Source organism: Pseudarthrobacter sp. YAF2 (genome assembly GCF_052113345.1).
GTDB lineage: Bacteria > Actinomycetota > Actinomycetes > Actinomycetales > Micrococcaceae > Arthrobacter.
The window spans coordinates 56,387-113,200 of record NZ_JBFRDA010000005.1; the positions used below are offsets into that span (position 1 = coordinate 56,387).

Here is a 56,814-nt window from a genome sequence, read left to right on the forward strand (position 1 = left end):
CTGGCGGCTTCCTCATAGACGGAGCCTCCTGTCTAGGAGTTAAGTACACCTCATGAAAAGCAACCATAGGAGTGGGTTGCGCTGTCAAAGAGCAGCTCTTCTACAGTCGAGGGGGCCCGTACCAAGCCGTTGGTTCAGGTAGTCTCGATGGGTCTGAAACGGGGATCGCCACCAATTCTACGCGCTCGTCTTCGCGTACTCGGCGCAAACCAGCGCCATCAAAGGTAGGGCGTGCCGTGGATTTCGCCACATGCGGGCTTCCCGAGGAATCAGGCATCCAGTGGGGCACTTAGAGTACGCGGGGCGTCGGACAACAAAGCGGTAACCCACCGCAAGCTCTCCAAATAGGGGACTGCCCCCGGTTTTGTTGACTCCTTGACCTAACGAGCTTGTGCTCGTGGAAGGATGTTGACCATGCCCACGCCTTATGGGGCGGAGTTCCGCCAGGATGTTATCGATGTGGCCCGCAAGGGCGAAGCGCCGCTGACGCAGATCGCGAAGGACTTCGGACTTTCGGTAACCACGCTCAAGCGCTGGATTGCCATCGCCGAACGTAAAGATTCCGGGGCCGGCCCGGCAGCCTCGGAGTCGGCGGAGATGCGGGAGCTGAAGAAGCGCAACCGCCTGTTGGAGCAGGAGAACGAGATTCTCCGCCGGGCTGCTGCCTATCTGGCCAGGGACATCAACCCAAAATGATCTACCCGCTGGTCACGGATCTTGCCGCCGACGGTATTCCCGTGGCGGTGACCTGCAGGGTATTGGGATTCAGCAAGCAAGGCTATTACCGGTGGCGGGCCAGTCCGGTAACGGAACGGGACTGGGTCGATGCGCATCTGGTCAACGCCGCCCTGGACATCCATGCAGATGATCCGGCATTCGGGTACCGCTTCATCGCCGACGAACTCCAGGAGAAAGGCGTCCTGACCGGTGAAAACAGGGTTCAACGCCTGTGCAGGGTCCACGGCATCTGGTCGGTGTTCTCCAAGAAGCGTGGCCTGAACCGCAGACCCGGCCCACCGGTCCACGACGACCTAGTGGAGCGCGACTTCACGGCCGCGGCGCCGAACGAGCTGTGGCTGACGGACATCACCGAACACCCCACTGCAGAGGGGAAGCTCTACCTCTGCGCGGTGAAGGATGTCTATTCCGGCAGGATCGTCGGTTATTCCATGGACTCAAGGATGAAGTCCTCGCTTGCCGTCACCGCGCTGGAGAACGCCGTACGGGCACGCCGCCCGGCGGGGACAGTGGTGCACTCGGATCGAGGGTCCCAGGGTTCCGGTCTCGTCGCTTCGTCGAAGCGCTCCGGCACCACGGGCTCACCGGCTCGATGGGCCGGGTCGGTGCGTGCGCGGACAACGCGGCGATGGAATCGTTCTTCTCGCTACTGCAGAAGAACGTCCTGGACCGTCAACGGTGGCTCACTAGGCAGGACCTGCGGCTGGCCATCACGACTTGGATCGAAAGGACTTACCACCGCCGGCGACGGCAGAGACGGCTGGGCAAACTCACGCCCATCGAGTATGAAACAATCAACCGGACCGCGCTCACAGCGGCCTAAGACCCCGAGTCAACAAAAGCCGGGGCAGTCCCTAGCCCACCTAGTTATGGCAGAGACGTCCTAGTTGCAAAGGGTGACAGGTGTGGCGGAGCTGGACCAAATATTGGTCTGCCGTGTGGGGACCGTATATTGAGCGTCGATCGTATAGCCCCACCCTTTGGCCGCCGTAGCTGTGGAATACACATACCCGGGATTGAGGGGTTTTGAATCCTGGAGGAGACCGTTGCCATCCCAGATCCTCAGGACGTAACCCGTTGCTTTGGGAACAGTCCCGTGGCTGGTCACCGTGATGTCCAACGTGTATTTGCCGCTATGGCCCTTCTGTGTGCACATGGCGACGGGTACCGTGTTTCCGGTGGGGGCGGGAAGTGCATACGTTCCGACTGACACGGTCCCGGCGTCGACGGTCCTGGTAAACACAGCGTTCGCCGCGGGGGCTCCGGCAAGAAGGCACGCAGCCATGACACCGGCAAGCAGGACCTGCCCCCCGCGGCCAACGCCCCTCAAATGCCGCACTTCTGTCCCTTTCACAGCCACTGGGGCACGCCGCGTGTTGCGCCACGGCCCAGGGTCCTCACCAATTTTTCAGCATGAATCTCAAGAAATAATCAAGGCAGAATCAGGGTCTGGGCAAATCTCCGAAGTGGCCGGGACCCGCCTTACAAAAGTCCGGCCACTCGACCAGTTATGGGCCTGAACTGCGAAAACACCGAAAATCTCTTGATTCTTTCTTGATCGTCGGCAAGAGGGTTCCTTGATTCTTCAAGTGCAGAGTTGCTCTCAGACAGGTCGATCGGGCCTGTAGACATCCACGGCCGGCCCACTGGGGGTAGGCCCGTCACGCAGAGGACACTGTCATGGGCATCAACTTGAAAACCACCACCGGCAAGATCATCGCATCCGCCGCACTGGTCGGCACCGCTGCCGCCGTCGCCGGCATGGGCACCTACGGTGCCTTCACCTCCACGACCTCCGCCAGCCAGGCCGTCGCCAGCGGCAACGTCACCATCGCCCTCGCCGGCCCGGGCGCCACCAACACATTGAACAATCCCGTCACTGACATGCTGCCAGGCGACAAGGTCGAAAGGCTCGCAACTCTGGCCAATACCGGCACCTCGGACCTGAACAACGTGACCCTCAGCACGGCCGCAACCGGCACCCCCACGGCCCTGACAATCGATGGCGCCAAAGGCCTGCAGTTGAGCATTGAGAACTGCACCACCCCATGGGCCGGTTCGGCCGGAGCGTACACCTGCGGAGGCACCAAGACCGTCGTCCTGGCCAGCGCCCCGATCATCACCGGGACCGCGAAGACCCTGACGCTTCCGACCGCGCTGACCGCCGGCAATACCGACAACCTGAAGGTCATCACCTCCCTGCCGGACACCGCAGATAACAGCTTCAAGAACCTGAACAGCACCGTCGACTTCACGTTCACCGCTACCCAGCGCACCGGCGTCACCAAGTAATCCACCGATTCACAGCCGCAACCCCGGAACGAGGACCCACCCATGAGCGCCGCCATTGATTTCGTCTCCATCCCCCACACGGGAGATGCCAGGACGCACAATGTCGAGGGTCCTCGTTCCAGCGGCCGGGCCACCCGGTTCCTGCGCCGTTCCGTGTCCGCACTGACCACCACCCTGCTGGTCCTGGCCGTAGCCGCATTCCTGGCAATGGCCATCGGGCCCCGCATCCTTGGCTATCAGACCTCCACCATGCTCACTGGTTCGATGGCACCGCTGATCAACCCCGGTGACGTCGTCGTCACCCAGCCGGTCCCGGTCAGTGACATCAAGGTCGGCGACGTCATCACCTACGCCATCCCCGTTGAAGACCACCGCATCGAAACGCACCGGGTCACGGAGATCACCACCAACCCTGACGGAACCACTGCCGTCCAAACCAAGGGTGACGCCAACAACGGTCTCGACCCTTGGGTAGCCACAATCCAGGGGTCAATGGTTGACCGGCACGTCGTCACCATCCCCTTTATCGGGAAGGCGATCCGGGCACTGCGCCAGCCCATCGTCATGAACATCCTCATGTACGGCGCCCCGGGCGTGCTGGTCATCGGCCTGCTCGCCAACATCTGGCGGAAATCACCCGAAGACACCCCTGCCGCCGGCTCCGACGCCACTGGGAAAGCCGCGCGTGTTGTGTAACCGAGTCCAAACCCTCCTCCAATTTGCCCGGTTCCATGAACTCGCCGCTCAGCTTGAGAACCCGGCCGCTGCCCTGGACTTCCTGGAAACATATTTGGAAATGCTCCCCGGCCGGCTCGAACGTATCCTTAAAGCCATTCGCGAGCACGACCGGGAAGCAGCCCTCGACGCCGTCCTGAGCCTGAAATTCGCTTCTTCAATGTGCGGCGCCCTCACCACCGAAGCCTGCTGCCTGGAACTCGAGCCCCTCGTGCGCGGACAACAATTCGACCTGGCCCTGCTGAGCATCCACCGCCTTACCTCGGAAGTCACTGCACTGCACGAGACCGCACACGAGATCCTGCGCGCAGCCCACCCGGACCTACACGGCAATCCGTCTCTGTTCGTTGCAGCCTGACATCTGTGCGGTGATCGGCAAGGGCATCGCCCGATGGGCGGTTCTCTTCAAAAATGGTTTTCGCAGCCCCTGGATGGCCGGGTCGCCGGGGGCGCAGGGTTGCCGCGGTGGTGCGCGCCAGCCTTGCCGTTCCGCCGGTTCTAGTAGCCCTCTTCACAGGCACAGGTGTGACGACTAGGTAGTGGTCCTCTCCCTCGACCATGCGGAGCAACTGGAGGCTTTCGAATGTAGGTTACCCATCCATGGAGCGTGCACGGCTGGCAAGGCGGAGCCTGCGTAGAGATTCTCATTGTGCGCGCTGTTACTGAGCCGGTGTGCGGCCAGACACGAAGGACCAAGCGGGACACAACTGCACCACCTCTCCCTCCACTTACATGGGAATGTGGTCAAGGCGCTGGTAGATCCGCCAGATGTGACCTGTATCGGGGCCCTTTTATGGTGTCCGTCTGCGCGAACCCGTACGCTCCGGGCTGCAGCTGCTGGCCAATCGCAGTGCTGCCGTCCAGGATGAGGTGCAAACCGTCATGCGGCCTGAGGTAAAGATCCTGCCACCACCCAGTTAACGGCATCCCCTGGGGGTACCTGGAACCGCCCTTGCCGGCGTCTCCTTTCAGCTGACGCCGGCTCACCCTACAGGATCAGCCTGCTCCTCGGCGGCTGCACCTGCACGGCCGCCAACTTTTGGTGGGACCGGCCAGGACATCATTTTCGAGTACCTGCTACTCGTGTGCGCTTCCTGCTCGTCCCGTAGCCTCGAGGCTGGGCCGTGGTTTCAGACAACAGGTCACGGCTTGCACAGTTCGTGTTCGGGGGCGCGGTATGAATCGAGCAGTATCAGGGTCCGTAGCGGCCATTGCTTCAAAGCGGCTTTTGTGAGCGGGCAGCAGACCGAGGTGCTCCCGCCGCTGCTGGATGCCGGGGTGCTGGAAAAGCTGCGGTCAGAGCTCGAATACGACGAGGGAATCTGGCTGACGTTCCTCCGGAGCTATATCGGCGAGCTTGCACGCAGGAACGGAAGATTGCGGCTGGCGCTGACCAGCGGTGACTCCGCTGGTGCGATGGACGCCACGCTGAGCCTTCGCACTTCCAGCGAAATGGTCGGCGCCGAACGTCTCGCGGCCATCGCCGTAGACCTTCAGCGGTCCCTGCGCGAGACTGCCCCTGATGACGCGGCCATCGTCCTTCCCCGACTCGCCGCCACCTACCTGACCAGACTCAAACGGTGCTCCCAGCAAACCAGGGAACACCTGCAAAAGCACCTCACAATCTGAGTACCCGACGCCGCGGCGTAGGCTGGCAGGGACCCGTTTGTTCAGATAAGGCGGGGGTTCGGTTACCGGTATTGGCGCAGCCGCCGCAGCGTGCCGCCGGGTCTGAACCTGCGCATAATAAGTACAGGGGAAGTACTGTCTGGGTGCCCGGGACCGGATCCGAGGGCGCCGCCAGGCAGATTGGGGTACACGCCACTGGTGCCCGGCGCCGAGACTCCCAGTAACCTCACCAGGTGGGACCATTTCAATCGGCGGCACCGGCATGACGGGGCAAGGGAGTTGAGAACATGATCTTCCATGTCGCAATGAGCCCGGATGGGCAACCGTCCTGGTGGCTCTACGGGGCCAACGATGAACTCGAGGCCTGGGCCGGCCGGTACTACGCTTCCCTGGAATTCGCCCACAAGGAAGCCTCGGCTTTCCGGGCGTCGGCGTCCAGCGTGGGGTATGAAATTTTCCCGCACCCGGACGGCGGCTGGGGTTGGAGGGCAGTTCAACCAGTGAATTACTGCATGGTTTACTCGGCCCGTGGCTTCCCGAGCGCACGGGAAGCCCGCCGCGTCGCCAGGACTGTCCGCAAGGCCGCGCCCCGCGCCGGCGGGTTATGAACGCAGTGGAACCAGGATCCGCTGCCGGACGTTCGCCGGTTTCAGCCGGGTCCGGGCAAGATACGGATTGTGAACCCGGAAGCCGGGATAACTTCCGCGCCCAGTTCTTACGGTTGACGGTGCGGGTACCACTTGGCCGCCTCATACCCCGGCGTGAGTAAAAGACAGGTACCGGGTGCGGTTGTTGGCGCCTGATGCGCACTCTAGGTTGGGCCGCAGGGGTGAATGGCCCCCACGTGGGCGTGCCGTGAGGGTACGACGAGTGAACGGTTGGGGATATGGGTTGGTGGGCCAGAATGCGCGGGCGTGGGGACGGGAACGAGCGCGGGGTGGTCGCGGTCATGATGGCGTTGCTGCTGGTGGTGCTGCTCGGCTGCGCAGCTCTCGCGGTGGATGTCGGAATGCTGTACGCCACCCGGGCGCAGCTGCAGAATGGTGCCGATGCCGGCGCCCTGGCGATAGCACAGGACTGCGCCCTGAACGGCACCTCATGCCAGAGCAGGGCTACCACCACCGGGAAAAACCTTGCTGGAAGCAACGCGAACTCCGGGCTGGCGGACGCGGGCGTCTCCTTTACCGTTCCCGGATCGGTCAGCGTGACCACCTCGGCGCGCAACAGCAACGGCCCGGGCGTCTTGACCATGTTTGCCAATGTCTTCGGCATCTCCACTGTCCAGGTCGGTGCAACGGCCACCGCCGCTTGGGGCGGCCCGTATTCGGGGACCGCCGCCCTGCCCTTGGCCTTTTCGGAGTGCCAGTTCAACCTGACCGGCACCACCCAGGTCCTCGCCTACCATGACGGGCCATCCTGTGCCAGCTCCAACGGGTCCGGTCATGTCGTTCCCGGCGGGTTTGGCTGGCTGGACTCAGACCCGGGCAAGTGCGGAGCGACCATCACCCTTGCCAACCCCACGGTGTCCTCAAAGCAAGGCGTCAGCGAACCGGGGGGTTGCAGCACGACCTTCGATAACCTGAAAAACCAGATCATCCTGCTGCCGGTCTACGACGATGCGGGCGGGCAGGGCACGAACGCGTGGTTCCACATCAAGGCCTTTGCAGCGTTTCAGCTGCAGGGATTCAACTTCCCCGGCCATAGCTGGAACAACACCGGAAACCCCTCCTGCACCGGCAGCTGCAAAGGTCTGATCGGCAAGTTCGTCCGGTACGTATCGATGGACCAGAGCTTCACTCTCGGCGGCCCGGACCTGGGCGGGAACATTACCAAACTGACGCGATAAGACGAGCGGCGGTCAGGTCGGGGCCCTCCTGTCACCCTTCACCCCTCAGGCCGGCACTTCCGCCCACCAAGCACTACAGCCTGCTGGCCGCGTCCAAGACTTCTTCTCACTGCCGCGCCTGACTGGTTTCGCCGCACCGAGCGTCACCGGGTTCGGCCCGGACCTGTATAAGGCCCATGCCCGACCGGCGCCGCCCCAGGTGGACCCGGCACCGTTGCGGGCCGTGCCGTGGAACGGGCACGACACCGTCGGCCCTGGTCGCGCTGATGATCGGGGCGTTGGATTCGCTGGCCAATTCATCGCTTTCGGCTTCGTGCTGCCGTTCTGGAAACTGGTCCTCATACATTTGGAACCTACAGGCTGAGTTTCACCACGTCGGCGCCCAGATCCGCCCCGCCCAGCGGCAGGTCGGCCAGCGTGACGTACTTGACGAACTTCCCGATAATCCCAAAACATTGGCCGGTGCAGGAGGGGTTTCCGGTGTTGTTCCAGCTCATGGAGGGAAAACGGTAGCCGAGCATCTGGAAGGCAGCGAAACCCTTGATGTTGTAATCACCGCTTGAAGTAACAGTGTCGAACACCGGCAGCAGGACCGTCTGCCCCTGCAGGTTCGAAAACGCCGTCTTGCACACCGCATTTGGCACGGCGTTGCCATTGCTGCCCTGCAGAGCAGGCTTTGCGATGGTCACCGTCGCTCCGCAGACGTTGCCGTTGTCCGGGGTGAGCCAGCCAAAACCCCCGGGAATGAGCTGCCCCGACGGATTGTGGCTGGCGCACTTGGGTCCGTGCACGACCAGCACCTGTGTGGCGCCGGAGAGATCGAACTGGCAATCGGAGAACGCGACCGGCAGCGCCGTCGTCATAGCTGAGGGCCCGCCCCACTTCGCTGTGGAGGTCGCGCCGACATCTGCGCGGGAAATGCCGAAGATGTTGGCCAGCCACAGGGTCAGTCCGGGACCGTTTGCATCCCGGGCCGCCGTGTTCACGATGACAGTTCCAGCGGCAGGGAAGGTGGGGGCCGGAGCGTCTGCCATGCCGCTGTTGGTGTTGGCCTTGGCGTACTGCAGGGCTGTGGCTGCGGCGTCGGGCTGGCAGTACTTCAGCCCCCGCTTGGCGCAGTCCTGGGCGATGGCGAGGGCTGCAGCATCTGCGCCGTTCTGCAGCTGGGCCTTCTGGGCGTACAGCATCCCGACGTCCAGAGCCAGCGCTCCGAAGCCGAGCAGCACCACCAGCAACAACGCCACCATGACCGCGACCGCGCCGCGTTCCGATTCCTTCTTCACTACTCCCCCGATACCGGCACCGGATCAGGCGGAGCCTGAATCAGTCTGCCCTAGCATTCACGGCAGGAAAGGCCTCTTACGGGTTTGGTGGGGAAACCCTTGGCGAATCCTTCGGAGCCTGTGACGCGGGGTATGGCCCGCCCGAATTACGGTTTCCGGGTCAATCCTGCGGTCCAAGTACCCTGCCGAGTCAGTGCGCGGCGAAGGCCAGCGTCCGTCCGGCCCGCGAGTCACGCCGCGTCAGGTCCTGACCGCCGACGAAACGGTCCTGTTGCTTCATCGCCCGCGGAGCCCCCGGACACCGTTGAAAGGGGTGACTTGGGAAGGGGCGGTAGAGGATCCCTGAACGGACGCCGTCGATCGACGATCAATCGCCGTGCCTCATGCCAGGTTTTGGCACGGTAAACACCAGGCGTCCGTGGCAGAGGTCCCCTGTGCCCGTAAGCCGGTGGATCATCGTGCTGACAAAGGCATCCGCCATGTTCGCGCGGCGTTCGGGCTACGTACGCAAGGGCCGCACGGTGATTTGCACGTTGACGGGGGGCGCCTACTGCAACCAATGCGTTAGCCGCGTCCAGTCTGGCTGGTGTCCATGGAAAAGTCGGTTCCCCGTGATCACTTCGATTTAAGTAGCTTTTCGCCGTCGGGGCGCAGCTCTCCGGTGGGTGAGACGTGCCGGTAAAGGGTCTGGCGGGTGATGCCGAGCTCGGTACAGAGTTCGCTGACTTTGGTTCCTGGCTTGCCCATGGATGCCATGGCAAGGCGGACTTTGGCTGCGGTCATTTTGTAGGGGCGGCCTCCGTTCCGGCCACGGGCCCGGGCAGAAGCCAGGCCGGCAAGGGTTCGTTCGGAGATAAGTTCGCGTTCGAATTCGGCGAGGGCGGCGAAGATTCCGAAGACGAGTTTTCCGGAGGCTGTGGTGGTGTCGATGGCGGCGCCCTGCCCCGTGAGGACTTTGAGTCCGATGCCGCGTTCGGTCAGGTCGTGGACGATGTTGACCAGGTGCCTCAGGTCCCGTCCGAGCCGGTCGAGCTTCCAGACAACCAAGGTGTCCCCGTGCCGCAGTGCTTTGAGGCATCCCACAAGCTGGGGCCGGTTGTCTTTCTTTCCGGAGGCCAGGTCTTCGTAGAGCGAGCCGGTATCAACACCGGCGGCCAGGATCGCGTCGCGCTGCAGGTTAGTGGTCTGGGATCCGTCCGCCTTTGAGACCCGCATGTACCCAACCAGCATGGCCCACTCCCGCAGTCACTTATATGTTCGTTTAAGTGACAGAAGAACTTCAGCTCGCTTCGAAATCAGAACACGTCACTTAACCCGTTACTTATTCTACGTCAGGCAAAGGGTTCGTCTCCTTCTGTTTGTGACAGAAAGTCGAGAGGTATCTGAAGCTCGGCGAAGGTGTCCCGAAGACAGAGGACGGATTCTTCACTGCGGCACCCGTAGCGTGCAAAGTCGAAGAGGTGCTTCGCGACCACGGGATCCGTTTTGGCTGCTGCGATGCACGCGTCCAAGGTAGTCGTCGCCTGGTTCCAGAGCTCGTCCAGTGTCGGCTGCTTCTGCCCACCAGGGGTGCCTGTCAGTGATCCCGGCGGGGTTCCGTCGCTGATCGGGCGGCTCGGTTCGGGACGCAGAAGGTGCGCGGAGGTACCCAGGGCGGTCAGAGTGCCGTCCTCGATCATTGCCATGAGGGCGGCAGCGGCTTCGAGCAATTGCTGCTGCCTGGTCCAGCGGAGGGACTCGAAAGGTTGCCATGAGTGCAAGCCCGCCCGGAACGGGTGGCCGCAGTGGTCCCAGACCCGGCGTACGTCCTCCAGCTGCCGGCCGTATCGTCCCTGAGGCGTGCTGAGTTCATCCAGCAGGGTCCTCAGCAGCCGGAACCATACCCCGGCGTGCACCGAGCGCCGGGGAAGGTCAACGGATCCTGTAGTTATCGCTTGCCACGTCCGCCGGTCCAGGGCGATCAACGACTCCGGAGGCTCCCGCTGGTCATGGGCGGGAGTTGCCCACGAGATGTAATCCGCAGGGTGTCCTTCATAGGTCTCCAACCTGCGCCGATGTGCCGGGCAGCTGGCCATGAGCGGCAATTGCCAGAAGAGCAGTATCGTCGGGCCGGACTCCAGGCATTCGCGGCATGCCCGCAGCACCCCGCTTTCCGGGAGCCATGGCAACCACTTCCGCGGTGTGTAGATTTGGCGCCGCGCCGGTGGCAGGAGGACCGAGAGCTGGTGTACATAGGTGTCGTAACTGTCGGGGGCGGGAGCGAGGCTGTCGAAGAGCCATGGCACCCAGCCGGACATGGTCATCGCATGTACGCGGTGGTGGTCGAGGCCCGTGCGTTTGGCGAGCTCGTCGAGCAGGTGCAGTGGTGGGTTCAGATCCAGCTCCGCGTCGCTGAGTTCCCGGTGACCGAGTCCGTGTTCGAGCAGCTGGTAGGAGTACATGCCGTAGCTCGCGGCCGTCCGCCGCAGCCAGGAGGACAAGGACTCCGTTGCTGCAGGTGCCGGATGCAGGGGCCAGCGCTCCGGTGGTCTCACATCAGTTCGCGTTCGAACAAGCGGCGCCGCTCTGTGGGTCCTGCATAGTCGGCCATGACAAGGGTGCGGCGATTGATGCGCTCTTCACCGCTTTCCACGGCGGCGATCGCCGCTGTCGTCAAGAGCCGGGCGAGTTCGCCAATGGTTCCCTCGCTTCGGGTGAGCAAGTACTGCGCCATATCAGGGGTAGCGATGTCCGAGGGGCGCTGCAGCGGCAGGGCGGCGGCGAAGCTGGCCAACAACGACAGGGTGTTCGCACCCGTGTTCCACAAGGGAAGAACGATCGGTTCAAACCGGTTTTCCAGTTGATCATCGGAGCGGACCGCTAGATATGCCTCCCGCGTTCCGACGCCGACGATCGGGATGCGCAGCTCGTTGCCCAGGAACCGCAGGAGATTGAGGAACTCCCGGCGGCTGTTGCCTTGCCCGGCGAGGACATTGTGCAGCTCGTCGATGACGAGCATGCGCACTCCCGTTAAGCGCAGCAGTTGCAGCGAGATCTGCTCCACGTCAGCCAAACGCCGGCGTGGTTGAAGCGGTGCCCCAAGCGCCACCAGGAGCGCGATGTAGAAGCGCAGCACGGAAGGCTCAGACGGCATCTGTACGCACAACACCGGAATGCTTTCCCGCTCCGGCTCGGCCACGGCCGGGTGTCCCCGGCGAAACTTTTCCACGATCATCGACTTGCCGTTGTTCGTCGGCCCGATCAGCAACAGGTTCGGCATGCGCTGTTTGTCCGGCCAAGACAGCAGGGACTCCAGGCGGGCCAACGCTTCCACCGCGCGCGGGTAGCCGATCCACCGGTCGGCCCGGATCAATTCAACCCGCTCGTTCGCAGGCAACCGTGCCGCGTCCCGCACACTCGGGTGCAGGTGGGACAACTCCGGTGCCTCGTACTCGGGCATGGTCACCACTGCTCGATCTGATCGAATAGCGGCACCGGGGCCGCATCCGCGACCGTGTCCGGTTTCTGCTCAGCAGCGGCTTCCGGCGGGAGTAATGGGGATGGTGTCTTCGAATGCCGCGTCGTCGCTAAATTGCGGCGCTCGGCGTCGCGGCGCATGCGCTTGGTAGTCTTCGAGGCAGTGTTTGCGATTTCCCGCATTTGCTCGATCGTGCGGAACAACGCCACCTCATCCACTTGCGCGACGCCGCGCTCGTGTAGCCGCGCTAGGGCGTGCCGGTGCTCCCACAGGCTCACGGACGGGTTGGCCATCGTCCGGTAAGGGACCTCGACATAGTGAGCCCCCTCTGGTTCCAACACCCAGATTCTGCTGATGTCCCTGGGGTCCCGGCGGATGAGGAACGGCCCAAGCGTTTCACGCCGGCTGATCCAAGGTTTCAGCGCATTCGAGAAATAGTGGACGTGGTCGATGACGAAACCCGTCCTCGTCAGGGTGCGCCGCACGACGGGCAGGAAATCGACCAGGAACGCTGTCGGGTTCGTGGCAACCGCTGGCAGCCCCGTCGCCGCGACCCCTTCTGCCCACCGACCAGCTGGCGTCTGCCGCAGCGTGCTGTGCATGGTGCCGTGGTAGCTGGTGATGGCCAGGGTTATCCATTTCTCCAGCTCGCGCAGGGTCAGCGCGGCCTTCCGGTCCGAGTTATACCGGCCCCGTTCGCTGGGGTTGGAAAAGGTGGTCCCGGGAAGTTCGTGAATTTGCTGCATTGCAGTGCCGATCAATCGTTCCACGATGCCGCCATAATGAGGCCGGCCCAGCGGGCGGTAGGCCAGCTTGATACCGTGCTGGTCGCATCCTCGCCGGAGTGCCTCGCTTTTGAATTCGCTGGCGTTATCCAGGTAAAGCAGTCGCGGCTTCCCGCTCATGGGCCACCGCGCCTCAATACCCAGACTTTCAAGCCATGGCCTTTTATCGGTTCCGGCATGCGCCAGGCACAGCCCGACCGACACTGCCGAGGGTGCCTCCAGGGTCACAACCATGCCGATGATGCACCGACTGTAAACATCGATCGCGACAGTCAAATACGGCCGACCAATCGGTCGGCGCTCCCGCTCGTCCACGACGATCACGTCGATGACGGTGTGGTCGATCTGCACCTGCTCCAAGATCGTGCCGACCGCCGGCACCTCGTCCCCAGCAGACTGCAACGGCCGCACTGCATCGGGCCCTCCCCTGCGCCGGCCTACCTCAACTGGATTCAACGCCCGGATGCGCCGCTCCACAGTGTTTCGGGCCGGGACAGGAAGCTGCCGTGCGTGGCAGGCCGCAGCAATATCCCGATACACCGCCGCCAAAGTCCGTTTCTGCCGAGTCAGGAACTGCTTCCGCACCATCGCCCGGACAAGGTCCTCGACCTCCTCTGACAGCCGTGCGGTTCCTTTCCCTCCGGAGGAACGGCCAGGAGCCAAATCCGTCAGCAACCCAGAACCGTCGCGATAGCGTCTGATCAGCACGTACACCTGACGTCGCGATATGCCCAACACCGCGGCGGCAGCATCAACCGCTGCCCTACCGACGACCGCGCGCACAGCCAAGTGCCCGATCACGGCCGAAACCGACTTCGTCCGCTCCCAGAGATCATCCGGCATCGTCAACGTGCCCGGCTCACGAATGGGCGCCGATTCCGCATCCACTCCGACACCTCCCTCGGCGTGCAGAGGAGTAGTAAGCAAAAACGACCCTAGTGCAGAGGAGTACGGAAAAACCAGTGCTCAACACCCGCCTGCACAACCTCGAAAACAAGGGGGCCGCCGTGCACGCGAGTGTGGAAAATGACATTTCCGGAGGCATGCCGATCGCAGGTCAGAAACGGTCGTTTGTGACCCTTGCGTAGCAGCCAGCCGTTTTTGGACGGCTCATATTGGGATGTAGGGGCGCGGCGACTCTGATGAACATCGTATTGGGACTTAGCGGGAGGCAGTGTCGGCGAGGACCGGGTTACCGACAAGGGCGAAGATCTAGGATTCAATGCACGCGTGACAGTCCGGTGGGCCGCCGCGCTATACCGAGTTCGCCTGCCCCGCCGTGGACCGCCGTAGGGGCAGTAGCTCATACGCTGCCAGCCCCGCCTTTCTGTCACACCACCTGGCGACAGCTTCTCCCCCGGGCTCGGCGTTCACGCCAAAAAGGCGCACCCAGGCCCCGAAGGGCAGACCGGGCATTTGGCGGGAGGGCTAGCCCGCTCCTCCCCTGGTGGGCCCCGAAGCGCTCGTCATCAGCAATCACCGAAGTAACACATCTGTGTTAATCGCTAGCATTAGACCATGCTGGTCTCGGTGCCAAGCGGAGCCAGCTAGCGTGGAATGCAGGACGGGCAATCACAATCGCTACTCCTGCCTTGTTGCCATATAGGACCTGCTCCCCACTTTCCACTCAACAATCGATCATGCCATAACCCATGCCATATCTCCTGTTGGACACCCAAGTAGGGGCCGCACCAGCCGCCCGACCAGATATCTGGCCATCCAGACCATTTCACGCCAAACATCGCGACTAGCCATACGCGCAATAGATCGCTAAATGGGCAAAAACGCTAGACGACAAATGTCACGGCACATAAGTAAAAGCACAGGAAAAACAATTGCAATGTGCATTTGATGGACCATACAGAACCACACCTATAAGGCCATAGCGGCTCCAGCCTTTAACATCATTGACACACCTACCGTGACACCACCCTGTAATCACGTAGGAAGTCCTGCCTGCAACCAAACGTCATTTACAACCTGGTGGACAGTGTAGAAGCCTGCTCCACGCACAGTTATCCCCCACATGCGTGTCACTACCAGCACTCCCAGAGGAGTGCACATAGCGTTAAGAGCAGGACAACATGCAACCACCAAGTAGGAGAATCGCTGGGCGATGGCACGATCACTGCAAACCCCCGTACCCCCGCAACGCCAAGCGACACGGGCCATTGACCGCGTCGTCTCTTTGGCGAACGGCAAAGGCGGAGTCGGGAAGACGACCACGGCCGCCAACGTTGGAGGGTACGTAGCCCTGGCCGGTTCCCGCGTTCTGCTAATCGATCTTGACCCGCAGGGCGATCTGGCACGAGACCTAGGATACGAGCGACAGACGGGCAGGGAATTCTTCCAGGCCCTTATCGCCGGCACGCCGCCGATGATCCTGCGCGACGTACGGGAAAACCTTGATGTCATTCCCGGCGGCCAGGATCTCGAAGACATTCAGGGACTCATGGTGTCCCGCTCCAGCCGCTCGGACGCCGGTGACTTTGGCGATATGCTCTATGCCGTCCTGGCCCCGCTGGCAGACGAATACGACTTGATACTGATCGACACCCCGCCAGGGGAGCGGATCTTGGTTGAAGGCGCTTTCGCGATTTCCACCGCAGTCGTCATTCCTACCCGCTCAGATGATGCAAGCATCGACGGGGTCGAGCGCATCGCACGCCGTTTTATGGCCGTACGAGACCGGAACCCTTCCCTGCAGTTAGCCGGCGTCGTCCTGTTCGGGGTCGGGCCGCGCTCCCTGCGCTTGGAACGCAGCGTTCGGGACACCTTAGAAGAGATGCTTGGCACCGTGGCCCCGGTATTCGAAACTCGTATCAGGAACCTGGAAAGCGCAAGCGCCGACGCCCGCCGCAAAGGCCTACTCTTCCACGAACTTGAAGGCGCCGTTACCGACGCCCAGAAGAAACGCCTGAAGGCGCTCCGGGCAGGGGAGAAGCCGGCGGACGGATTCTTCTCGCGCAATGCCGGAGGACTCGCTGAGGAGTACGAGCAGCTGACTGGCGAGATCCTCGCCCGACTTAACGAGATCGAAAGCGAGAACCAAGCATGAGCGGCCGACAGAACCTTGCAGGGGCATTCGCACCTATAGCCCCTGCCCGAGGTGCAGCCCTACAAGGGTTGCTAGCTCCCAAACGGGGGAGGGGTACCCCCGCACCGGAACCAGAAACCGATGAGTCTGTAGAGGCACCGGCACCGACTCGAGAACTTCTCCAGGCACCGCCAGCAACAGCACCCGAGCCGGCTGATACGCAGGTACCTATAGAGCAGCCGCAGGCCAACAAGGGGTCCGCTGAACAGGCACCTGCTGAGGAGGCGCCCCTGGATGCAGCGGGGGAGCAGGCCACCTCCACATCCGTCGAGGCCCCAAAGGCCACAACGCCGCAGCAGCCTGCTGCAAAGAAGGCAGCTAACGCGACAAAAGCCTCCGAACTGGTTCCCGGAGCGCTGCGCAACGTCGGTGTGTACCTGCCGCCGGCACTCCTGGCTGAGGTCAAGGATGCCGTCTATCGGCAGAGGACCACGTATGCGGACCTGCTGATCGACGCTTTCGAGGCCGTCGATGACAAGCAGATCACCAAGGAGTTCATCCCCGAGACCACGCTGACCAATTCCGGGATGCCCCGCCGCGCCCCGCGGAAACGGGGAGAGGCCGGTATCCAGATCCAGCTGCGCCTCGATGGGCTGCAGGTTGCCTGGTTGGATGAGAAGGTCATCGAATTCGATGCACCATCACGCAGCGCCCTCGTCTCGACTGTCTTTGGGCTCCACACTCAAGCGGGACAAACCAAAGCAGAATGAAACCGCACCTCGCGACGCCGGCCCTGGCACATCTTCCCGTAGTGCTTATGGCCTAACTTATGGCGTGAATTATGGCTTGCAATGGGAACTGTCGAAGTTGCGGTCGGGGAGGGGCCCGCAAGGCGGGAAGAACTCGGCATTCTCTCTATCGCGCTCTGCTGAAAGCCATATCGGACAGCGACCATTCGTCGGGTGGCCCTTCGAACTCGTGCCATGGATAGTCTTCACCGGGGGACAGAAGTTCCGCGACGGTGTTGACGTTCCTAGCTAGCCACTCTCGCCAGATGATCCGCTCCTGCCGGTAGCGCTGCAGCTGGGCAGCGACGGCCTCAAGAACACCGAAGTGTTCAGCGAGCTGCCGCAGCGACGTCGCCGTGACAATTGACCAGAACTTCCCGGTGCTCCTGGCCACCAGGTTCCATGCGGCGAGTACGTCCAACGCCTCGTTCACCGCTGAGCGAGAGAGCCTAGTAGTCCTGACGAGCTCGGCAGTGGACAACACAGGGGAGTGCTCCAAGGCTTCATACACGAAGGCCGCAGGCAGACCCAGCTCTCTAAACGCCGGCCGAAGAGCATGAACCTTTCCCTTCTGCCAAGTGGCTTGCTCGGCAACCGCCCTCAACTCTTCGGGCACGGTCAGCATATACAAATCACCCTTGGTTCCCCTGCCTTCTTCCACCAGGGTAATCAGGGGATCTTTCTCGGCTCGCAGCACCCTGAGATGCAAGGCAACGGTGGTGTGATCCAAGCCGGTGGCGACGGCGATAGACCGGATCCCAAATTCAACAAAGCGGGAGGCTGTCATGTGGGCTGCTTCCCCCAGTGCCCGTAGCACCATCCGACGTGCCATTCCCGTCCTGGATTCCTGGTAGTTCACCTCTCTGATGCGAAGAGCGTTCCGCCAGGTCCGGATGAACCGATGCTCTGCATCGGGATTCGAAACAGGATTAGAGCCCTTTATTGGGCCCGCCTGTGTAGTTGGCTGGCTAGTGGGGGATTTGCGGACATTGTCTTTCCTGTCCTTTTTGGCCTTGTTTTTGCTGAGGTAGCTGAGGGCGCTCATCCAGTCCCTACGCAGGGACGGGAGCCGGTGACGGGCTGCATATCGGGCGTAGAAGGAGGCCAGTCCGGGCCAGGTTCCCTGCAGCATCCGCCGCTCCACGTCGACGAGCTCGAGGCCTGCGGCCGCGGCGCTGACGATGACTGCCTGGCGTGCATCGGAGTCTGTCGCGTACCGGTTCGTGTCGTACAGGCCGGTCTGTGCAAGCACCTGCATGGTTCGGGACATCCGGCCGCCGGACTGGTCGATGGCGGGTGCTTCGGCGGTCGCCGGCGTGAAGGTTGCCTCCTGGCGGAGCGCCCGGACAGCTTTGATTTCGGCGGCCAGGTCTTTCGTCATGGCGGCCCAGACCGCCGCGCTGTTGGGCCGGCGGGCGATGTCGTAGGCCATGGAGAGGCTCATGGCCAGCTCCTGGTGCCCGCCTCTCTTGTGCGGTGAGCCGGGGATTCGCATGCAGCCGTGGAGCAGGTTCTGGTGCGGGGTCTTGTCCAGGGTCCGGTACCGGGTGCCCAGCGCCTCGACAAGATCACGCGCTTCGGAGAAGGTGACCCGCTGTGCGAGCGGGATGTAGACGTGGCGACCGCCATTTGGGGAATAGTCCTCAATCCAGCGGGCCCCGGTTGAGTGCAACCAAGATTGGACCGCGCGCACATCAGCCTGGACCCAATCTAATCCCGCTACTGAGGAGTCAAAGTCGAGAAAGATTGCCGCGCACGTACCGTCTTTACCGAAAATTCTCACAGCCGCGGGCAGCGAGGGGAGTGCTTCGGTTAGGTTCCGTTCGTGCTTTTGCGGATAGGTCTTGCCCCCATCACGCGAAAGACGAACGCGAGGCTGTCCCGCCAAGAATGGCGATAGCGCTGCCCACACGGAGGCGGGGTCCTCTCGCTGCGGTGACACGCCAGTAGCCGGGCATGCTGGCAGCACGGAGACATGCTGAGGTACGATGTGACTAATCCTTTCGGGGATTGAGGTATGAAAAAGGGCCGATCCTGCCAGATCGGTTTCATAGCAACACAAAGGATGGCCTTGATGGGCCCTCCACGACTTACAATCTGATCCGCCGGCAAGCAATCCAGAGGGTAAGTCTCAAGCTTCGAAGGCCCGCTTAGTGCGGGCCTTCTTTTGTTATGAGGCCATGCGGATGGGCAGCTCCTGCTGGTAGTCGTCCTGGTCGAGGGCAGCCAGGTCCTCTTTCAGTTGCGGCTCGACAACGGACAGAAGATATTCAGTGACAGTCAGGCCCTTGTGAGCTGCCACTTTGGCGATACCGTCAGCGGTGGGTTCGGGTGAGCGAAAACCAATGAACTTGCGCAGGCCTTTGCTGGGGCGCCCGCCGCCTCGATTTACTGCTACTGCCGTCATTTGCTGTGTCCTTTGATTTTGTAGCCGCCTGAACGGATACAGCTTCATCGTTGTGTTGCTGCCACTGGACCTAATTGAATGTCCCTGCGACTGCTCCGAAACTATCACCGGGCGCCTGAACTGCTCGGGATTTGTTTTCAGAAAACGAATGCGTGTCGCGTTTGTGACTTGGGGCTCTTGTCCACGCCATTAGAAGCGTTAGGCCCAGGGCGGCATCGAGAGTAGGCGGCCGGATTCCGGTGGCGCCCTCTCACAAACGGCAGCACCCTTCATCAGGCGTGTGCCCTTCGCCTCCTTTCTGGCAATGAGTGCTTACGCCCCGAAGCAATGTGGCTGGTCACGACCGATTTGGCGCCCATGTGACAAGCAGAGTCGAGGGACTCCTTGATATGGTGTGCCCTTGTTTGACCCTCGGGTCAGGTGCTGAATCTATATTACACTTCACTGAAATTATTTCAGTGGCATGTTTACTGGGGTGGGAACTGATGGCGAACCAATTGCTAGAACCGACGGAGTTGTCCCTGCAGACGATCCAGTCCTTGCAACTGCCGGCGTCTCCCACCCTCCCGCACCTGATCACCGCAGTAGAGCGGGCCTACGGCAAACCCTTGGAGTTCGACGAAGTAGCGGAGGACGTCCTGGCGGATGGGGTTACCGGGCGGTGGGTCGACATGCCGGACCGGGGTCTCATTCAGTACCGTCGCGGTCACGCATTCTGGTGCCGGCATGTGATTCTCCACGAGTTCGGGCACATTCTTTTGGGGCACAAGGGTGAACCAGCTGACGGCCTTCAGTCGGCGGGCTTCTTTTCGGGAGTCGGTAAGCGGCGCGGCATCAGTTGGATGTGCCGGCCGGCCGCCATTCCCTTGGAGGAGGCCGAGCAGGCGGCTGAAGATCTCGCATATGCCCTGGCTCAACGGCTGGTGGCAGGGCCGGACTCCTGCGTCTCTGACGAAGAACGGATCTTTGGACTGTGATTCAGGCTGCATTCTGGCTGTTGGCTGTTGTTTTTGTTGCGCGGTTGTACCTCGTGGCGCGCCACAACGCATCGACGGCGTTCCTGGGAGCAACCGGCGTCGGCGTCGTAGGTCTCTTCTGTACCGGCCAAATCGTCCCTGAAAGTACCCTTGACGCTCTCATCGGGGGGACAAACTGGCTCCATCTGGTGAGGAACCTCCTCGTTACCGCTGCAGTTTGGCTGGTTCGGGAAGGTGTTCTCAGTGCACTGTCCACCGAAGCAGAGACCAAGCAGCGTGTGACTCGCAGGCCACTGTTCCTGGCCGCTCTCCTGCTGACCATAGTCATCCCATTCACGCTTCAATCCTTCGTCCCGACGACGGATGCCTTCATACCGGAAACCGTGCACCAGCCGGCGGTCTACACTTACGCAACGGTCTACATGGCGATTCTTGGGGGTCTAGGCCTGTCCGTCCTGCGGGCGAGCATTGGTCCACGTGACAGTCGAACCGTGCGCGCCAGCGCCACGGTCGTCGGTATCGGAATGGGCCTCATGGTCCTGGGCTGTATTGACGAAATTATCTACATGAGCCTCCGATTCGCCGGCTTCCACGGTTCCCTGGCTTATGTGTCGTACCTACTGTTCACGCCCTTCTTCTACAGCGGGATCCTGCTCACGTCGTTGGGCCTTGGTATCCCGCCAATAGTTCGGCTCTGGCGCCGGCTGGCCCTCGTAGAGCGTTTTTGGATTCTCGTACTCCACTGCAAGTTTCCTGCCTTAAAGGCCCAGGGAGAACGCTTCGCATTTGTGGCAGACGTCCTGGGTCCCCGCCCGGCTGAACGGCTATACACCTTGGTTATCGCCATCGGGGATCTCCGCGCCGCGGGCCAGCAAGCAACGTATTCCCCGCCGGCTGAGAGGACGCTTGTCCTGGCTCAGCGGCGATTGACCAACACATTCGAGCCCCTCGGGCTGGAGCTTAGGAAAAGGGCGGAAATCTAGGTGGCTACAGACACCCAATTCGCAGTCGTTACCCCTTCTGTGGTTCAGCGCGTGGCGCGCATCTCGACGGAGGTGGCGCAGCCGCCTCTCGTTCTTTCGCTTCTGCTCGTTCTCGCATCGGTGCGTGACGGGGGAGGGATCGCCGCCCTGCTTCCTGGGGTCGTAGCCGCCGTGACGATCTGCTTGGCGCCGTTGCTGGTGGTGGTGATACTTGCCCGCCGAGGGAAACTCACGGATCACCATGTGGGAGACAAAAACCAGCGCCGCCCGGTGATGCTCTGGACCTTGGCATCGGCCCTTGTTGGCTGCGGAATACTGACATTGATCAACACCCCCATAACGGTATGGGCATTGATTGCTGGGATTCTCGGCGGAATCCTGGCACTCATCATTGTCAGCCCGTTTTGGAAAGTGTCCGGGCACGCCATGACGCTTGGGGGAGCGACGATATCCTCGGCAATGCTCTTCGGAGTCTGGTCAATCCCGTTCGTGATCGCGGCGCCTTTGGTCTGCTGGTCAAGGGTGTACCTGAAGGATCACACACTCTCGCAGGTACTGGCCGGCTTCGTAACAGGGCTTGTCGTATTTGGATCGGCCTGCGCGCTGATTCTGAACTGACATAGTATTTTTTCTGAACGTTCAGGGTCCCCAGTTTTGGAACAGCTGACCGGTTACTACGAACGGCCTAGATGCAGCTCCGAGAGCAGGAATAATGACTGAGGGCACGAACCCCGTTGACAGCAGGACGGACCGGGAGGTCTTGGCGTCCAAGCTGCAACTCCTTCTCGACATCGTTCACGCCAAAGATGCTGCCAGCTTCACTTACGAAGAGATTTGCGCTGGCCTGGCGGAACAGGGCTTCAATCTGACGAAGACCCGGTGGCATCGGCTCCTGGCCGGCTCTCCGGATAACCGGTGGGACCCTGAGCTGCTGAAAGCTCTCGCGTACTTCTTCGACGTGGACCCCGACTACCTGCTGCAGCGCAGCGGCCCTGTTCCCGAGCGGGTGGAAGCCGAACTTCGGCTTATTGAGGCGTTGCGTATCTCAGAGGTCGAGCATTTTGCTGCACGCGTCCTCGGAGAAGTGAACATCGAAGCTGTCCGCGCAGTAACCGAGGCGCTTAGAAATCTCCCGAGCAGGTCCCGGCCTGAAGGCACCCCGCCCAACTGAAAGAAATTCACTACTGAAATTATTTCAGTAAGATTGGTGCATGCGCCGCTACCTGCAGGCCCCCGAAAGTCGCTTTTCGGGCCGCCCTGACCATCACCAGACTGCCAACGGCGGTCGTGGAGCTGGCGGCATGGGGCGTCTAGTCGCCTTGTGGAACTACGCCCAAAGCTTCGCCAAGCAGCTGGTAGCGCCTCAGCACTTCTTCCCGCGCCAGCAGATACTGCACCCTCATCCCGTTGCGTTCTTCCGTAGCTGGCGGATCCTGGATGGTAATTCCCTCATCGGTGAGCAACTGCAGGTTGTGCTTCGCCGTCGCTACTCCGATATTGAGACCTACCGCCACCTCTCCGCGCGTGGCAGGACCGTTCTGCGCCAGGAATCCAATAATGGCCACTCGCGTCAGGTTCCCGAACGCGTTAATGACCGGCTCCAAATGAGCTGCGGTCTTCGGGTGGGCGTACCTGGGCATACCTGCAATCTTGCCGTACCCACGCGTGTCCTCGCATAGCAACACCGTAGCGGATAGTTTAATTAACCGCTATGCTCGAGGCGGAAGTCAAACGCATCAGGTGAAGACAGATTCAAGTTGGGGGAAAGCACGATGACCAGGTTGTGGTTCGACCCCCGCCGCCACGGCCAGGGTCAGTCGTGATGCAGCGGAAGTCACTTGGCGTCGTGGCGCTGATCGTGGTCCCCGGCCTCATGTTCGGGTTGGTCTTTTCCATACTCCTGCTCCTTGCCCCGGCGAAGACCGCCGCTGCCGACTGCGGCCCCACGGTCTCGGTGTCGATCCACGGCGAGACAAAGGTCGATGGTTACTCTCATGAGCAGTTGAAGAACGCTGCGGCGATCATGGGTGCCGGGAAAGCGCTGAATCTGCCTGTGAAGGGCCAGATGATCAGCGTCATGGTCGCCCTGGGGGAGTCGGGGCTCCGTGTTCTCGACCGCGGCGACGTCGCCGGCCCGGATTCACGGGGTTTGTTCCAGCAGCGCGGGAACGGTGCGTGGGGTTCGTACGCGGATCGGATGGACCCGACCATCAGCGCGACGAACTTCATCAAGGCGTTGCAGAAGGTGGATGGCTGGGAGCTGCTGGAGCCGACTATTGCCGGCAACAAGGTCCAGCGCAACGCTGACCCGTACCACTACCAGCGGTATTGGCCGGAGGCAGTGAAGGTCGTCCTGGCACTCTCGGACGGCAAGTTCTCGCTGGAAGGCAGCAGCTGCGCCATTCCAGGGCAGTCCGGCGCCGGGGATGACTACCCGTGGAAGAACTCACCGACCTGGGTGCAGGCCGGGACGGGCCCAGCGGTGGCATCGCCGCTGGGCATGTTCTACCGCGAATGCGTGGACTTTGCCCTGTGGCGGGTGAACCAGCAGATGGGTTCCACCAGCGCCCCGTTCAAGTTCCTGAACGGCACCTTCCGTCCCGACGGTCAGAAGCTGGGTTCTGCGCTGACTTGGAAGGCCGGCTGGGACGCCAAGGGCTGGGCCACCGGCAAGACGCCCAGTGTCGGCGCGGTCGTTTGGTACGCGCCCGGGGCCGGGGGAGCGGACCCGACCTTTGGACATGTTGCCGTGGTCAAGGAAGTCAAGGACAACGGGACCTACGTCGAAGAGGGCTACAACGGCAACCCGCCACCGGATGACCACAACTACTACACCCGGACGGTCAGCAACACGGTGCCGTCAGCCTTCCTGTACCTGCCCACCCAAGAGGAGAAGAAGTGAAAAAATCCCTGGCACTGACCGCGGTGGTCCTGCTGTGCACGGCCTGTGCACCGGCAGCGAACACCACGCCGGTCCCGGCGACCAGCACGGTCGCCACGGCCTCGGCACCGGTCTCTCTGAGCGCGGGCAGCGGCCCGCAGGCCCCTGGCGGCACCGTGCAGGCCACCATCGGCATCAGCTGGGATCAGGCCAGCAAGGACGCCGCCGTAGACACCGCCCAGAAGGCCATGGCGGACTTCGCCCGCCCGGGCGTGGCGGACAAACAGTGGGCCAACGATCTGGCCCGCCGGCTCACGCCGCAGGCCACCGCCGACTACTCAGCCGTGGATCCCGCCAACGTCCCCGCGACCCGGGTCACCGGCCCCGCGACGCTGACGGTCGATGAGGCCAACGGCTACGGCGTCATGGCAGCCGTGCCGACCGATGCCGGGACCTACACTCTGCAGCTGCTCCGCACCGGCCCGCAGGCCCCGTGGAAGGTCAACCGGCTCACCCCGCCCACCTCGTAAGCGCATGCACTTCACCAGCCCCCGTCAACGTAAGGAATCAGGTTTCATGAGCACCACTCCAACAGAGGTCCTGGCCTTCCCGAACATCAAGGCCATCATCAGCGACAACGGCACCGCCGAAGTCACCGTCGCAGGAAACTCCCGCGTCGTCCCGGCAGGGGAGACACTGCAGGACCTGCGCGACAACGCCCTGGCCCTCGTCGTGGCCGAAGCCACGACGCTGCAGCGCCCCGTCCGGGTCCGCATCGAAGATCCCGAAGGCCGCGGCGAACTGATCGTCCACCCGGGCGGCAATGTCGAATCCGTCTCCTACGAGCCCCGACCGGCTCGCCGCCGCACCGCCGCACCCACCGGCACGCCTGCTGCGGCCGCCGTCGAAGTTAGCGACACCGCTACAGCGCCAACGCCTCCGGTGAAGCCTGAAGCTGCCCAGCCGACGGTGGAACGCCAACCATGGCCGCCCCTTCCAGCGGAGACGGCGTTGGTCGAGGACGTGGTTCCGGACGACGATGCGGCACCGCGGCAGGCTGCTGCAGCCGATGAGCCGGTGACCCGACGCAGTTTGAAGGAGACCTCCTTCCTGGTCAGCGCCCCTGTGCTGGAGCCGGCCAGGCAGGGCTGGCGCGGGACCTTGACACGATTGGGCTTCCGGATGGACCCCTCAGCGGAGGAACTGTCCGAGCGTGAAGACATCCGTACCGTCAGCCAGCACTGGCCCGGCCCGCGGACCATCGCCGTGGTCAACCGCAAGGGCGGGGCCAACAAGACCCCTACCGTTGTGATGCTCTCGGCGATCCTTGCCCGCTACAGCGGCGCCGCAACGGTGGCCTGGGACAACAACGAATCCCAGGGCACCCTGGGATGGCGGACCGAGAAAGGCGCCCACGACCGCAGCGTCTTGGACCTGATCGATTCCTCCACCGAGCTGCTGTCACCGTCTACCAACGCGGCCGAGATCGTCAAGTTCGTCCACCACCAGACCGCCGACAAGTTCGACGTGCTGCGTTCAGACGAAAACGAAGAAGGCGACCACGAAGTCACCGCCGAGGAAGTGGACATCGCCCACCAGGTCCTCACCCGCTACTACCGGCTGGTCATCATGGACTCCGGCAACACCGCCCGGGCCGCCAACTGGCGGCGGATGATCGACCACACCAACCAGCTCGTCGTCCCCGTCACGGCCATCGAGGACCGCGCAGAAGCCGCGCGACTGACACTGCAGACCCTCGAATCCCGCGGTGGCCACGACGCCGAGCTGGCACGCAACGCCGTCGTGATCGTCTCCGAATCCACCGACGCCAAGCGCAGCATGACCGGGGATGCCCTGAAGCGCGCGAAAGCCGAGGCGCAGCGGATCGCGGACGGCTTCGAGCCGTTCGTCCGCGCCGTCGTCCGCATCCCCTATGACCCGGCCCTGGGGAACGGGCCGATCCGCTACGAAGCGCTCCAACCCGCCACCCAACGGGCATGGCTCGCGGCCGCAGCCGCCGTCGCCAAAGGCTTCTAAGAACCCTTCCTACGAAATCTGAGAGGAGGACCCATGCAGCAGACCCAGAACCCCTGGGTGACCCGCCCCACGACGGAAGAACCGGCTGAGGAAACCCGGGCTGCGGCGGCACCGCCGGCGGCGGTCATCAGCACACCGCTGCGGGGCATGGTTGGGCCCGATGCGGCAGACCGGCTGGCGACCCGCGCCATGGCCGGCACAGCCCGTCTCTGGGTTGTCGGTACCCATGGGGGAGCGGGTGAAAGCCGAATCGCGGACCTCATCGAATCAGCCCGTTCCACGGATCATTGCTGGCCTGTCCTCCCCGGCGGCAGCAGGCCGCAGGTGTTGCTTGTCTGCCGCGCAGACATGCGCGGCCTGACAACTGCCAGGAACGCGCTCACCCAGTGGGCGTCAGGCGCAGCCCCGCAGGTCGACCTGCTCGGCCTCGCCGTCCTGGCAGACGCCCCGGGAAAGACACCCAAAGCCCTCCGGGACTTCACCGCCCTCGTAGGCGGCGGAGCACCCCGGTTCTGGTCCTTGCCCTGGGTGGATGCGTGGCGGCACACGGACACCACAGCACTGCCAGCCGTCCGCGAATACCAGCGCTTCATTACCGACGTGACCGCTCTGGTCACGGCAACCAACCACAGAAAGGTCTCACCATGAACACGTTCACTGCACTCTCCACCAGCGTTATTCCCAACCCCACCCCCGTCGTCCCGGCGCAGGCCGGGGGCCTGCTGACCATCCTGAACTGGGCCTCCGGCATCGGCCTGGTCCTCGGTGTCCTGGGCGTCATCATCTCCGGCATCGGCATGCTCATAGTTTGGAACCGCGGCCAGGGCGGGGATCACTTGGCCAAGCTGGGCTGGGTTCTCGCCGGTTGCATCGTAATCACCGGCGCCGGTGGAATCGTCCAGGCCTTCGTCTAAGTCAGCACCATCAACGGGAGGTTCCGTATGAGCCAGTCAACAGAGAGCACCACCGAAAGCAATCCGTTCACCAGGTCCGGCTTCATCATCGCGGCCGCGCTGGTGGTCGCACTGGTTGCGGCAGGGATTGTCATCTTCCTGCTCCCTAAAGGGCAGAACAACGCTGAGCCTGCACCGGCTTCAAGCAGCTCGGTCACCGCCAGCCCCAGCGCTTCAAGTGACGGAGGCAAGAGCATTTGTGGGCTTCTGCCTTCCTCGGAGACCTCACTGGGTACACCCCCTACCTCAAAGTGGGAGTTGGTAGGCAAAATGGCGACCCCCACAGATCCAGAAGTTGGACCGGGCAAAGCCGATGCAAACGGCTTCCGCTCATGTTTCGCTCATTCACCAGCAGGTTCCCTCTACGCGGCTATGAACGTCGCTGCTCTTGGATCCTCTGGCTCACCCGAGATTCTCACGCAGGTCGCCGACAAGCTCCTTGTCCCGGGAGCCGGTAGAGACGCCGCGATGAAGGAGACGGCCAGTGGCACCTCATCCAGTGGCAGCAGCACATCGATTCAAGTGAAGGGCTTCCTACTTAAGTCCTACACACCGGCGGAAGCCTCCGTGGATCTTGCCTTCGCCACGGAGACGGGGGACTTGGCCCGCACAACGTTCTCCATGCGCTGGCTGGACGGAGATTGGAAGGTCAAACCCTCGGACGACGGAGCCACCTTCGGTCATATCTCCCAGGTCAGGGACCTGAGCGGCTTCATCCTCTGGTCCGGGGTCTGACATGGCTGAATGCAGTTGGGGAGACATAGGTTGTGGTGTTGGCAACGCACTCGAAGACCTGGCCAACGACGCAATCGGGAATTTAGCGAAGTCCATCATGGAGGGAATGAGCCAGATGGTGACGACTCTGTCTACCTTTTGGGCCTCCATGCCGACGGTGAACCTCACCAGCGAGGATGGGGCTAAGGCCAGCCCCGTGGTATCCGCTGTGAACAGCGAGTTGATGCCCTGGACGCTAACCCTGGCAGTCCTCGCTGTGATCATTGGAGGCATTCGGATGATCTGGGAGCAGCGCGGGGCACCGCTGAAGGACCTGCTCCGCTCCCTGCTCACGCTTACCTTGGTATCGGCCATGGGCCTTGGCACCATCTCGATTCTGGTGGTTGCCGCCGACGCCTTCGCCAGTGCCATTATCAAAAGATCCACGGACGGCAAGGGATTTGCCGACGCGTTCCAGAAAATCGCCGCTATTCAGACAGGCGACGCGGTCTTCATCCTCATCGTCCTCGGCTTGATCGGATTGATTGCATCCCTGGTCCAGATCGTTCTTATGGTCGTCCGCAGCGGCATGCTGGTGATCTTGGCCGGCATCCTGCCAACGACGGCCGCATTTACGAATACTGAGATGGGCAGGCAGTGGTTCCAGAAGGCAGTTGGTTGGACCATCGCCTTCATTCTCTATAAGCCGGCTGCCGCCATCGTGTATTCGGTCGCATTCCTGTTGATGAGCAAGACCAGCGGGAAAGATGCCCTGATCGCCTCCATCACGGGGTTCACGTTGATGATCGTTGCCCTGTTCGCCCTTCCAGCCTTGATGCGGTTCGTCACGCCGATGGTGGGAGCCGTTGCCGCTGGCAGTGGGGCGGCGGCAGGCGCCGCTGTGGGTGTCCTCGCCACCGGGGCTGTGTCCATGGGCCGGGTTGGCAGTGGACGGGGCAATGCAGCGCCCACCCCCGCCAGCACCAGCACCAGCACCAGCACCACAACGAGCACGCACACCAGCGACTCTCCCAAGGGTAGTTCCGGATCTTCAGGCCCCCGCGGTGGGGGAGGGCAGCCGACGCCTGGCTCTGCGGGTCCGGGCGGCGCCGCCGGCACCGCAGGCAAGGCGGGAGCGGCAGCGCCGGCCGGAGGTGCTGGGACTGCGACGGGAGCAGCAGCCACGGGCCCGGCCGGCCTGGCTGTAGCCGCCGGCGTACAGGTGGCGTCCAGGACATCAGAGGCAATCAAGACGACCGCGCAGGATTCAACCGGGGAGGGCCCCAGTGGCAGCAATTAACACCGAATACAAGGAACCGTCCTACGGCAACTGGCGCGTCCCGCGCTCAGCCGGACTGGGGAACCTCGGCGCTATCGGCACCGGCATCGTCATGGTCGGCCTCCTGCTGGGCATCCTCAGCTTCGCCATCTGGGGTCTGTTCGTCGGCCTCGGCGTCCTCGCCGTTGCCGGCGCCTGCGCACTGCTGCTAACAGTGAAGGACAAGCACGGCCAGTCCGTAGTAGACCGTTTCGGTACCCGACTGGCTTTCAAAGTTTCCAAGTCCTCCGGCACCAACCTTTACCGCTCCGGCCCACTTGGTGTGACCGAGTGGGGCATGTACCAGCTCCCCGGGCTGGCCGCGAAATCCACCCTGTACGAGTTCACCGACTCCTACAAGCGCCCCTTCGCCATGCTGCACGTCCCGGCCACCAACCACTTCACCGTCATCTTCTCCACCGAACCTGACGGTGCCTCCCTCGTTGACCCCGAACAGGTCGATGCCTGGGTCGCCAACTGGGGCGGCTGGCTCGCCGGGCTCGCTGACGAGGCCGGCCTGGACGCCGCTGCCGTCACCGTCGAGACCGCCCCGGACTCCGGGTACCGGCTGCGGAACGAAGTCCTGATGAACATCGACCCGGACGCCCCGCAGTTCGCCAAGGACATGCTCCACGAGGTCGTAGACACCTACCCGGAAGGATCGGCCACGGTCCGCGCCTGGGTGTCCCTGACCTTCAACGCCTCCCTGCGCGCAGGCTCAAAGAAGCGCACCCCCGAAGACGTTGCCCGCGACCTGGCCTCCCGGATCCCCGGCCTTTCGGCCCGGCTGCAATCCACCGGGGCCGGGATCGCCCGGCCCATGTCCGCGCAGGAACTCTGCGAGGTCGTACGGATCGCCTACGACCCGCCCGCAGCGCTGATCATCGACGAAGCCCACGCGGCCGGCACCCCGGTATCCCTGACCTGGGGCGAGGTCGGACCCACCGCGACCCAGGCAAGCTGGGACGACTACCGCCACGACTCCGCATTCTCGGCCTCCTGGACCATGACCCGGGCTCCCCGCGGGTCCGTAAACTCCTCCGTCCTGTCACGGCTGCTCGCCCCGCACGGGGACATCGACCGCAAACGCATATCCCTGCTCTACCGCCCAATGGACTCCGCCCGCGCCGCAACGGTAGTCGAGGGGGACAGAAACAACGCCAACGTCCGCATCACCTCCGGCAACCGGCCCACGGCCCGTGCCCTGGTCGATGCCCGCGCCGCCTTGCAGGCAGCGGAGGAAGAAGCCCAAGGTGCGGGTCTGGTGAACTTCGGCATGGTCGTCACCGCCACCGTCACCGACAAAGAACGCCTGCCCGACGCGGTCGCAGCCATTGAACAGACCTCCGCTACCGCCCGCGTGCTGCTGCGCCGCGCCTATGGCTCCCAGGACACCGCCTTCGCCGCATCCCTGCCCCTGGGCCTGGTGCTGCCCAAGCACAGCATGGTGCCCACCGAGATCAAGGACGCCCTCTAATGACCCGCATGAGGCTTTTGACAGTAAAGAAGGCAAAGACAGTAAAGACAGTAAAAGCTCAGGCAAAGGAAGCAGGGCCGGGCTCGCGAGGCTGGACCGGAAGGGGCGGCGGCATGGCTCAACTGCTGCCTTCCGTCCGGGAGTACCGGGGAACGACAGTGCAGGTCTGCGGTCTGTGGCCGTTCTCTTCGGGCGCGTCATCTCCCATGATCGGTGTTCCGCTCGGCCGGCATGAGGAAACCCAGGCAACCGTGTGCTGTGACCCGATCAGCTGGTTCCAGCGCGCACGACTGATTTCCAACCCGTCCGCGTTCATCCTCGGCAAACCCGGTCTCGGAAAGTCCACCGTGGTCCGCCGGATGTTCATCGGCCTCTCCGCCCAAGGCGTCCACCCCCTGATCCTCGGCGACCTCAAAGGCGAGCACGTCAAAGCCGTCAAAGCCCTGGGCGGGCAGGTCATCAAGCTCGGCCGCGGCGTCGGATACATGAACATCCTCGACCCCGGGCAGGCAGTCGAAGCAGCACAGCTGCTGGAAGACAGCGGCCACCACGAAGACGCCGCACGGGTCCGCGCCGACGCCCACGGCCGGCGCCTGACCATGGTCGTCTCCCTCATCACCATCAGCCGGAACCACCCGCCCACCGATCAGGAACAAACGATCCTGGACCGGGCCCTGCGCGTCCTGGATGAACGCTTTGACGGCGTCCCGGTCCTGAAAGACCTGCTGGACGTGATCGTTTCCGCCCCGGACGAGCTGCGCCAAGTCGCGCTGGACCGTGGCGATATGAACGTCTACCTGCAGGAGACCCGGGCGCTGGAAGCAACACTGCTGGGCTTGACCGGGGGCGGGAAGCTGGGCGAAATCTTCTCCCGCCAGACAACGAACCCGATGAAGCGCGACCGGGCCGTGGTCTTCGATGTCTCCAGCATCGACGAGACCGAAACCGACCTCCAGGCCGCCGTGCTGCTGGCCTGCTGGTCCTACGGCTTCGGCACCGTAAACGTCGCAAACGCCCTCGCCGACGCAGGCCTGGAGCCACGCAGGAACTACTTCGTGGTCCTTGATGAGCTATGGCGGGCCCTGCGTGCCGGCAAGGGCATGGTCGACCGCGTGGACGCCCTGACCAGGCTCAACCGATCGGTCGGCGTCGGGCAGATCATGATCTCCCACACCATGTCCGACCTGCTGGCACTGCCGGCCGAGGAGGACCGGATGAAAGCCCGCGGCTTCGTCGAACGCTCCGGCATGGTCATCTGCGGTGGCCTCCCCGCCTCAGAGATGCCGCTGCTGACTTCCGCGATACCCCTGTCGCGGCAGGAGCAGCAGAAGCTCATTTCCTGGCAGGACCCGCCCGCGTGGGACTCCCGTGGTGTAGACGTCGAACCGCCAGGGCGTGGGAAGTTCCTCATCAAGGTCGGCGGCCGTCCCGGGATCCCGGTTCAGGTCGGTCTAACCTCCGTGGAGCACGGCCCCGACGGGGTCAACGACACCGAGGGGAAATGGCACGGATCCCCGGAACCGATCCTTGACCCGGCCACACCCATCCTGCCGACTAAAGGAGGCTCCCTGTGAGCGCACCGAACCGCAAAGGCATGGGCCTTGGTGACGCCATCCTCGTCTGGCTCGCCATCGGCTTTATCGTCGTCTTCGGCGGCGGCACGTACGCCGCTGTGCACATCGGCTCCTGGATGGCAGGCATCGACGCACCGCCGGCCCACCCCATTGACCTGATCGCCGGGCTGATCAAGGGCAAGGTGCCCTGGCCCACCCAGTCCACCATCGTCGTCTGCGTCATGGCAGGCCTGCTCCTGGCCCTGGCCGTCGTCGTGCTGGTGGCGTGGCGGCAGGGCGCGTCCAAGCGTGCCCGCGTGGACAAGGCCGCCCGTTACCTGGGCCGGGGCAAGTCCCTGGCCGCGTTTTCCGAGAAGGGAGCGCAGGCCAAGGCTGAGCGGCTGGGGGTAAAGGACACCCCGGGCATCGTCGTCGGCAAGGTGGTCTCCACCGGGCAAAAGTTTGTTCAGTCCTGGGAAGACCTCAGCCTCGACATCTGGGGTCCCCGGACCGGTAAATCGACTTCCCGGGTGATGCCCGCGATTCTGGATGCTCCCGGCGCGGTGGTCTCGACGTCGAACAAGCGTGACGTCGTGGACGGCACCCGTGGCGTCCGGGAAGCCACGGCCCCGGTGTGGGTGTTCGATCCGCAGAAGATCGCGCAGGAAGAACCTGACTGGTGGTGGAACCCGCTGTCCTACGTGACCGACGAAGAAAAGGCCTACAAGCTCACCCAGCACTTCGCGGTCGGTTCCCGGGTTGCTGGGTCAAAGCCGGACGCCTACTTCGACCCCAAAGCCGAGGACATTCTTTCCTCGTACTTCCTCGCTGCAGCACTGGGCGGGCTGCCGATCACGCAGGTCTACCTGTGGGTGACGGAGCAGGTCAGCCAGGAACCCATCGAAATCCTCCGGGAGCATGACTACGAGCTGCAGTACAAGGGACTGGAGTCCACGCTGAAGCTGGCCGACAAACAGCGCGACGGTATCTTCGGCACCGCCGAGAAGATGATCCAGTGCCTCAAAAGCAGGAACACGCTCCGGTGGGTCGCCCCGGCAGGCGGCGTCAGCGTGGGCAGTGATGCCCGCCGGCAGTTCAACCCGCACGCCTTTGCTGCCTCTCAAGAGACGATCTACATCCTTTCCAAGGAAGGGGCTGGTTCAGCTGCCCCGCTCACCACAGCGTTGACCGTGGCGATCGCCGAGGCGATGGAGGAACGGGCCGAGCGCAGCGGCGGCCGCCTGCCCAAGCCGGCGCTGTTCGCCCTAGACGAGCTGGCCAACGTCGTCCGCTGGGCCGGCCTGCCGGACCAGTTCAGCCACTACGGCTCCAAGGGCCTGATCGTTATGGGCATCCTGCAGTCCTGGTCCCAGGGCGTCGAGCTCTGGGGAGAGGCGAACATGCGGAAGATCTGGTCGGCCGCAAACGTCAAGGTCTACGGCGGCGGTGTCGCCGAAGAAGGCTTCCTCCGCGCCCTTTCTGACCTGATCGGGGACTACAGCTATATCAACGTCTCCGTCTCCTCAGGGAAGTCCGGGGCCAGCCGCTCCCGCCAGGAGTCCAAAGAGCGCATCTTCGATGTCTCCAACCTCGCGGAGCTGGATCGTGGCCGCGCCGTCGTCCTCGCCTCCGGCGCCCCCGCCACGCTGGTCCGGACCATGCCCTGGTACACAGGGCCGCACAAGGACGCTGTGGAAGCGTCCATCAAGAAGTACAGCCCGCAGCCGGAGGAAGAGCCAGTACCGGTGGCTGCGGCCCCGGCCGCAAATCCATGGGTGATCGGGTAGGGGAGGAGGGCATGACTATCGATATCGGCCGGTTCGGTGAAGCTCCCACCTCGGACGTAGAGGAGAGTAGCGCTAAGGCCGGCGAGCAGCAGAAGCCCCCGCAGCTGGTCTACGGCTCTGCCGAAGAATTCCTGCACGAGCAGCTGCTCCCCACCTACGTCCGCGATGTAGACGGGCGCGCTGCAAAATGGTGCATCGAATGGTACTTCCACCCGGAAGCTGTCTCCCGGGTGGAAGCGCTCTGGCGGGCTTGGGAACATCTAAGACTCGACGGAGCCACCGGCATCAGTGTGTGGTTCAAAGACCATGCAGACCATCATATGAGTGTGCTTTTGGACCCTCGCGGGCCGTTCTATAAATGCGATATGCAAAAGCACCGCGACCCCGAGCATCTGGAGCCCAAAAAGGCCCCGGCTGGGTGGTTCCCCGATGTTCGGGCTATTCCTGCCTGACAGGGATGGTTGCAGGATGACCTAGGATCCAAATATAAATCAGGGCTGAAACCAGTTATAGGTTCCAGCCCTGATTTTGTTTGTCTGGTTCTAGTGAGCGGCTTCGTACTTCCCTACGACTTCCGCCTGGATACGACCGCGCGTGTTTACCGGGATGCCATTCTCGGCCGCCCACATGCGTACCGCCTTGGCGTCCGGGCCACCACCAGAGGACTTGGTACGGGCTACAGGACGGCCACGTCCGCCGGATACTTTGCGGCCGGCGTTGGTGAAGCGTGCCAGGGCTTCACGGAGTTCGTTAGCGTGGCCCTCATTGAGATCAATTTCGTATCCACTGCCGTCGAGGGCGAAAGATAAAGTTTCGGTCGCCTCCGAGCCATCGATATCATCTTCCAGCAGCACGACTGTCTTTTTTGCCATGAATTAAGGCTAGCAGTTTGTTGAACAAGCGGAGGCGGCGATGGCATTCCCGGTGGCGCGTTGGCCCTGAGATTAGGTAAAGGCATAAAAGAAGAGAGACACACGACCCGCGGCACGCTACGCGGAGTGAGCAGTCCACAGCTGGGGTCAATCCGGCTTATCCACGGCTGGGATCGGGAGCCATTGGGGAAGCTCCCTCAGCAGCAGTAGCGGTGGATAACCCATCAAGATTGGGTCGGGCTGTGAGCAGCGGAACAATTGTCCACATGTGCTCTTGAGAATCACGCAACAGGTGGTTGCAGCCCTCCATCCGGGTAGCAAGCTCCTCAAATCGGTCGAAGAGTTTGTGGGCGAACAACTGTTATCCAGATACGTCCGGCCACGTCGACGACCGCGACGCAAAAATGGTCCATCGAGTCCGCTTCCACCCACGGAGCCGTCTCCCGTATAGAGAAGCGGGAAAGCCTGGGAACGCGTGCTAGTCGACGGAGCCCCGGGCATCAGCGCTTGATCCAATGAGCACCGACCATCACTTTGAGCGTCATCCGCTGTCCTCTCCGGCGAATCTACGACTGCTATATACAGAAACATGTAGACCGTGGACCAAAAGTGCCGTGGGATGGTTTTCTCATGTGGGAGCCATGAGATAAACCCCTAATTATCACGAAACATCTACCCTTTGCCCAGTGCTCCATAGCAGAGCCTAAATCCCGGTAGTAGTATCCCCAGTACCGAGAGCGAAGGTGCCGAAATGTCGGAAAGTAATGCTAAGTCTGCTACTGGCAGAAACAGAAAGCCCCCGCGGCTACGAAGACGCTACGTAGGGCTGATTCTCCTCGTCCTTTTGCTCGGCGCCCTCGTTATACTCGCTGCGGCGTTGGCGGGGAAGGTAGATCTCGGAAAAGCAACTCCGGAGATTTTGCTCCCGTTATTCCTCATCATTGGACTGACAGTACTCATGGTCGTCCTCATGTTGGTTGCCCTAACCACTAATTTCATTGCCGGAAGGAAAAACGGCAAGCCCGAAGCGCTCGGTATGCCCGCTGGTTCGGTGAGCGCAGTGATTGCGTTAATGCTTCTGTTAGTGTTCGCCAGCTTTACGATTTTCTTCTTCACTCAGATCCGTTTCGGGGAGGGAGACGGCTACATTTCCCGCGGTGTGACTGCTCAAGCTCTGCAGGCACTGCCGCAGAATCGTATCCTCCAGCTGAATGTGCAGAACCCCGAAGCTGACCCTGCAGCCCGTACCTATGAAGTGAGGCTAGCTGCCGAACATCCTGCCAGCGTCGACTTTGCCCAGAGCGCCTCTACCCTCATCGGCACTCTCCTATCGGCGATCGCCGGCTTCTACTTCGGAGGAAAGGCAACCAAAATGGGCGTGGACGCGACGAGAACTGCAGCCGCTGATGGTCTGGCCAAGACTAAAGAGACTGCTGGAAATGGCCAACATGATGTGCCGGCAGAAGGCGATCATCACGAAAGAATTGTGGACCCTGGCTAACCCCGAAAGGCTTCCAGGGCGCGAACGGCTATGAGGGCTCAATCAATGCAACGTCAAACAAAATCCTATCGTCTCCTTACGCTGCTACTCGCCATCATCCTTCTTTCCGCCGCGTCTTGTGCTGGTGCCAAAGAGGCGGTCACGAAGCTGGCTGGTGGTTTGGACGATGCAGGAAAGATTGTCACCCATGAAGTGGATGCTTCTGAGCTAAATGGCCTCTCAAACAAACTGGATGATATGGCCAAAGACGTCACAAATGAAGGATCACTGACACCAGAACAGCAAGCCGTCTTGGATAGGAGCCCACAACACGCAGCTGCCCTCCGTGAGATCGCGGGCATGTTCGGCGTGGCCGACGGAATTAGGGACGCGATCACCACGGATGCGGTGAAGCTGCTTCATGGTTCATCACTTTCACAATGGAATGCGCAGTTCGAAGCCAAAATGGGGGAGGCAGCAACGTCGATCTTGAAGGAAACGGCATGCTCAGCATTCGCCAACGAGATGAATGCTTCGTCGACCATCCCCTCGACCAGCATTCCCGCAGCGGGAACGACAGCATCACACTCCCAGGGCGATGTATACGCTGAATTAAAGAACTTCGTTACAGATGCGGGCTACAACATCTCGGCTGTACAGCAAGTACTAAACCTGCAAGGACTTTCCAGCAACATCGTGTCAACAGCTGGCAGATACGTTGGCATGGTCAAGAAATCCATGACCGCATTTTCCTGGTCCAACGGAGGAGCGATCCAGGCCTACCTTCGTGTCTGTGTGAAGTGACCCGACCGACGCAGGCATGGCGCCTTGGTTGGGTCCGCACAGACGACGCGTCAGGCTGGGCTCTAGAACTTCTCGAAGTCCTGTCAAAAAAGCAGGAACCAGACCCTATCCTGACGTCCTAAAGGACTTGAACCGACGTCAAGTTGGGGTGTAGGTCAGCCATACGCCGCTGTAGTGCTGCCGCCCTCACCATCGAATGCTCAGCCGCGAAACGCCGGAGGCATCACATCAAAGCGGGACGGGTAGATTCTGAAACCCCGGCTTAACAGGTGGGCTGGCGGGAGCTACATCGAATCGCTGTTTCCCCACGGAGAGGCCGCACTGCAGGAGTTGCGCTAACTGTCTTCGTCATACCAGCCAGCCCATGCTGACGATGTCAACGTGACCCTACTGCGTGAGAGTTCCTTCTCCCAAGCCGCGAAGTCCAAAGTCTGCTGATCGAACAAGAGGGCAAGGTATTTTGGTAGGTCCAAGATGGCTTACTTCCTTTCAAGTTATGGGCCCTACGCATAGCGGCGTCGGACGTAACCGGCGGTGCGGTCATTGAGAACAGTCGAAAAGGTCCAAAGAATCTGGACGAATGATTCCGCATGGGGCAGGCGACCCGTGGCTCCTCCGAGGGTAAGTACTGGTACCGGGCCTGGCAGGCCGGCCCATGGTTAAAAGCGGATTACAGCCCGTCCACGAATTTCCCTGCTCATGAGCAGGTGGAGTGCGTCTGCTGTCTGTTCGAACGGGAACTCGGTGAAATCGACGCGGATAGTTCCATCGGCGATCTTGGGTAACAGCTGCGCTATGACTTCCTTGGCGCGTGCTTGCTTGCTTATCAGACTCAGGGGCACGATGCTGACGTCAGTGAGTAACCAGTTTGGTAGATCGATAGTGAATTTCGCGCCGGCTGTGTATCCCACGCAAATTGCCCTTCCTCCTGTCCTTACCCATTTGATTCGTTGGCTTAGGTTGGAGCCGCCGATAGTGTCTAAGAGCAGGTCGGCCGGTCGTTCGGCTGCGAGAAGGGCGGACGCTGCCGCATCATCTGCTGTTATCCCACGTACGCCGTCGGGCAGGTGCGCCAGACGTGAGGACCGTGAGACGAGTGCGATCACGTTTGCGCCCGCTTGAAGCGCGAGTTGGACGGCCATTGAGCCCACGGCTCCGGTAGCGCCAGAAATGATGACGGTCTGGCCGTTTTTGAGGCTTCCGAGGTCGTGCAGGGCGATGTAAGCAGTTGCAGTCGGGACAAAGAAGGTCGCCGCGACGCTCGGATTTACACGAATTCTGAGTGGAGTCAGCGCAGCGTCAGGAACAGCGGCCCGTTCGCGCCAGGTGCCGTTACGGTCCACGCCTATCGTTCCGTCCCGGAGAATTACTTGAGTCCCGGGCTCGAACGTGTCCGATTCAAGCACAGTCCCTGATCCCTCCACGCCTGGGACATAGGGCAGTGGCGGCTGCAGGGTGAACTCGCCGGTTGCCACGGTGATGTCAAGGTGGCCTACCGCTGCAGCATCAATTTGGACGAGAGTCTCGCCGGGAAGACGGTGCGGTTCGACAACATCGCTAATGAGGGGGGGAGTGTTCCACTCGTGAATCAGGGCGGCGCGCATGGAAATGCCTCTCACGCTAGGAGTAAGGGTTCTCATAGCCTGCATCGTCCGACTGAAGGATTGGGCGCCTCGGTTCGTTGAGCGGACCCGCCATCTCCGGGTGACTGCCACCAGCCGCCTCTGAGTGGTTATCCCCGTCACAAAAGGCTCCGGCCCAGCTGTTTGGTCCGCTCAGCGAACCTGTGTGTTGAGTTCAACAGGGATCGAGGAGGACCTTGATTCCTATGCCCCGCTCAGGTCAGCGCTGGGCTGGCCCAGACAAAGGAATTGAACCCATGCAGACACGTCATCGTTGGGTGCTAAAGATGCTCTTTGGTGCTCTTGCCATATTTTTGCTTGCCGGGTGCGCCAGTGGTGCGGATGGGGCTAGCTCTGGCACATCCGGCTCGACCAACCAAATTACTATCGGCGTAGGTGCCGATGCCACTTATGGGCAGTTTTTTGTAGCGGACGCCCAGGGGCTCTTCAAGAAGGCCGGCCTGAACGTCAAGATCAGGAAATTCGCCGCTGGCGGCGACGCGATCCAAGCAATTGCCGGCAAAGAGGTCCAGCTCGCGGGCTCCAGTCCGACGACGCTTCTTTCGGTTGCAGCGGAAAACCCGGATCTGCGCGCCCCATTTGTTTACTTGGATTCAGGTTCCTACACGAAGGTAGTCGCACGGCCGGCCATCAAAGCGGCCGCTGACATCAAGACCTTCGGCGTAGTTCCAGGGTTGAGTACTTTTCTCGCCCACGCTTATCTGCAATCTGAAGGCATCGATCCCGCGAATATTAAGTTCGTTTCCAGCGACCCGGCGACCCTTCCCAGCCTCGCCCAGAAAGGCGATGTGGACGCGTTCGTGCTTTGGGAGCCCTGGCCTAGCCGAGGAGTCGCGATGGGGCTGACAGTCCTGAAGGACAGCGGATCCTTTGGTCAGCCGATCATGCAGGTCATGGCAGGCAGCCAGGGGTGGATTGACCAGAATGCAACCGAAGTGGTAACGATCGCGAAGGTCCTGCAACAGGCTTCGGACTTCATTCGGAGCGAACCTGAAAAGGCCTCTGCTGCTATTGCTAAAGCGACCGGGGGCGATAAAAACCAGAGCGAAAAGGATATGGCGATTGTGAACTATGGCGCCCGAGCTTACAAAGAATCAGATTACAGCGCCGTAGCACAGCAGGCCGACTTCTTCGTCAAGGCCGGAACCTTGAAACAAGCACCAGCCTTGAAGACAATCTTCATCCCGTCCTGGTATTCGGAAAATGTGAAGTGATTGAGGTCAGTATGATGCCCGAAACAGAAACCCTTCCGACGAAGGCAGGAGCGGCCCTTGCCGCCGAAGGAGTCCAACTAGGCTTCGGAAACTTCATGGTGGTTGATGGCGTTGATTTTGCCGCGGCGCCCGGCGAGTTTATCTGCCTTCTCGGTCCAAGTGGGTGTGGGAAGTCGACGCTCATTACCGCTGTGGCCGGTTTTGACAAGATCAAGGGTGGTTCCCTCCTCATTGACGGCCAACCGGTTAATGGACCGAGCCCGGAAACGGGCATGGTCTTTCAGGGGACCGAGGCGCTATTCGACTGGCTCACCATCCGGCAGAATGTCGAGTACGGCGCCAAGATGCGGGGCGTGGCTTCTTCGGAACGGCGTCGAATATCAGAGCGGCACCTTGAGTTGGTGGGTTTGACGGGAGCCTCGGATAAATTTCCTTCGCAGCTTTCCGGAGGGATGCGCCAAAGAGCGCAGATCGCCCGGGTCCTCGCCAACGAACCACGAGTGGTCCTAATGGACGAACCTTTCGGCGCGTTGGACGCCCAAACGCGTCACATTATGCAGACCGAATTGGATCGGATATGGCAGCAAAGCGGTTGCACCATAGTTTTCGTCACGCACGATATTGACGAGGCAATTTTACTCGCCGACCGGATCCTGGTTATGTCTGCGGGACCGAAAGCGAAAATCAAGTCCAGCTATGAGGTGGATCTTCCCCGCCCGAGGGACGAGACCTCGGCAGGGGCAATCGAGTTGCACAAGAAGCTCCGTTCAGATATTGGCGAAGAAGTGCGAGCAGCGCTCCGTAACCAGGGGCTCGCTAAGGAGAATTCATGACGCAGGTACAGGTGGCCCAACGGGCTACGCCGCCGATCGCACGACCGAGTGCGCGGTATGGTTTTCAATTTCGCAAGCTTGCAATCCCTTGTATGTCTATCTTGGCCGGGTTGGTCATTTGGCAACTTCTGTCTCTGCAGTTCGGGCCGGCTCTGGTTGCTTCCCCCGTCAAGACGGCAGAAGCAGCTTTGGAGCTCCTGACTGATGGGACGCTCTGGGAGGCAATCACCGCTTCAAGCTATCGGATTATCCTCGGATGGCTGCTCGGCGTTGCCGTTGGCGCACCGTTGGGGCTGCTTATGGGACGTGTGAGAATAATTCGCGAATTCGCCGAGCCTTATATTGAGTTCTTTCGCTTTATCCCTCCGATCGCGTTCGTGACGCTTGCCGTCGTTTGGTTCGGTCTCGGCGACATATCTCAGATTCTCCTGATTTTCTATACTTCCGTATTCGTTGTGGTTATTAATACAATGGCTGGCGCAGTAGCAACGGATGGGACGAAGCTCCGGGCGGCAGCCAGTTTGGGTGCAAGCCGTTTCCAGACGCTTTATTCCATTGTCCTTCCGTCCGCTGTTCCGCATATCGTCACGGGCGCGCGCCTGGCACTGGGAAACAGCTTCCTGACCATCGTTTCCGCTGAAATGGTCGCTGCTGATCAAGGGCTCGGCGTTCTGATATGGACCTCCCGCAACTACGGCCGTATCGATTGGACATTTGTCGGCATCATCACTCTGGGAGTCCTGGGATTCTTCTTCGACCGTGCCCTGCGGTTGCTGGTCAATCCTCTCGCGAAGTATAAGGCAAAGATCTAATCGCTGTACCAACCCGCTTGTGTTTGGCTGCAAATCAAGTCAGTCGGCGCTGCGGGACCGGCATTTCGTGGTGTTCCTATCCAAGTAATCCCGTCCCGCGTGCTGAATAAACCGCGCAGGTATGCCAGCGCGCAAAATGTCAGATCTATCCTCTATCCGCCGCCAGAATTGAGTTGGCGGGCATCGAAAAAGGCACGCCGAGCGTGCAGCGACAAAGGAGTCAACATGACGACCGAAACCCAAGCGACCGCAGCAGCTTCGGGAGCTGGAGCAACCGCGCGCTTCAGAGAAAATAAGAAGTTCGCGGCTGACGCAAGCCAAGAACGCGTTGCTACTCTCGCAGGGCGCGTCATTAAAGCGATTAATGAAACGGTCCTTGAAGAAAGAGTGAGCTACGACGAATACAACGCATTCAAGGCTTGGCTTATCCAGGTGGGGGAAGACGGCGAGTGGCCGCTGTTCTTGGATGTCTGGGTCGAGCATTCGGTGGAGGAAGTAGCCAACGCCAATCGCCACGGCTCGAAGGGCACTATCGAGGGTCCCTACTACATTCCCAACGCGCCGACCCTGCGCACACCGGCAACCCTTCCGATGCGAGAAGATGAGCCGGGCACCGCGCTGTTGTTGCAGGGACAGGTCCGTAATACGGCCGGCGAACCGCTCCTTGGTGCCCTGATCGAGCTGTGGCATGCCGATGACCGCGGCTTCTACTCCCAGTTCGCCCCCGGCCTGCCGGAGTGGAACCTTCGCGGCTCTATCGTTGCGGATGAACAGGGCAACTTTCAGATCAGCACTGTGCAGCCAGCGCCCTACCAGATTCCCACCGACGGCGCCTGCGGAGCACTCATCTCAGCAGCGGGCTGGCATGCCTGGCGCCCAGCCCACCTCCACGTCAAGGTTTCGGCGCCGGGACACCAGCTCATCACCACACAGCTGTACTTCCCGGGTGATCAACATGTTGATGACGACATCGCTTCGGCCGTAAAGCCCGAGCTGATCCTTGTGCCGACGGAACGCGCTGGAGGAAACGGCCGCGAAGTGACCTACGACTTCATCCTCGACCCTGAGGACTGATAGACAGGGAAGACCAAAACGCTCCTGACAAGGTGAAGCCTCCTCGCGAGGCTTCACCTTGTCGTACCCGCCAAACGGAACTTCTTTGGCGCCCGCGAATGTGGTTTCCCCAAGACGCCGATCCCGCGGTGCACCCGTTTCCGCCTGCCAGGGTCCACATCTGTTGCCTGATGAAAGGCTTCCTGAACGATGAAGATCGCATCCATTGAGGCGATACCCTACTCAATCCCGTACCTCCAACCGCTGCACTTCGCATCCGGTTCCGTGCACGAGGCAGACCATGTCCTGATCCGGCTGCGCACGGACGACGGGGCAGTGGGCACCGCGGACACGCCGCCGCGCCCCTACACGTACGGTGAAACGCAAAAATCGATAGTTGCCATCGTGGAAGACGTTTTCGCCCCTCAGCTGGTCGGCGTGGACATTTTCGACCGCGAGAAGATGCAGACAACACTTCACCGGACGGTCCACAACCAGACAGCCAAGGGCGCCGTTGATATCGCGGTCTGGGACGCTATCGGCAAAACGCTTGGACAGCCCGTGACGAAACTCCTGGGCGGCTACTCCGACTCGTTGCGGGTTTCCCACATGCTCGGCTTCAAACCAGCGGAGGAACTGCTGGCATTGGCCTTGGAATTTCGTGGGACATATGGCATCAACACATTCAAGCTTAAAACCGGACGCAACCCGCTCCACCTTGACATCGAAGCCGCCCGAGTCCTTAGGGAAGGGCTCGGCGCGGACGCCGAGCTCTACATGGACGCCAACCGCGGCTGGTCCGCCAACGAGGCGGCCGAGGTATTGCGGCGCACGGCCGATCTGGGCCTGCAGTTCCTCGAGGAACCTGACGACGCCCGCGAAGTGCTGGGCCGCCGCCGCCTGGTGGAGAATGCGCCCATTCCCATCGCTGCTGATGAATCCGCTGCCAACCTCGGTGAAGCAGCGCGGGAAATCCTGACCGGCGGCGCAAACCTCCTGGCAGTGAAGACAGCGCGCTCCGGTTTTACGGAGGCCGCCAAAATCGTCGGGATGGCTGAGGGCATGGGTATCGATGTCTACATTGGGAACCAGATCGACACCCAAGTGGGTACGGTCGCGTCCGTTGCCTTCGGCGCAGCCTTCGCACATACGGCAAAACGCGCAGCAGAACTGTCCAACTACCTGGACATGTCCGACGATCTTCTGGCCGAGCCGTTGGCCATCACAGGCGGACGCATCCGCGTTCCCGAGGAACCGGGCGTAGGCACTGCCATTGACGAGGACAAGCTGGACCATTACCGCACTGACCGCTAACCATTGGGAGGACACCATGAAGTACCTGGTCCACATGGACGTCAAACTGCCCGAGAACCTGGCGCCGGCCGAAGCCGCCGAAGTTAAGGCCCGGGAAAAGGCCTATTCCCAGGATCTGCAGCGCACCGGCAAGTGGCCGGAAATCTGGCGCGTAGTGGGGGAGTACGCCAACTACTCCATCTTCGACGTCGATTCGAACGATGAACTCCACGAGGTCCTGCAAAATCTTCCGCTGTTCCCCTATATGGACATCACGGTGGTGCCGCTCGCAAAGCACCCATCGGACGTCAAATAGGCCGGAGTCTACCTGCATCAGTCAGGTTAGGCCTGGCCGAAGTGAGGCAGCCAGATCACCCCGAAAGCGGATTTCCTTTTCCGGTATAGCAGCGGCTCCCTCAGTTATCTGTCTGCCGACCAGAGCTCGGCAGCAGCCACGTACCCCGACTCTTGCCGGACGGTCGCTCCCCGCTCGTCGTCGCCGGTGCGGTAAACCTTCACGCAACTGTCTGTTGCATGCCTTGGACGCCCTGCCGAGTTGGAGAAACCTTCTAAACCCGTGGTTCCCGCATAGAGATCCGGGACCGCTCCGTCGCCTACTGCACATACAAACGAATGGGATTCACCCTGATAGAGGGGCCACACTTTGGCGGATTCGGTCCCGGAGACGGAAACCAGGGTGCCCTTGGCACCACCGGGGAGAACGACGGCACGAAGACGGTTTGCAGATCGATGCGGGGTCGTTCACCCACAATAGCCGGTGTCCATTACCGCACCTCCGCCCACATCGCCATCCAGCCGAATGTTGCCCGGCTTCACGAGGAAGTAGTGGATGCTGGAGTCCGACCCCCGCCATGTCGCCACGAACACACGGATCACATCGAGTAGACGCTGGGTGAACGAATGAAGCCGGTAGTGGGAGCGGACAAACGCGAGTGACCGTTGGCATTGGCGCCTCTGTGCGGGATCTGCGTCTTGGCCTTGGCAGGGTCCTGGAATGGTGATGGGCCCTGTTCTGACGCTCTTTGGGTCCGGATCTAACACCACGTAGGGGGAGCTGGCCGAGCCGGCAATTTATACAGCGCGGGAGAACCCGATGCAGCCGGGGTCCCCGATTGTTTTTGCTTTTACTACAGCTGCTCATCGTTGACCCCGGCCGGTACCGGTTCATTACCCACGTGATTGCTTGACGAGTTTCCTAACGGACTGTTTTGCCTGCGTTTTGGGAGCCCTCCCAGTGCTGCTGCTGGGCCCATCCACGTCCACAGTTTCAGGCCGGCGTGAGAAGGGGGGCGTAGCCCGTGCCCGGGGAACCTTTACCCGTTCCAAGTGAGGCCTTCGTAGAGGCTCATAATGGAACGCCGCGAGTCTCGCCGCCGGATGCGGGTTCTTTCCTCAAGAGCTATAGGAGCCTGCACTGGGGTTCTGCCCTGGCTCGTTCAACGCGGCCCGGACAGCTTCGATGATCTCGGGGGAATCCGGCGCCACAGCGGAGGCAAAACGTGCCGCGACGGCCCCGTCGCGAGTGACCAGAAACTTCTCAAAGTTCCATTGCACCTGCTCCGGGAGTCCAGTGGACCGGAATTTTGTCAGCTCAGCATAGAGCGGGTGCTGATTCCCGCCATGGACATCGGCCTTGGCGGTCAGCGGAAACGTCACACCGAAGTTGCGTTCGCAGAATTCGGCGATTTCGGTGTCGACGGCTGGTTCCTGCCCGGCAAACTGGTTACAAGGAACTCCAAGGACAGTGAAGCCCTGCTCCCGGAACTTGTTGTGCAGCGCCTCCATCCCGGCGTACTGCGGGGTGAAACCACACCGGGAGGCGACGTTTACCACCAGCACCACCTCGCCCTTGAAGCGGCCGAAATCAGTGGCCGATCCGTCGATGAGGGTCAGGGGAATGGAGTGCAGAGCGGTCATGGTGCTTCCTCGCAAATCGTTCGTCTGAAAGTGGAGTGAAGGTCTGTGGCCACCACGTCCACATGGCGTTGAGCAGCTCCGGCAACCCGCGCATGGGAAGGAGCGGGGTGTGGGCAGGTAAGTATTCGTTTACGCAGGAGCACGATGACCCCGAAACCTGCCCAGCACTAGCGACTGCTACTTGACTCCAAGGCCTAGTGGAAAGCCGCCGTATTGGTGCGGACCGGGGCCTATGCTTGTGCGGTTCATTGCCTTTAGGGCAACTGGATAGAGTAATCGCTAGGGGCGCGCCCGCCGATCTTATCCGTTAGCCGGGCCGCGCAATCAAGGGTGCGCGATACGATTTCCCGGAAGCGTTCCCTGGTGGCGCCAGGCCCGAATCCGCTCACCACGATTTCGAAGGCCACGCATTGGTCTTGTCCAAAGACTGGTACCTGGATCAGGGTTGCATGGGCTGCAGGTTCGGGGTGCCGGCAGTATTCCTCATAGGCGGACACGAGGGAATCCCAAACGGGCGAAAGCGTGCCCCAGTCGCCTTTAGCTGACGAAAAGGCTGCGCTGAATTGCTCACTTCTCGTATGTCCAAAGGAAATTGCATAGCCGTTTTTCCGCACGAGCGTCAGGATTTCCTCGATCAGCGCCGCATCTACCCGCCCTCTCAGATGTCGGGAGCCTTCGGTCCACGTGCGGTGCAGTGCGGGCGTTGACCAGGCCGCGAAGCCGGGATCGATTGGAGCGACGAAGGGAAAGTAAGTGCCGACGTACGGTGATCGGCTATCAGATGCCGTCAGCACGACCACAGTGTCCTGAACTACCGTTGAGATGGAGCACTCCAGTCCCAAGCTGTGAGATAACTCCTCAACCTCATCCCCGAGGCTTGTCGCGAGGCGCAACTGGCCGCCCAGGTTGTCGAGGTTGAAATCCTGCCGGGGGATCGTGAATGAACCATACCCGCCGTTGAGGAAGACCAATGGCAGTCCACCTGTTCGAGGACCCAGCCCGAAGTCCATTACCTCGCCAAGAACCATCACGTGGTCACCGGCAGGGTGGATGTTGTGGACGGTGGCGTCAAACCAGGCAACAGCGTCCTTCAGCCTGGGGATGCCGCCCTCGTCGAATTCCCACTCCTCGCCGGCGAAACGGTCATTGGGTGCCGCGCGGAAAAATGCGCGGCACAGCTCTTCATGTCCAGCCCCGAGGACCGACGCGCGGAAGCGACCAGCACTCTCAATTTTGGCATAGGTAAATGAGGTTTTTTGAGGCAGGAAACCGACCAGAGGAGGATCTTCGGAGACCGACGTAAACGTCCCGACAATCATCCCGACTGGTTGTCCGGCCTCATCGACCGTTGTGATGATCGTGACGCCGGTGGGGTACTTTCCGAGAACCTGACGCCACTGCGACTTCCGCTCCGGGTGATCCCTTGGAGGAGTATCTGTCCGCTCTTTCTGGCTGCGCATTCTGACTGTCCTTCTTTGTTCAGGCTTAATAGAGTTCGATGACAAGCTTGTCCGACAGTGCGCGGGAGACGCAGAGCGCAATGTCCTTCCCCGCCGCTTTATCCGCCTCGGAAAGACAGTGGTCGCGGTGGTCGGGAACTCCTTCCAGCAGCCCGGATACGCACGATCCGCAGACACCTTCTCCACACGACTTGAAAACTTCGATCCCGTTTTCCTCAAGGACAGACAGAATCGAACGATCCGCCGGTATCTCAAAGGACTCACCAGTATCGAGCTGGACATCGAAGGCCCGGTTGCTCGAAGTCTCAGTCTCCTCGGCAGCGAAGTGTTCGATGTGGACGTGGTCGGTGCCGACCACCGGCGTGAAGGTTTCGGCCACCTTGGCCATGAAACCGGTGGGGCCACACGTGTACACGTGGCTGGATCCCGTGAGGCCTTCCCCTATAGAGGACAGTGTTGCAGGAAGCTGCGTGCGCGGAGTGCCGAGGTGAATCGTGACTCGGTCACGGAACTCCGCACGGTTCTCCAGGAAGTCTGCGAAGGCAAGCTGGTCCCTTGACCGTGCAAAGTAGTGGAGGGCAAACTCTTCGCCGCGGCTGTGCAACTCATAGGACATGCTGAGTAGGGGAGTGACACCGATGCCCCCTGCAACGAGCAGGTGGCGGTCAGCGTTGGGGGCGATCGAGAGCAGATTCCGGGGCTTGCCAATCCTGAGGTGATCGCCTACCCGAAGTTGGTGCAGCGCCTCGGACCCGCCTCGCGAAGCTGGCTCGCGCTTGATGGCGATCATGATTGAAGAGGAGTCGCGAGGGTCGGAGGCCAGCGAATATTGGCGCACAATCCCGGTCGGGCCGGCGACGTCGACATGGGCCCCGGCTTCAAAGGCCGTAAAGGGAGCCCCGTTGAGCTTTCTCAACCGCAGTGAGCGGATCTCCTCGGCTTCGTGGAGGATCTCCGCGACCTCAACGACCAGTACGTCCCTCATAGGAGGAATCCGGCAGCCGGCACCACGTCCCCGGCGTCGATAAGGCGGATGGCTTTGCGGACGATGCGGTCATCAACGGGAGTCTGTCCCAGCCGGATAACGTAGTCGACATCGGCGGCCCACAGGTCATAGTTGCCCCGCTTGTGTGCCACCAGCACTTGGCCGGCGCGAAGGGAAACGATATCTTCGCTTACCTCCCCGGGGACGAACCTCGACACCGTACGAACTGTCCGCGCTGAGTCCACTGCTGAAATCGCATAACCCTCCACCAGACGCTGCACACGGAGAGCTCGCATGCGGGCATCGTCATAAACCATGTTGAGGTTGTTGTCGAAATCATCAGTCTCTGAATCCACGGGGATGACGTAGATGCCTTCGTCGGCGTACAGCTCGTTCCAGGTGATGTAATCCTTGCGGTCAAGCAGGTCGGCTTCGCGCCAAATCAGCTGGATCGCCCGCACGACCCGGGCGTCGTCGATTGGGGTGTTCAGCGGGGTTGAAATCGTTACGGCTTCAGTCATTGCTCATCATCTTCTTCCACATCTGGTAGGCGGCTCGCATGCCGGTTTCGTCGGTGCTGTGTGAGGTGGGCCAGCCTTCGGAAGTGCTGACCTCACGGTTCAGCCCTCGGTTGACCAAGATCGGCATCTCCGGAGATGCTTGCGCTCCTCGCTGCACGCGGTCCCATCCCTCTGCATCATCGGGGGTACCGAAGCCGAACGGGCCTTGGAAATGTTCGTGGACGCGCAGCCGTTCACGGCTCACCGGGCCGGCGATTTCAGGTGGCGCGTCGGGGCCGATGGCAAGGTGTTCGATGATCGTCTCGTTCGCGCTGATTGGCCGCAGCACGCGGAAAAACGCTGAAGAGAGCCCGATGTTGGGAAAGAGAACGAGGTTCGAACCTGTGCCGTGCATGGCGTGTACTTGTTTTCGAATCTGACTGTCGTCAACGCCGGCCGCTTTCAGTTCGGCGACCAGGTCGTCAAAGCGCGGTTGGAGCGGTTCGGTTCCGTCGTCGGCGCCCAGATCCATGTGCTCGGGCACCATGTGCATGACAGAGTGGCCATTTCCCAGGTCGTGGCATGTCGAGGCGGGGTCGGTCATGAAGCTGAGCATGTTGGCTGTTTCCGCGTCAACCGTGGCCATCCAGGATCGGTGCACGATGGGGAAATGGTATCCGTCGCTCGTGTTCTCCAGCTGGATCTTCCAGTTGCCGCTGTATTTGAAGCGGTGGGTTCCAATGACCTTGATCGGGTAGTCGCCACCCTGTTGCAGGAAGCGGTCTATCCAGACCTTGGCGTCGCCGAGGAACTCCTCGAGGGGCTCTGCTTCGGCATTGAATGTCGCGAAGATGATGCCGCGGTAGCTCTCGGTACGGAGCTTCTGCAGGCTCATCTCCTCCTTTTTGATAACTCCCTCGTATCCCTCGGGGTATGGGATGCCACGAAGCTTTCCGTCAAGGCCGTAAGACCAGGCGTGGTAGGGACAGGTGAATCCATTGGACTTTCCTGTGCGCTGTTCGCAGAGGCTGGCGCCACGGTGGCGGCACCGGTTGACCAAAGTGTTGAAGGTCCCCTTGCGGTCCCGGGTGACGATGACCGGGTTCCGGCCGACGTAAGTCGATTTGAAGCTGCCGGGACTGGGAAGCTCGCTCTCATGCGCGACCCAGATCCAAGTCTTCTCGAAGATGTTTTTCATCTCGAGTTCAAAGATTTCCGGGTCGGTATAGACCCGTGCGGCCACACGGTCAGCCTGGACAAGGTCTGCTGGATGTACGTCATGAATGTTCTCTGAGGTGAATTCAATGGTCATGGTCTTAGTGCTCCAGTGTTGATGGGTGGTGGGCAACAGGATTTGATGTCACAGGAATCCGGGAGTGGTGGCCTGCAAACCCAGTAGTACGGCGCCTGCGTCGTCGTACATGTGCTGGCTGAGTGATGCGTGCAGCTGCGGGACTTGGGCATCCATCCGTATCGGGTGCAGTGGATGCGAGTTGTTGATGACTGCAGCGCCGGAGACCTTCGCTACGTCGTGCACCACCTGGCTCGCGGTATCTGACACGTTGACGGCGCTAAGCCGGACGCGGGCCTTCTGATCGTCGGTCACTTCCTGCCCTTTGCTCACCGTTTCCCACACTTCCTCCGCGACATCAAGGAGGTAGGAACGTGCTGACTGGAGAGCAACGAATGCCTTAGCGAACTCGACGCGATAGTAGGCGCGTTCCCCCACCGGCGGGGCCCCTGTGATTCCCCGGTATGAGCCGGCAGACTGCGCGTAATCAAGAGCACCCTGGGCGACTCCGAGACCAATGGCCGCATGGCATTGAGCCTGGTATCCGATGAGCGGGTAACGGAAAAGCGGCTCGTCAATGAGTGACTCGCCCCCGCGGATGAAGGTCCATTCCAGGGGAATCTCAAGGTCTTCGACGACGGTGTCGAACGAGCCGGAGGCGCGCATACCGCTCACGTCCCAGTCCTGAACGATTTTGACCTTGTCGGCGGGAAGCACCGCAGCTCGAGGTTTGCCCCCTGCGGAATCGTCAAGCAGCCCTACGCTGATGTAGTCCGCAGCCATGGATCCGCTGGCAAATTTCCAGCGACCAGTGGCCCGGAAACCTCCAGGAGTGCGTTCAGCCTTCTGCATGGGGAACAGGCCGCCAGTGAAGACAACGTCAGGGCCGTTCTTGTAGATTTCGGCCTGCGTTTCGAGCGGAAGGGCCCCGCAATAGGTGTTGCTCGACGCAAACGCCACGACCCAGGCAGTAGAGCCGTCAATCCGGCCTATGCGTTCGATGCTCCTCAGGAAGTCCGCAGGAGGCATAACGACCCCGCCGAATTGTATTGGAGTCGCGGCACGGTAGAGCCCCAGCGGAAAAAACTTCTCGATGAAATCGCGTGGTACGTAGCCAAGAACATGGAATTCCTGACGACGCTCTGCGAGCTCTGCAAGAACCGCATCCCACATCTCCTCCTTCGACGATGTACGCATGCTGCCCATGGTGGTCCTCCTCGTTCGCAATCTGATAACCCCATGGTTAGGCATCAGGGCCGATCAAGCGCAGGGGTTGGACCGCTGAGCGAACCACTGGCTCGTGCAGCAAGCAGATTTGCGATGGCATGGGTCTATGGCTGATCCGCGACCTCATATGACCCTCACTTGCTACAACGACACCTACGGCTACGGGTGGAAACATGTTGACCTCTTCGTGCGGGAGGCAAGCGGCCTCGAACTGAACTGGGTTCACTGGGGGGTGCCGGCTGATGGTCCCGATGCTGCGGACGAGGTGACAGCAACTGTTGAGCCCACCCTCCTACGGACCTCGGAGTGGCGTCACCTGAAGAGCGCCAATGGCATGGACTACTGGGAAGCGGACGCAGCCTGGGGTGACGAATGAACCTACTGCAGCCGTGGTCCCTTCGAGAATTCGTGGCGGACTTGGCGGCGCACCGTACAAGTCCCGAAGAAGGAACGCAACGGGCACTGAACCGCATCCGTGAGACTGACTCCGCTGTGCAGGCTTGGGTCGATCTAGTGCCGACCCCCGCAATTACCGGCGTCGGGCCGCTCCGAGGTGTCCCCATGGGGGTGAAAGACATCATCGATCTCGCAGGCATGCCCACCCGGTGCGGCTCAGTCCTACGCACAGCGGCCAAGCCGGCACTGAAGGACGCAACGATCGTCGAAGCCTGGCGGTCTGCAGGGGCCATCCCAGTGGGCAAGACGGTAACTACCGAGTTTGCCTATTTTAAGCCCGGCCCCACCCGGAATCCGGCCAATCTCGATCACACACCAGGGGGATCCTCCAGCGGCTCTGCAGCGGCGGTGGCTGCAGGCCAGGTACCGATCGCAATCGGATCACAAACCGCCGGATCGGTCACCCGACCCGCGTCATACTGCGGCGTGGCCTCACTGGTGATGAAAAATGGGCAGTTTCCACTCACTGGCGTGGTTGGCCTCAGCTCGAGCCTGGATGCACATGGCATATTCGCCGCCACTGCGTCCGACCTTTCACTGGCGTGGTCGGCCCTCAGCGGGGAACCAGATCTGCCGGGGAAAATGATGGCACCACGGATTGCCTTCTGGACCGCCGACCCGCTAGGGGTGGTCACCGATGAGATGAGCACGGCCATGTCCGCCACGTGCGCTTCGTTCTCCGACAATGGAGCACAAATCCACCCCTTTCCGGATGAGGCGCTGATCGCCGACGTGACGGCCGCCCACCGGGTTGTCATGGCTTATGAAGCTTCGCGGGAACGCGCCGCGGAACTTGAACACATCGACCAGCTCAGTGAACCCCTTGCTACCCTCCTCACGACCGGATCCTCGATGCCCGAGGCACATTACACGGAAGCAAGACGATTGGTGACCGACGCGCGCCGGAACGTTGACCGTGTACTTGCGCATCACGATGCCATTATCGGTCCCGCCGCCCCTGGGTCTGCACCGCTCGGAACCACAAACACCGGAGATCCTGTCCTGAGCCGCGCCTGGCAGGCTTTGGGGTTGGCTGCCGTCGCCGTCCCGGGCCTCCGCAACGCCAGCGGCCTTCCCCTGGGATTCCAGGTTGTTGCCGCAACCGAAATCCAGGCGCTGCGTGCAGCGGCGTGGGCTGAGCGGCACCTCTAAGACTCGTCCCTTCCAGACAAACCTGGCGGCCATTGTTGCGAACCCTCTTCACCAGTAATGAGACATCATTGTCGAACTCCGTCTGCGGTTGGTCCTGCAGCAGCGCCAGCACGCAGGCTCAGCCGTCGTCTGCCGGCTCACTGGCATCAGGGGCACCGGGACCAGGGCGGGTGTCCACGGCCAGAACACCTCGTCGTCGCCGATACGGTTAGAGAAGGGTGCACGTTTCCTGGGTCAAGCTGCCTTCATCGTCGCGGGAACCATGAAGGTCTGAGCGGCTGCTGGCCTATATCGGCGCTTGTTGGCCGTTTTTCGCCCAGCTCCGGTAGAGGTGCAACCGGTTATGCGTCTACTTGGACGTGGTTGGTGCTTTGGTTCGTTTCCGCAGGCTTCATGAGCACAGACTTGCCGGGGTAGCTCGTGGCGAAGAACTTCGGAAGGTCGACGATCGCGACGTTCTCTGTACGGGTTCGGGCGATCTTCCACACGCCGTCGACCTTGCGGAAGGCGTTGTTGAGTCGACTGCTCCGGATCAGAGACGTTCCGTCTGTGAAGAGCCACGGTTGAAAGTGGATCCACTGCCCGTCCGCTTCGTCGCCGTGAACGTGGATCTGCTCTGAGGTCAGAAAGTGCGCGTTCAGCAGGAGTTTCGGGTCCTGGTCGGATGCCCAGAACCGGTTCAGATGAGCGCGCAGCTCTTCCTTCCCGACGCAACGGCCGAACTGGTTTTCGTAGTATTCGCCTACCCCCTCCCACACCGCATCCTCGGTGTACAGGTCGAGTATTAGTTCGATACGCTCCTGATCGCTTTCCACTCCGAACTCCGGACATGGCGTGTCGCAGAGGAACATGTAGCGGGCCTGTATCCGGCGGATTTCCGCTTCAGCCTCAAGGATCTCGATGCGCTTAACGAGGGTGTCGATGGTGGTGGCTTTTTCGTCCATGCCCCCACTCTCCCTACCGTGCGGGTCGAACGGAAGTGCCTGGTCCGTTGGGCGGATTGGCCTTTGATTTCGCCTGACAGCTAGTGGTGGCTTTTCGTTGACTGATACGGCATGCTGTCGTCGTACGTCCGCAGGAGACCCCCCCTGATATCGCTCGACGTTGCCCACAGAGCGCGCAACAAATGCTGCTCGTCACGACGCTCAAGAGGCACAGTGACAGAGATTGCTGCAACCACCTGCTCCGAGTCCGGGTAGACAACCGGAACTGCCAGCGCCTTGGCCCCCCGGAAGCATGTCGATCGTTCTTCCGCATAGCGACGGGTCCTGATCCCGGCTAGTACCGCGGTGGCCTCAGCGTGGTTGCGCGAACCGAGTGCCGCCAGGCCGGCGGGGTCAAGCTGATCGATCGTGTCCGGATCCGAGTGTGCCAGGAAGATACGACCTGACGCGGTCGTATGAAACGGGACACGATCACCTACGGAACTGATGACCACGACTTCGTTCCGTCCAGCGATCCGGTCGAGATACACACACTCGCCACCCTCAGGGACCGCGAGGTGCACGATTCCACGAGTCACAACCCGGAGATCCTGCATTGCTGGCCGCGCTACATCGCGGAGGATCGCTGGACCGGGGACCATTCGACCCAATTCGAACACTTGCAAACCCAACTGGTAGCCGCCAAGAGTCCGCGTGAGATAGCCCAGTTCCACCAGTTCCGTAGCAAGCCGGTGCGCGCTGGCTTTAGAGACGCCGGAACGGCGGCTAAGCTCCGTTAACCCCAGCGTCGAAACACCCTGCCTAAATGCGCTCAGCAACAGATGCGCCTTGGAGAGTACAGAGTCGGGCTGACTGACGTCCGGCCGTCCCGGTGCTTGGACGTTTCGCTGCACAGTACTCACTTGCATTCTCCTAGTCCATGGTGGCGCAGCGGTTCGAGCCGCTATCCAGATTGTTCATTATTTAACCACGGATCCTACGCGAGCGGTCCGGTGAGCGGACCACTCGCTGTGTAGAGCAGTAACAGCAGGGCGATGCTTGACAGCAAACATCGAAGGGAAATCCATGTCCGAAGTAACACTCCGCTACGGGTATGCCGAGACGCCACTCGGTCAGTTGCATTACGCCGAGGCAGGTGAAGGTGAAGCTGTGATCCTGCTTCACCAGACGCCGCGTTCTCTTGATGAGTTCCGCGAGGTGCACCCACTGCTGGCGGCGAAACGCAGGGTGATAGCGATGGACATGTACGGATTCGGCATGTCCGCCAAACCCGCGCCAGGCTGCCCTCAGACCATTGAGCAGTACGCAGCTGGTGTGATCGCACTCGCTGACGCCCTTCAATTGGAGCGCTTCGCTTTAGTCGGTCATCACACAGGAATGTTTGTGGCCTCCGAGGTCGCTGCCGCCTTGCCTGACCGCGTCTCGGCGTCAGTCCTGTCAGCCGGGGCCTTCGCCGATTCGCTTTTTCGCACCACCCGCCAAATGAGCGAAAGCACGTCCCCGGGCAAAGGCGTAGACGTGGTCACCGGGCAGGAGGACGGTGAGCATCTCAAGCAACTGTGGGCGAAGCGGTACTCCTTCTATCCGGAGGGGCGGCCCGATCTCCTGGACCGCTTCATCAGGGATGCGCTGACGCCCGGCGTCGACCCAGCCGAGGGCCACCGTGCTTGCGCACGGTATGTCATGGAAAACCGTGTTGGGCTCGTCACCGCTCCAATCCTGTTGCTCGCCCCCACTGAAGACCCGGTCTCTTACCCGCACACATCCAAGATTGCGGCCGCATATACAAACTCAAAATCTGTTCAGATAGTGGAAATTGAAGGTGGCCGCATCCCTCTTATGGAGCAAAAAAGTACCGAAGTAGTTGCCATGATCGAGCAATTCCTCGATTCTTTAGCTCTTTGACGCAACCAAAGAAACTCACTCCAGGTGCGGACAAAATTCGTCGATGACCTTCAGGTGCCAGCCATGAAGAGGGCGCCGCAGCGAGAAGAAACGGTCAACGAAGTCCAAACGACCTTCTGAACAGAAGTCCTATATCTTCCGCCGTCCGGAGGTAGGACTACCGATAACCCTTGAGAACAAAGTGAAAGCCGAGAAAAGTGAAAGAATCATGGGCCAAGCATGGACACCCTCGAGGCATTCCTAAACCCTCCATGAGGGTGGAGGCGGGGCCGGCCCGTCTTGAGAACGGCTCGGCTGTATCGCGGGGCCGCCACCTCGACCGACATAGCAACCTGCGAAAGGTGGCGGTGGTCAGTGGCATGTCATCACGGATCATTGAGCCCAGCGCACGGAGCGGCGATTCCCGGCCCGGTAAGGAAGCAACGCAAGCCCGCTCTCGGGTCTGTGATCAGCTGGAACTGATCCCGATAACTTTGGGGAGTCAAAACCTGGTTGAGTTTGTCGAAAGTGTGAAGCAGGTCAGCCGCTACGTTGATGCCGTTTGCCTCGACAGTATTTCAACCTTGCAATGCTATGAAATAGAAACCATCTTGAATGATGAGCTGCAAATTCCCGTTATGCACAATGAGCAACACGGATCTGCCATCGTTGTCTTTGCTGCGCTGATTAATGCTGCTCGGCTAAGGGGCCGAAAGGTTGGGCAACTCAAAGTGGTCATAGCAGGAGATGGCCCCGCCTGCACCGGAATAGCCGAACTTCTCCTCGCCCAGGGCATCGCAGACATCATTCTCGTAGACTCCCAAGGCATTGTTTCCCGGGAACGTAGTGAGTTGAATGCCGTGAAGGATGATCTAGCATGGCTCACCAACCCAGGTAATCGGATAGGCGGATTGCAGGAAGCGGTCAACGGGGCAGACGCCATTATCGCATCGGGCGGTGAGGTGATCACTGACCTGCACCTTGACGGGCTAGCCCCGGACGCCGTTGCTCTTGAACTCGTTCCGTCACACCCCTTGTTTGTTCCCGCCACGGAGCCGACCGCTGGGGCTGGGAGGCCCGTGATCTCCACCCGGATCAACAAGTTCCTCGCGTTCCCAGGCACATTTCAGGGTGCCCTGGACGGCGGTTCCAAGTGCATCACCCTGGACATGAAGGTCGCGGCGGCGCGCGCCATAGCCGACATCGTCGCGGAGAAGGACCTAGAGCGTGATCAGGTATTTCCGGACTGGCAGGGCAGCGGCGTAACGCGTGCAGTGGCAAGAGCGGTTGAAACTA

General features: G+C 61.4%; 54 protein-coding genes and 1 pseudogene (1 of these 55 running past the window's edge). 36 read left to right on the plus strand and 19 right to left on the minus strand.

The window, feature by feature from the left end; genetic code table 11:
* Window positions 1-414 precede the first annotated feature (414 nt).
* The 7 genes and pseudogenes from AB4Y79_RS06885 (at window position 415) to AB4Y79_RS06915 (ending at window position 7,240) form a co-directional block, all read left to right on the plus strand.
* Window positions 415-1,561 (plus strand): annotated as a pseudogene (locus AB4Y79_RS06885) (IS3 family transposase).
* A gap of 857 nt (window positions 1,562-2,418) precedes the next feature.
* Window positions 2,419-3,030: a TasA family protein gene (locus tag AB4Y79_RS06890; protein WP_441859974.1), complete on the plus strand. Its 612-nt coding sequence runs from the start codon at window positions 2,419-2,421 to the stop codon at window positions 3,028-3,030.
* 42 nt (window positions 3,031-3,072) lie between these two features.
* Complete coding sequence (locus tag AB4Y79_RS06895; protein WP_441859976.1) at window positions 3,073-3,726, plus strand: signal peptidase I; 654 nt, start codon at window positions 3,073-3,075, stop codon at window positions 3,724-3,726.
* The gene (locus AB4Y79_RS06900) at window positions 3,716-4,123 is read left to right on the plus strand and encodes an Hpt domain-containing protein (protein ID WP_441859978.1); all 408 of its coding nucleotides are present in this window, start codon (window positions 3,716-3,718) and stop codon (window positions 4,121-4,123) included. The genes AB4Y79_RS06895 and AB4Y79_RS06900 overlap by 11 nt, the downstream gene beginning before the upstream one ends.
* 872 nt (window positions 4,124-4,995) lie before the next feature.
* Window positions 4,996-5,394 (plus strand): Hpt domain-containing protein, encoded by a 399-nt coding sequence (locus AB4Y79_RS06905; protein ID WP_441859980.1) that lies wholly within the window; start codon window positions 4,996-4,998, stop codon window positions 5,392-5,394.
* 287 nt (window positions 5,395-5,681) lie between these two features.
* Window positions 5,682-6,002 (plus strand): hypothetical protein, encoded by a 321-nt coding sequence (locus tag AB4Y79_RS06910; RefSeq protein WP_441859982.1) that lies wholly within the window; start codon window positions 5,682-5,684, stop codon window positions 6,000-6,002.
* A 296-nt stretch (window positions 6,003-6,298) separates the two neighbouring features.
* The gene (locus AB4Y79_RS06915) at window positions 6,299-7,240 is read left to right on the plus strand and encodes a pilus assembly protein TadG-related protein (RefSeq protein WP_441859983.1); all 942 of its coding nucleotides are present in this window, start codon (window positions 6,299-6,301) and stop codon (window positions 7,238-7,240) included.
* Window positions 7,241-7,593: 353 nt separating this feature from the next.
* Here the strand turns inward: AB4Y79_RS06915 and AB4Y79_RS06920 are convergent, their stop codons facing one another.
* The 5 genes from AB4Y79_RS06920 to AB4Y79_RS06940 form a co-directional block, all read right to left on the minus strand.
* The gene (locus tag AB4Y79_RS06920; protein ID WP_441859985.1) at window positions 7,594-8,523 is read right to left on the minus strand and encodes a pilus assembly protein TadG-related protein; all 930 of its coding nucleotides are present in this window, start codon (window positions 8,521-8,523) and stop codon (window positions 7,594-7,596) included.
* A gap of 615 nt (window positions 8,524-9,138) precedes the next feature.
* The gene (locus AB4Y79_RS06925) at window positions 9,139-9,753 is read right to left on the minus strand and encodes a recombinase family protein (protein WP_441859987.1); all 615 of its coding nucleotides are present in this window, start codon (window positions 9,751-9,753) and stop codon (window positions 9,139-9,141) included.
* A 101-nt stretch (window positions 9,754-9,854) separates the two neighbouring features.
* Entirely contained in the window at window positions 9,855-11,057 is a 1,203-nt protein-coding gene (locus AB4Y79_RS06930; RefSeq protein WP_441859988.1) for a TniQ family protein, read from the minus strand.
* A complete protein-coding gene (locus AB4Y79_RS06935; protein ID WP_441859989.1) occupies window positions 11,054-11,962 on the minus strand; it encodes a TniB family NTP-binding protein in 909 nt (302 codons plus the stop codon). Before AB4Y79_RS06935 ends, AB4Y79_RS06930 begins: the two co-directional genes overlap by 4 nt.
* Before the next feature lie 2 nt (window positions 11,963-11,964).
* Window positions 11,965-13,653 (minus strand): transposase, encoded by a 1,689-nt coding sequence (locus AB4Y79_RS06940; protein WP_441859990.1) that lies wholly within the window; start codon window positions 13,651-13,653, stop codon window positions 11,965-11,967.
* A 1,228-nt stretch (window positions 13,654-14,881) separates the two neighbouring features.
* Here AB4Y79_RS06940 and AB4Y79_RS06945 point away from each other — a divergent pair.
* Together AB4Y79_RS06945 and AB4Y79_RS06950 are read left to right on the plus strand one after the other, a co-directional pair.
* Window positions 14,882-15,823: a ParA family protein gene (locus AB4Y79_RS06945; RefSeq protein ID WP_441859992.1), complete on the plus strand. Its 942-nt coding sequence runs from the start codon at window positions 14,882-14,884 to the stop codon at window positions 15,821-15,823.
* Window positions 15,824-15,891: 68 nt separating this feature from the next.
* Window positions 15,892-16,572: a hypothetical protein gene (locus AB4Y79_RS06950; protein ID WP_441859993.1), complete on the plus strand. Its 681-nt coding sequence runs from the start codon at window positions 15,892-15,894 to the stop codon at window positions 16,570-16,572.
* 145 nt (window positions 16,573-16,717) lie between these two features.
* Here AB4Y79_RS06950 and AB4Y79_RS06955 read toward each other — a convergent pair whose 3' ends face one another.
* A complete protein-coding gene (locus AB4Y79_RS06955) occupies window positions 16,718-18,559 on the minus strand; it encodes a MarR family transcriptional regulator (RefSeq protein WP_441859995.1) in 1,842 nt (613 codons plus the stop codon).
* Window positions 18,560-18,760: 201 nt separating this feature from the next.
* Entirely contained in the window at window positions 18,761-18,997 is a 237-nt protein-coding gene (locus tag AB4Y79_RS06960) for a hypothetical protein (protein ID WP_347886756.1), read from the minus strand.
* Window positions 18,998-19,494: 497 nt separating this feature from the next.
* Between AB4Y79_RS06960 and AB4Y79_RS06965 the strand changes: the two genes are divergently transcribed.
* The 4 genes from AB4Y79_RS06965 to AB4Y79_RS06980 all read left to right on the plus strand — a co-directional run bounded on the left by AB4Y79_RS06965 (window position 19,495) and on the right by AB4Y79_RS06980 (window position 22,128).
* Window positions 19,495-19,974 (plus strand): hypothetical protein, encoded by a 480-nt coding sequence (locus AB4Y79_RS06965; protein WP_441859997.1) that lies wholly within the window; start codon window positions 19,495-19,497, stop codon window positions 19,972-19,974.
* Window positions 19,971-20,957 (plus strand): hypothetical protein, encoded by a 987-nt coding sequence (locus AB4Y79_RS06970; protein ID WP_441859999.1) that lies wholly within the window; start codon window positions 19,971-19,973, stop codon window positions 20,955-20,957. Before AB4Y79_RS06965 ends, AB4Y79_RS06970 begins: the two co-directional genes overlap by 4 nt.
* Window positions 20,958-21,575 carry a phosphatase PAP2 family protein gene (locus tag AB4Y79_RS06975; protein ID WP_441860001.1) on the plus strand — a complete coding sequence of 206 codons (618 nt, stop codon included), beginning with the start codon at window positions 20,958-20,960 and terminating at the stop codon, window positions 21,573-21,575. It abuts the gene before it with no gap.
* 94 nt (window positions 21,576-21,669) lie between these two features.
* Window positions 21,670-22,128: a hypothetical protein gene (locus AB4Y79_RS06980; RefSeq protein ID WP_441860003.1), complete on the plus strand. Its 459-nt coding sequence runs from the start codon at window positions 21,670-21,672 to the stop codon at window positions 22,126-22,128.
* A 139-nt stretch (window positions 22,129-22,267) separates the two neighbouring features.
* Here AB4Y79_RS06980 and AB4Y79_RS06985 read toward each other — a convergent pair whose 3' ends face one another.
* Complete coding sequence (locus tag AB4Y79_RS06985) at window positions 22,268-22,597, minus strand: ArsR/SmtB family transcription factor (RefSeq protein WP_441860005.1); 330 nt, start codon at window positions 22,595-22,597, stop codon at window positions 22,268-22,270.
* 182 nt (window positions 22,598-22,779) lie between these two features.
* Here AB4Y79_RS06985 and AB4Y79_RS06990 point away from each other — a divergent pair, with 182 nt between their 5' ends.
* The 5 genes from AB4Y79_RS06990 to AB4Y79_RS07010 are packed head-to-tail and all read left to right on the plus strand — an operon-like array spanning window position 22,780 to window position 26,789.
* Window positions 22,780-23,859, plus strand: coding sequence for a CHAP domain-containing protein (locus AB4Y79_RS06990; RefSeq protein WP_441860007.1), 1,080 nt, complete (start codon window positions 22,780-22,782; stop codon window positions 23,857-23,859).
* Window positions 23,856-24,368: a hypothetical protein gene (locus tag AB4Y79_RS06995; protein WP_441860009.1), complete on the plus strand. Its 513-nt coding sequence runs from the start codon at window positions 23,856-23,858 to the stop codon at window positions 24,366-24,368. Before AB4Y79_RS06990 ends, AB4Y79_RS06995 begins: the two co-directional genes overlap by 4 nt.
* Window positions 24,369-24,414: 46 nt before the next feature.
* The gene (locus tag AB4Y79_RS07000; RefSeq protein WP_441860011.1) at window positions 24,415-25,875 is read left to right on the plus strand and encodes a chromosome partitioning protein ParA; all 1,461 of its coding nucleotides are present in this window, start codon (window positions 24,415-24,417) and stop codon (window positions 25,873-25,875) included.
* A 33-nt stretch (window positions 25,876-25,908) separates the two neighbouring features.
* Window positions 25,909-26,523, plus strand: coding sequence for a DUF6668 family protein (locus AB4Y79_RS07005; protein ID WP_441860013.1), 615 nt, complete (start codon window positions 25,909-25,911; stop codon window positions 26,521-26,523).
* Window positions 26,520-26,789, plus strand: coding sequence for a hypothetical protein (locus tag AB4Y79_RS07010; protein ID WP_441860015.1), 270 nt, complete (start codon window positions 26,520-26,522; stop codon window positions 26,787-26,789). Before AB4Y79_RS07005 ends, AB4Y79_RS07010 begins: the two co-directional genes overlap by 4 nt.
* Here AB4Y79_RS07010 and AB4Y79_RS07015 read toward each other — a convergent pair.
* Complete coding sequence (locus tag AB4Y79_RS07015; protein WP_441860017.1) at window positions 26,786-26,923, minus strand: hypothetical protein; 138 nt, start codon at window positions 26,921-26,923, stop codon at window positions 26,786-26,788. The genes AB4Y79_RS07010 and AB4Y79_RS07015 overlap by 4 nt on opposite strands.
* Before the next feature lie 277 nt (window positions 26,924-27,200).
* Between AB4Y79_RS07015 and AB4Y79_RS07020 the strand changes: the two genes are divergently transcribed.
* The 6 genes from AB4Y79_RS07020 to AB4Y79_RS07045 are packed head-to-tail and all read left to right on the plus strand — an operon-like array spanning window position 27,201 to window position 34,129.
* On the plus strand, window positions 27,201-27,563 hold the full coding sequence (locus AB4Y79_RS07020; protein ID WP_441860019.1) for a hypothetical protein: 363 nt from the start codon (window positions 27,201-27,203) through the stop codon (window positions 27,561-27,563).
* Window position 27,564: 1 nt separating this feature from the next.
* Window positions 27,565-28,842: a hypothetical protein gene (locus AB4Y79_RS07025; protein ID WP_441860021.1), complete on the plus strand. Its 1,278-nt coding sequence runs from the start codon at window positions 27,565-27,567 to the stop codon at window positions 28,840-28,842.
* Window positions 28,829-30,337, plus strand: a complete 1,509-nt coding sequence (locus AB4Y79_RS07030) for an SCO6880 family protein (protein ID WP_441860023.1) — start codon at window positions 28,829-28,831, stop codon at window positions 30,335-30,337. The genes AB4Y79_RS07025 and AB4Y79_RS07030 overlap by 14 nt, the downstream gene beginning before the upstream one ends.
* The gene (locus tag AB4Y79_RS07035) at window positions 30,337-31,911 is read left to right on the plus strand and encodes a helicase HerA domain-containing protein (protein WP_441860025.1); all 1,575 of its coding nucleotides are present in this window, start codon (window positions 30,337-30,339) and stop codon (window positions 31,909-31,911) included. Before AB4Y79_RS07030 ends, AB4Y79_RS07035 begins: the two co-directional genes overlap by 1 nt.
* A complete protein-coding gene (locus tag AB4Y79_RS07040; protein ID WP_441860027.1) occupies window positions 31,908-33,677 on the plus strand; it encodes a type IV secretory system conjugative DNA transfer family protein in 1,770 nt (589 codons plus the stop codon). Before AB4Y79_RS07035 ends, AB4Y79_RS07040 begins: the two co-directional genes overlap by 4 nt.
* Before the next feature lie 11 nt (window positions 33,678-33,688).
* A complete protein-coding gene (locus tag AB4Y79_RS07045) occupies window positions 33,689-34,129 on the plus strand; it encodes a DUF4913 domain-containing protein (RefSeq protein WP_441860029.1) in 441 nt (146 codons plus the stop codon).
* 90 nt (window positions 34,130-34,219) lie between these two features.
* On the opposite strand, the gene AB4Y79_RS07050 is transcribed toward AB4Y79_RS07045, so the two are convergent.
* Entirely contained in the window at window positions 34,220-34,549 is a 330-nt protein-coding gene (locus tag AB4Y79_RS07050) for a histone-like nucleoid-structuring protein Lsr2 (protein ID WP_441860031.1), read from the minus strand.
* Window positions 34,550-35,300: 751 nt separating this feature from the next.
* Here AB4Y79_RS07050 and AB4Y79_RS07055 point away from each other — a divergent pair.
* Window positions 35,301-36,050 carry a hypothetical protein gene (locus AB4Y79_RS07055; RefSeq protein WP_441860033.1) on the plus strand — a complete coding sequence of 250 codons (750 nt, stop codon included), beginning with the start codon at window positions 35,301-35,303 and terminating at the stop codon, window positions 36,048-36,050.
* A gap of 45 nt (window positions 36,051-36,095) precedes the next feature.
* On the plus strand, window positions 36,096-36,833 hold the full coding sequence (locus tag AB4Y79_RS07060) for a hypothetical protein (RefSeq protein WP_441860035.1): 738 nt from the start codon (window positions 36,096-36,098) through the stop codon (window positions 36,831-36,833).
* Between the two features lie 659 nt (window positions 36,834-37,492).
* Here the strand turns inward: AB4Y79_RS07060 and AB4Y79_RS07065 are convergent.
* Window positions 37,493-38,437, minus strand: a complete 945-nt coding sequence (locus AB4Y79_RS07065; protein ID WP_441860037.1) for a quinone oxidoreductase family protein — start codon at window positions 38,435-38,437, stop codon at window positions 37,493-37,495.
* Window positions 38,438-38,712: 275 nt separating this feature from the next.
* Here AB4Y79_RS07065 and AB4Y79_RS07070 point away from each other — a divergent pair, with 275 nt between their 5' ends.
* The 6 genes from AB4Y79_RS07070 (at window position 38,713) to catC (ending at window position 43,997) form a co-directional block, all read left to right on the plus strand.
* Window positions 38,713-39,690: an ABC transporter substrate-binding protein gene (locus AB4Y79_RS07070; protein ID WP_181762655.1), complete on the plus strand. Its 978-nt coding sequence runs from the start codon at window positions 38,713-38,715 to the stop codon at window positions 39,688-39,690.
* Window positions 39,691-39,704: 14 nt separating this feature from the next.
* Window positions 39,705-40,523, plus strand: a complete 819-nt coding sequence (locus AB4Y79_RS07075; RefSeq protein ID WP_142061349.1) for an ABC transporter ATP-binding protein — start codon at window positions 39,705-39,707, stop codon at window positions 40,521-40,523.
* A complete protein-coding gene (locus AB4Y79_RS07080) occupies window positions 40,520-41,335 on the plus strand; it encodes an ABC transporter permease (protein WP_142061227.1) in 816 nt (271 codons plus the stop codon). The genes AB4Y79_RS07075 and AB4Y79_RS07080 overlap by 4 nt, the downstream gene beginning before the upstream one ends.
* A gap of 225 nt (window positions 41,336-41,560) precedes the next feature.
* Window positions 41,561-42,409 carry a catechol 1,2-dioxygenase gene (gene catA / locus AB4Y79_RS07085; RefSeq protein ID WP_441860040.1) on the plus strand — a complete coding sequence of 283 codons (849 nt, stop codon included), beginning with the start codon at window positions 41,561-41,563 and terminating at the stop codon, window positions 42,407-42,409.
* 189 nt (window positions 42,410-42,598) lie between these two features.
* On the plus strand, window positions 42,599-43,702 hold the full coding sequence (locus AB4Y79_RS07090; protein ID WP_142061223.1) for a mandelate racemase/muconate lactonizing enzyme family protein: 1,104 nt from the start codon (window positions 42,599-42,601) through the stop codon (window positions 43,700-43,702).
* A gap of 16 nt (window positions 43,703-43,718) precedes the next feature.
* Window positions 43,719-43,997 carry a muconolactone Delta-isomerase gene (gene catC, locus AB4Y79_RS07095; protein ID WP_142061347.1) on the plus strand — a complete coding sequence of 93 codons (279 nt, stop codon included), beginning with the start codon at window positions 43,719-43,721 and terminating at the stop codon, window positions 43,995-43,997.
* A 1,097-nt stretch (window positions 43,998-45,094) separates the two neighbouring features.
* Here catC and AB4Y79_RS07100 read toward each other — a convergent pair.
* From AB4Y79_RS07100 to AB4Y79_RS07125, 6 genes are all read right to left on the minus strand, one after another.
* Window positions 45,095-45,619, minus strand: coding sequence for a glutathione peroxidase (locus tag AB4Y79_RS07100; RefSeq protein WP_441860043.1), 525 nt, complete (start codon window positions 45,617-45,619; stop codon window positions 45,095-45,097).
* A 254-nt stretch (window positions 45,620-45,873) separates the two neighbouring features.
* Entirely contained in the window at window positions 45,874-47,079 is a 1,206-nt protein-coding gene (locus AB4Y79_RS07105) for a flavin reductase (protein WP_441860045.1), read from the minus strand.
* A 25-nt stretch (window positions 47,080-47,104) separates the two neighbouring features.
* Window positions 47,105-48,064 (minus strand): PDR/VanB family oxidoreductase, encoded by a 960-nt coding sequence (locus AB4Y79_RS07110; protein WP_441860047.1) that lies wholly within the window; start codon window positions 48,062-48,064, stop codon window positions 47,105-47,107.
* Window positions 48,061-48,585, minus strand: a complete 525-nt coding sequence (locus AB4Y79_RS07115; RefSeq protein ID WP_142061215.1) for an aromatic-ring-hydroxylating dioxygenase subunit beta — start codon at window positions 48,583-48,585, stop codon at window positions 48,061-48,063. The genes AB4Y79_RS07110 and AB4Y79_RS07115 overlap by 4 nt, the downstream gene beginning before the upstream one ends.
* Window positions 48,578-49,876: a Rieske 2Fe-2S domain-containing protein gene (locus tag AB4Y79_RS07120; protein ID WP_441860050.1), complete on the minus strand. Its 1,299-nt coding sequence runs from the start codon at window positions 49,874-49,876 to the stop codon at window positions 48,578-48,580. Before AB4Y79_RS07120 ends, AB4Y79_RS07115 begins: the two co-directional genes overlap by 8 nt.
* Window positions 49,877-49,924: 48 nt before the next feature.
* Entirely contained in the window at window positions 49,925-51,061 is a 1,137-nt protein-coding gene (locus tag AB4Y79_RS07125; RefSeq protein ID WP_220126185.1) for an acyl-CoA dehydrogenase family protein, read from the minus strand.
* A 127-nt stretch (window positions 51,062-51,188) separates the two neighbouring features.
* Here AB4Y79_RS07125 and AB4Y79_RS07130 point away from each other — a divergent pair, with 127 nt between their 5' ends.
* Window positions 51,189-51,458, plus strand: a complete 270-nt coding sequence (locus tag AB4Y79_RS07130; RefSeq protein WP_142061211.1) for a hypothetical protein — start codon at window positions 51,189-51,191, stop codon at window positions 51,456-51,458.
* Entirely contained in the window at window positions 51,455-52,690 is a 1,236-nt protein-coding gene (locus AB4Y79_RS07135) for an amidase (RefSeq protein WP_441860052.1), read from the plus strand. The genes AB4Y79_RS07130 and AB4Y79_RS07135 overlap by 4 nt, the downstream gene beginning before the upstream one ends.
* A 341-nt stretch (window positions 52,691-53,031) precedes the next feature.
* Here the strand turns inward: AB4Y79_RS07135 and AB4Y79_RS07140 are convergent, their stop codons facing one another.
* Window positions 53,032-53,634: a nuclear transport factor 2 family protein gene (locus AB4Y79_RS07140; protein ID WP_441860054.1), complete on the minus strand. Its 603-nt coding sequence runs from the start codon at window positions 53,632-53,634 to the stop codon at window positions 53,032-53,034.
* Window positions 53,635-53,714: 80 nt separating this feature from the next.
* Window positions 53,715-54,536, minus strand: a complete 822-nt coding sequence (locus tag AB4Y79_RS07145; RefSeq protein WP_441860056.1) for an IclR family transcriptional regulator — start codon at window positions 54,534-54,536, stop codon at window positions 53,715-53,717.
* Window positions 54,537-54,672: 136 nt separating this feature from the next.
* On the opposite strand from AB4Y79_RS07145, the gene AB4Y79_RS07150 reads away from it, so the two are divergent.
* Together AB4Y79_RS07150 and AB4Y79_RS07155 are read left to right on the plus strand one after the other, a co-directional pair.
* On the plus strand, window positions 54,673-55,539 hold the full coding sequence (locus tag AB4Y79_RS07150; RefSeq protein WP_441860058.1) for an alpha/beta fold hydrolase: 867 nt from the start codon (window positions 54,673-54,675) through the stop codon (window positions 55,537-55,539).
* Between the two features lie 359 nt (window positions 55,540-55,898).
* Window positions 55,899-56,814, plus strand: the 5' portion of a protein-coding gene (locus tag AB4Y79_RS07155; RefSeq protein WP_441860060.1) for a malic enzyme-like NAD(P)-binding protein. The gene runs 71 nt beyond the window's last position; only the first 916 of its 987 coding nucleotides appear in the window; its start codon is at window positions 55,899-55,901; the stop codon falls past the right edge of the window.

Excerpts from the sequence above, each read along its gene's own strand:
- AB4Y79_RS06890 (WP_441859974.1), top strand. The coding sequence starts at position 2,419 with ATGGGCATCAACTTGAAAACCACCACCGGCAAGATCATCGCATCCGCC.
- AB4Y79_RS06895 (WP_441859976.1), top strand. The coding sequence starts at position 3,073 with ATGAGCGCCGCCATTGATTTCGTCTCCATCCCCCACACGGGAGATGCC.
- AB4Y79_RS06910 (WP_441859982.1), top strand. The coding sequence starts at position 5,682 with ATGATCTTCCATGTCGCAATGAGCCCGGATGGGCAACCGTCCTGGTGG.
- AB4Y79_RS06915 (WP_441859983.1), top strand. The coding sequence starts at position 6,299 with ATGCGCGGGCGTGGGGACGGGAACGAGCGCGGGGTGGTCGCGGTCATG.
- AB4Y79_RS06925 (WP_441859987.1), bottom strand. The coding sequence starts at position 9,753 with ATGCTGGTTGGGTACATGCGGGTCTCAAAGGCGGACGGATCCCAGACC.
- AB4Y79_RS06935 (WP_441859989.1), bottom strand. The coding sequence starts at position 11,962 with ATGCCCGAGTACGAGGCACCGGAGTTGTCCCACCTGCACCCGAGTGTG.
- AB4Y79_RS06945 (WP_441859992.1), top strand. The coding sequence starts at position 14,882 with ATGGCACGATCACTGCAAACCCCCGTACCCCCGCAACGCCAAGCGACA.
- AB4Y79_RS06960 (WP_347886756.1), bottom strand. The coding sequence starts at position 18,997 with ATGACGGCAGTAGCAGTAAATCGAGGCGGCGGGCGCCCCAGCAAAGGC.
- AB4Y79_RS06980 (WP_441860003.1), top strand. The coding sequence starts at position 21,670 with ATGACTGAGGGCACGAACCCCGTTGACAGCAGGACGGACCGGGAGGTC.
- AB4Y79_RS06985 (WP_441860005.1), bottom strand. The coding sequence starts at position 22,597 with ATGCCCAGGTACGCCCACCCGAAGACCGCAGCTCATTTGGAGCCGGTC.
- AB4Y79_RS06990 (WP_441860007.1), top strand. The coding sequence starts at position 22,780 with ATGCAGCGGAAGTCACTTGGCGTCGTGGCGCTGATCGTGGTCCCCGGC.
- AB4Y79_RS07000 (WP_441860011.1), top strand. The coding sequence starts at position 24,415 with ATGAGCACCACTCCAACAGAGGTCCTGGCCTTCCCGAACATCAAGGCC.
- AB4Y79_RS07005 (WP_441860013.1), top strand. The coding sequence starts at position 25,909 with ATGCAGCAGACCCAGAACCCCTGGGTGACCCGCCCCACGACGGAAGAA.
- AB4Y79_RS07010 (WP_441860015.1), top strand. The coding sequence starts at position 26,520 with ATGAACACGTTCACTGCACTCTCCACCAGCGTTATTCCCAACCCCACC.
- AB4Y79_RS07015 (WP_441860017.1), bottom strand. The coding sequence starts at position 26,923 with ATGACAATCCCTGCCGCAACCAGTGCGACCACCAGCGCGGCCGCGATG.
- AB4Y79_RS07020 (WP_441860019.1), top strand. The coding sequence starts at position 27,201 with ATGAACGTCGCTGCTCTTGGATCCTCTGGCTCACCCGAGATTCTCACG.
- AB4Y79_RS07025 (WP_441860021.1), top strand. The coding sequence starts at position 27,565 with ATGGCTGAATGCAGTTGGGGAGACATAGGTTGTGGTGTTGGCAACGCA.
- AB4Y79_RS07035 (WP_441860025.1), top strand. The coding sequence starts at position 30,337 with ATGACCCGCATGAGGCTTTTGACAGTAAAGAAGGCAAAGACAGTAAAG.
- AB4Y79_RS07045 (WP_441860029.1), top strand. The coding sequence starts at position 33,689 with ATGACTATCGATATCGGCCGGTTCGGTGAAGCTCCCACCTCGGACGTA.
- AB4Y79_RS07050 (WP_441860031.1), bottom strand. The coding sequence starts at position 34,549 with ATGGCAAAAAAGACAGTCGTGCTGCTGGAAGATGATATCGATGGCTCG.
- AB4Y79_RS07055 (WP_441860033.1), top strand. The coding sequence starts at position 35,301 with ATGTCGGAAAGTAATGCTAAGTCTGCTACTGGCAGAAACAGAAAGCCC.
- AB4Y79_RS07060 (WP_441860035.1), top strand. The coding sequence starts at position 36,096 with ATGCAACGTCAAACAAAATCCTATCGTCTCCTTACGCTGCTACTCGCC.
- AB4Y79_RS07065 (WP_441860037.1), bottom strand. The coding sequence starts at position 38,437 with ATGCGCGCCGCCCTGATTCACGAGTGGAACACTCCCCCCCTCATTAGC.
- AB4Y79_RS07070 (WP_181762655.1), top strand. The coding sequence starts at position 38,713 with ATGCAGACACGTCATCGTTGGGTGCTAAAGATGCTCTTTGGTGCTCTT.
- AB4Y79_RS07075 (WP_142061349.1), top strand. The coding sequence starts at position 39,705 with ATGCCCGAAACAGAAACCCTTCCGACGAAGGCAGGAGCGGCCCTTGCC.
- AB4Y79_RS07080 (WP_142061227.1), top strand. The coding sequence starts at position 40,520 with ATGACGCAGGTACAGGTGGCCCAACGGGCTACGCCGCCGATCGCACGA.
- catA (WP_441860040.1), top strand. The coding sequence starts at position 41,561 with ATGACGACCGAAACCCAAGCGACCGCAGCAGCTTCGGGAGCTGGAGCA.
- AB4Y79_RS07090 (WP_142061223.1), top strand. The coding sequence starts at position 42,599 with ATGAAGATCGCATCCATTGAGGCGATACCCTACTCAATCCCGTACCTC.
- catC (WP_142061347.1), top strand. The coding sequence starts at position 43,719 with ATGAAGTACCTGGTCCACATGGACGTCAAACTGCCCGAGAACCTGGCG.
- AB4Y79_RS07100 (WP_441860043.1), bottom strand. The coding sequence starts at position 45,619 with ATGACCGCTCTGCACTCCATTCCCCTGACCCTCATCGACGGATCGGCC.
- AB4Y79_RS07105 (WP_441860045.1), bottom strand. The coding sequence starts at position 47,079 with ATGCGCAGCCAGAAAGAGCGGACAGATACTCCTCCAAGGGATCACCCG.
- AB4Y79_RS07110 (WP_441860047.1), bottom strand. The coding sequence starts at position 48,064 with ATGAGGGACGTACTGGTCGTTGAGGTCGCGGAGATCCTCCACGAAGCC.
- AB4Y79_RS07115 (WP_142061215.1), bottom strand. The coding sequence starts at position 48,585 with ATGACTGAAGCCGTAACGATTTCAACCCCGCTGAACACCCCAATCGAC.
- AB4Y79_RS07120 (WP_441860050.1), bottom strand. The coding sequence starts at position 49,876 with ATGACCATTGAATTCACCTCAGAGAACATTCATGACGTACATCCAGCA.
- AB4Y79_RS07125 (WP_220126185.1), bottom strand. The coding sequence starts at position 51,061 with ATGGGCAGCATGCGTACATCGTCGAAGGAGGAGATGTGGGATGCGGTT.
- AB4Y79_RS07130 (WP_142061211.1), top strand. The coding sequence starts at position 51,189 with ATGGCTGATCCGCGACCTCATATGACCCTCACTTGCTACAACGACACC.
- AB4Y79_RS07135 (WP_441860052.1), top strand. The coding sequence starts at position 51,455 with ATGAACCTACTGCAGCCGTGGTCCCTTCGAGAATTCGTGGCGGACTTG.
- AB4Y79_RS07140 (WP_441860054.1), bottom strand. The coding sequence starts at position 53,634 with ATGGACGAAAAAGCCACCACCATCGACACCCTCGTTAAGCGCATCGAG.